The 42,533-nt window shown below is 41.4% G+C and carries 28 protein-coding genes, 1 tRNA gene and 1 other RNA gene (1 of these 30 cut by a window edge); 22 read left to right on the plus strand and 8 right to left on the minus strand.

Translation table 11 applies throughout. The features are described 5' to 3' along the window. Both IM793_RS16840 and IM793_RS16845 read left to right on the plus strand, forming a co-directional pair. Nucleotides 1-785, plus strand: partial view of a radical SAM/SPASM domain-containing protein gene (locus IM793_RS16840; RefSeq protein WP_193423333.1) — the 3' portion only. Its footprint begins 592 nt before the window's first position; 785 of the gene's 1,377 nt are visible here — the last part of the coding sequence; its start codon lies off the left edge, out of view; the stop codon is at nt 783-785. Then, complete coding sequence (locus tag IM793_RS16845) at nt 745-2,274, plus strand: NAD(P)/FAD-dependent oxidoreductase (RefSeq protein ID WP_193423335.1); 1,530 nt, start codon at nt 745-747, stop codon at nt 2,272-2,274. The genes IM793_RS16840 and IM793_RS16845 overlap by 41 nt, the downstream gene beginning before the upstream one ends. Before the next feature lie 516 nt (nt 2,275-2,790). Here IM793_RS16845 and IM793_RS24990 read toward each other — a convergent pair. Continuing rightward, complete coding sequence (locus tag IM793_RS24990) at nt 2,791-2,922, minus strand: hypothetical protein (protein WP_255512107.1); 132 nt, start codon at nt 2,920-2,922, stop codon at nt 2,791-2,793. A gap of 1,437 nt (nt 2,923-4,359) precedes the next feature. Here IM793_RS24990 and IM793_RS16850 point away from each other — a divergent pair. From IM793_RS16850 to IM793_RS16905, 12 genes are all read left to right on the plus strand, one after another. Beyond that, entirely contained in the window at nt 4,360-4,983 is a 624-nt protein-coding gene (locus tag IM793_RS16850; RefSeq protein WP_193423337.1) for a type II secretion system F family protein, read from the plus strand. A 268-nt stretch (nt 4,984-5,251) separates the two neighbouring features. Further along, on the plus strand, nt 5,252-7,255 hold the full coding sequence (locus IM793_RS16855) for an ATP-dependent endonuclease (protein WP_193423340.1): 2,004 nt from the start codon (nt 5,252-5,254) through the stop codon (nt 7,253-7,255). After that, a complete protein-coding gene (locus IM793_RS16860; protein ID WP_193423342.1) occupies nt 7,252-9,225 on the plus strand; it encodes a UvrD-helicase domain-containing protein in 1,974 nt (657 codons plus the stop codon). The genes IM793_RS16855 and IM793_RS16860 overlap by 4 nt, the downstream gene beginning before the upstream one ends. 129 nt (nt 9,226-9,354) lie before the next feature. Then, on the plus strand, nt 9,355-11,373 hold the full coding sequence (locus tag IM793_RS16865) for a P-loop NTPase fold protein (RefSeq protein ID WP_193423344.1): 2,019 nt from the start codon (nt 9,355-9,357) through the stop codon (nt 11,371-11,373). 100 nt (nt 11,374-11,473) lie between these two features. Beyond that, on the plus strand, nt 11,474-13,510 hold the full coding sequence (locus IM793_RS16870) for an AAA family ATPase (RefSeq protein ID WP_193423346.1): 2,037 nt from the start codon (nt 11,474-11,476) through the stop codon (nt 13,508-13,510). A gap of 136 nt (nt 13,511-13,646) precedes the next feature. Further along, nucleotides 13,647-15,683, plus strand: coding sequence for a hypothetical protein (locus IM793_RS16875; RefSeq protein ID WP_193423348.1), 2,037 nt, complete (start codon nt 13,647-13,649; stop codon nt 15,681-15,683). Nucleotides 15,684-15,693: 10 nt separating this feature from the next. Next, nucleotides 15,694-17,199, plus strand: coding sequence for a hypothetical protein (locus IM793_RS16880; RefSeq protein WP_193423350.1), 1,506 nt, complete (start codon nt 15,694-15,696; stop codon nt 17,197-17,199). A 15-nt stretch (nt 17,200-17,214) separates the two neighbouring features. Then, nucleotides 17,215-19,257, plus strand: a complete 2,043-nt coding sequence (locus tag IM793_RS16885) for a patatin-like phospholipase family protein (RefSeq protein ID WP_193423352.1) — start codon at nt 17,215-17,217, stop codon at nt 19,255-19,257. A 2-nt stretch (nt 19,258-19,259) separates the two neighbouring features. Continuing rightward, on the plus strand, nt 19,260-20,216 hold the full coding sequence (locus IM793_RS16890) for a hypothetical protein (protein ID WP_193423354.1): 957 nt from the start codon (nt 19,260-19,262) through the stop codon (nt 20,214-20,216). 493 nt (nt 20,217-20,709) lie between these two features. After that, nucleotides 20,710-23,058: a restriction endonuclease gene (locus tag IM793_RS16895; protein WP_193423356.1), complete on the plus strand. Its 2,349-nt coding sequence runs from the start codon at nt 20,710-20,712 to the stop codon at nt 23,056-23,058. An 872-nt stretch (nt 23,059-23,930) separates the two neighbouring features. Then, nucleotides 23,931-24,944 (plus strand): hypothetical protein, encoded by a 1,014-nt coding sequence (locus IM793_RS16900; RefSeq protein ID WP_193423358.1) that lies wholly within the window; start codon nt 23,931-23,933, stop codon nt 24,942-24,944. Nucleotides 24,945-25,579: 635 nt separating this feature from the next. Then, entirely contained in the window at nt 25,580-26,029 is a 450-nt protein-coding gene (locus IM793_RS16905; protein WP_227256292.1) for a VOC family protein, read from the plus strand. Between the two features lie 285 nt (nt 26,030-26,314). Here the strand turns inward: IM793_RS16905 and IM793_RS16910 are convergent, their stop codons facing one another. The 3 genes from IM793_RS16910 to IM793_RS16920 form a co-directional block, all read right to left on the minus strand. Beyond that, entirely contained in the window at nt 26,315-26,587 is a 273-nt protein-coding gene (locus IM793_RS16910) for a hypothetical protein (protein ID WP_193423360.1), read from the minus strand. Nucleotides 26,588-26,591: 4 nt separating this feature from the next. Continuing rightward, the gene (locus tag IM793_RS16915) at nt 26,592-26,798 is read right to left on the minus strand and encodes an Arm DNA-binding domain-containing protein (protein WP_193423362.1); all 207 of its coding nucleotides are present in this window, start codon (nt 26,796-26,798) and stop codon (nt 26,592-26,594) included. Between the two features lie 767 nt (nt 26,799-27,565). Further along, nucleotides 27,566-28,288 (minus strand): hypothetical protein, encoded by a 723-nt coding sequence (locus IM793_RS16920; protein ID WP_193423364.1) that lies wholly within the window; start codon nt 28,286-28,288, stop codon nt 27,566-27,568. Between the two features lie 274 nt (nt 28,289-28,562). Between IM793_RS16920 and IM793_RS16925 the strand changes: the two genes are divergently transcribed. Genes IM793_RS16925 through IM793_RS24995 form a run of 3 tightly spaced genes read left to right on the plus strand, consistent with a single transcriptional unit; the run spans nt 28,563 to nt 29,323 of the window. After that, the gene (locus IM793_RS16925; RefSeq protein ID WP_193423366.1) at nt 28,563-28,796 is read left to right on the plus strand and encodes a hypothetical protein; all 234 of its coding nucleotides are present in this window, start codon (nt 28,563-28,565) and stop codon (nt 28,794-28,796) included. Then, nucleotides 28,793-29,038 carry a hypothetical protein gene (locus IM793_RS16930; protein WP_193423368.1) on the plus strand — a complete coding sequence of 82 codons (246 nt, stop codon included), beginning with the start codon at nt 28,793-28,795 and terminating at the stop codon, nt 29,036-29,038. The genes IM793_RS16925 and IM793_RS16930 overlap by 4 nt, the downstream gene beginning before the upstream one ends. 57 nt (nt 29,039-29,095) lie before the next feature. Further along, entirely contained in the window at nt 29,096-29,323 is a 228-nt protein-coding gene (locus IM793_RS24995; protein WP_255512108.1) for a hypothetical protein, read from the plus strand. A 40-nt stretch (nt 29,324-29,363) separates the two neighbouring features. Here IM793_RS24995 and IM793_RS16940 read toward each other — a convergent pair whose 3' ends face one another. Further along, on the minus strand, nt 29,364-30,302 hold the full coding sequence (locus IM793_RS16940; protein ID WP_193423370.1) for an aromatic alcohol reductase: 939 nt from the start codon (nt 30,300-30,302) through the stop codon (nt 29,364-29,366). 242 nt (nt 30,303-30,544) lie between these two features. Here IM793_RS16940 and IM793_RS16945 point away from each other — a divergent pair, with 242 nt between their 5' ends. Beyond that, a complete protein-coding gene (locus tag IM793_RS16945) occupies nt 30,545-30,991 on the plus strand; it encodes a helix-turn-helix domain-containing protein (RefSeq protein WP_227256293.1) in 447 nt (148 codons plus the stop codon). A 360-nt stretch (nt 30,992-31,351) separates the two neighbouring features. On the opposite strand, the gene IM793_RS16950 is transcribed toward IM793_RS16945, so the two are convergent. Further along, nucleotides 31,352-31,424 (minus strand) — tRNA-Lys (locus IM793_RS16950). A 495-nt stretch (nt 31,425-31,919) separates the two neighbouring features. On the opposite strand from IM793_RS16950, the gene IM793_RS16955 reads away from it, so the two are divergent. Next, complete coding sequence (locus IM793_RS16955; protein WP_193423372.1) at nt 31,920-33,206, plus strand: sugar MFS transporter; 1,287 nt, start codon at nt 31,920-31,922, stop codon at nt 33,204-33,206. 154 nt (nt 33,207-33,360) lie between these two features. After that, nucleotides 33,361-33,855, plus strand: a complete 495-nt coding sequence (locus tag IM793_RS16960; RefSeq protein WP_132397056.1) for an HAD-IIIA family hydrolase — start codon at nt 33,361-33,363, stop codon at nt 33,853-33,855. Between the two features lie 1,022 nt (nt 33,856-34,877). Here the strand turns inward: IM793_RS16960 and fsa are convergent. After that, nucleotides 34,878-35,537, minus strand: coding sequence for a fructose-6-phosphate aldolase (gene fsa / locus IM793_RS16965; protein WP_121287853.1), 660 nt, complete (start codon nt 35,535-35,537; stop codon nt 34,878-34,880). 91 nt (nt 35,538-35,628) lie between these two features. Continuing rightward, an RNA gene (gene ffs, locus IM793_RS16970) (signal recognition particle sRNA small type) lies at nt 35,629-35,728 on the minus strand. Nucleotides 35,729-36,150: 422 nt separating this feature from the next. Between ffs and gltB the strand changes: the two genes are divergently transcribed. Together gltB and IM793_RS16980 are read left to right on the plus strand one after the other, a co-directional pair. Then, nucleotides 36,151-40,650 (plus strand): glutamate synthase large subunit, encoded by a 4,500-nt coding sequence (gene gltB / locus IM793_RS16975; RefSeq protein WP_193423374.1) that lies wholly within the window; start codon nt 36,151-36,153, stop codon nt 40,648-40,650. Nucleotides 40,651-40,653: 3 nt separating this feature from the next. Continuing rightward, entirely contained in the window at nt 40,654-42,120 is a 1,467-nt protein-coding gene (locus IM793_RS16980; RefSeq protein WP_193423376.1) for a glutamate synthase subunit beta, read from the plus strand. The last annotated feature ends 413 nt before the right edge of the window (nt 42,121-42,533 follow it).

Consider the following 42,533-nt stretch of genomic DNA (forward strand, 5'->3'; position numbering starts at 1 on the left):
TACTAACCGCAGATGATGCCGTTTTTTTTGAAGAACATGCCTTCTCGGTTACGGTCAGCCTTGATGGATTAAAGGAGGAACATAATGCGCAGCGGCCATTGAAAGGCGGTTTAGGTACCTACGATCAGATCATGAAAAACATCAGACCGTTGCTACAGATCCAGCGAAAAATGCAGGTGTCGGCCAGGGTAACAGTTACCCCTGCCAACCTGAACCTGCTGGAAGTTCTTGAAGAATTTATCGGGATGGGCTTCCATAGCGTAGGGTTTTCTCCATTGCTTAATTCCAGTAATGGAAAAGGTGAAATGGATGAAAAAGACCTTGAGCAGCTACTCGGGGCAATGATTGCCTGTGGACTGCATTTTGAAAAGAAAGTACTCCAGGGCGTACGTTATCCTTATCTCAATATGGTTAATGCCCTTAAAGAAATTGATAAGGGCACACATCGTCCTTATCCATGTGGCGCGGGAGCGGGATACATGGGAGTATCTGCTGATGGAGAACTTGCCGCTTGCCACAGGTTTGTTAATGAACCGGATGGACGTATGGGCGATATTGTAAACGGTATTGATGCAGAACTACAGAATGGCTGGTTGGAATCAAGGCATGTGCATCAGCAGTCTCCGTGTAACCAATGTTGGGCCCGCTATCTCTGTGGCGGCGGCTGCCATCATGAAGTGCTCGATAAAGGGAGAAATGCCTGTGATTATATCCGGGGATGGCTGCATTATACCATTCAGGCCCATGAGCGTATTTCAAGGTTGGCGCCAGGTTGGTTCAATTAAGCCAGTTTTTATGGGCGACATTGAATTATTTGATGCAGTAATCATAGGCGGAGGACCCGCAGGAACCTGTGCAGCCTTGAGGCTGCTTGAGCTTGGACATCGCGTGGCACTGATCGAACAACATGTTTTTCCGCGCCCACAGATCGGGGAGTCCTTGTCAGCAGGCGTGCGGAATATTTTTGATTATCTCGGTGCCAGTCATTTGCTAAAGGGGCGTGGGTATATCGATGGACTGCCTGCACAGGTGATCTGGGAAAATGCCAAAGATGAGAATATTGAGTTTAGGAATCATGGTGGAGGGATAATGGTAGATAGAAGCCGGCTAGACCATGATATGCTGCAATTGGCGGTTTCAAGGGGACTTATTTTATTCCAGCCTGCGAAAACCGAAACTTTCCGTAATGAAGGAGCGCATTGGCAAGTAGTAATCAGGGTGGATGATAAACATCGGGAGCTAAAAGCAGTTTTCGTTCTCGACTCGAGGGGCAGGAGTGGAGGCAGGATGACCGATAGGATCATTACAGCTCCGCCTATGGTTGCCCTTTACGGAAACACGAATAAGGCTTTGATGCCGGCATGTACACTGGTAGAGGCACAAAAATCCGGCTGGTTGTGGGGATCACCTTTGCCTGAGGATGGATTTAGGATGATGGCTTTTTTTGCTCCGGAAGATCTTCGGCAGCTTTCTCCTTACAAACTTTTTTGCGACAGGATTTCCACTTCATTATTGTTTAAAGGTGGGCTTAAAGGCTTCGTACCTTCTGCTATCCAGAGCTGTATGGTGTTAAACTATAGCCATCATAAACCTTGGGACAATAATTATATCAGGATAGGTGAGGCCGCTTTTACACTCGATCCGCTGTCTTCAACCGGGGTAGAGAAAGCAATGCGTTTTTCACTACAGACTGTAGTTGCAGTCAATAACATCCTTAAGTCCGGCGATGAAGAGATTTCCCGGCATTTCTTCGAGGATCATATGGCGGAATCGGTAACTCAGCATCTAAAATGGACGAGTGAATATTATCAATGTGCATGGCCTGAAAGCGATAACAACTTTTGGAAAGAAAGGGCGCGGGTTAATATTTTAGCAAAGGATAATGAAACTGCTTTTCAACGAAAACTTAGGCTTAAGCTATCAAGAAGTATTTTAGGGAACAAGCATGATAAGGTAACGAATGGGGCATGGCCTGCGGATGCAATAGACCAATTATGGTATAAAAAAATAAGGCGTTCGCCACAGATTAAATTTGTTAAAGCAGTCTGTGTCGAAAACGATCGGCTTTTGTTGAAGAATGTTATCCAACATCCCGATATTGAAAGGGAAATAGCCTATATAGACAACATAGAAATCTTTCCTTTGCTTATGGAGACACAGGATATGGAGACCTTTGCAGATGTGATATACTTTTGGAGCAAAAGAATGTCCTTTGAAAAAGCAAAACATACTGCTCTTCGTTTATGTGAATTAGGGCTATTGGAAATAAGCTAAAAACAATGGGCTTCTCTGGAAAAACCAATTATTTTGCCCCTTTGCACCAATTTTTAATAATTTATATGCCCTTAAAATAAAAGGGGGTTATGAGTAAAATATTTTTGGTAAGATGAGGTCAATTAATCGCGGTTTATCCAACTGGTTACGGTTTCTAAGAAAGGCCCGGGCATAAATACAACCGCATAAAAAAATAAGTAAAACTATATTTTGGCTTGCATTAGAGATTTCCGCACTTAACGCAAAGTGTTTTGCGAAGCAAAAAATAACGTCATACCATTATAAAAACTCCAATTGCTGGTAGAAAGCAGCATAAAAAAATGCTTTCCGGGATGAATTTGAAGAAGCCTTAATTCCGCGTTTGTAAAAAACAAGATCCTGTTTGCCATTTGATTTTGATCTTTATAACCCTGAAAAACCATAATTTTAGTATCTTAGGACAATCAAAAAGAGATGATCACCCAAATCAATCCATCTGATTAAAAAACTCCAAAAAGAATATTCCAAATTCCACCTTCACGCCACATTTACCCCACGTTTTAGCCACCTTCCGGCCGGGTCAGCTTCGTACCTGCTTGCACTCAACTTCACACCTACTTCGGTTGGGTTGTAGTTCTGGTGTAGATTCGGTAGGTCAAAGATTTGCATTGCTTTAGATCTGCAGGTTAACAACAAGTAAATAAAAGGTGAGGAGCGGGTTATCTTAGGGTATTGTTGGTGTATTGCTGTGTCGGAGCGGCCGGGTAAAAAGGGCAATAAACGGCTGTTTGGGATTTTAGCACAGTGAAATCCTTTTTAAACAAAAATCCTCCAATAAGCGTTGGAGGATTTCTGTGATCCCGCTGGGATTTACACCTAGTGCTAAAATCAGCGTTTGAATAGTATTAATGGGGTTTTCAATTTTTACTCACCTAATCGCTCACCATCATTCTCAATACGTTTTAGCTGCAATTGCTATAGTGTAAATATAATCATTCTCTTTTAAAATTGGAAGGAATTTAAGCTACTAATCACTGGCGGTTCGACTCCGGCACTGAGTACTAACCAGGCTCAAGCCCAAAACCTTAAAGGGTTGCTCATTAAAAACCAGCCATTTTTACTTGACTTTCAATATGTTATCATTAAACGTTGGGTCAATAAAAGCGGTTCTAAACATGCCATCACCCTATATCAGATTATCTTTGCCCCCTTATCAGGGTATGCTTTTGTGTAATGTTGGCTTTTTGATTAATCTTATAGAGTTTGCCCCAAAACAGATAGTCACTTTAATGTGAAATGGGGTTACAGTACTATTTTTTTCATTGATCTGTTATTCTTGCCAGATTTTTTACACTTAATTACAAGAATATCCCTAAGAAAGAATCTGTTTTAACGTAAAAAACTACATAAAGTGTCAGAAGAAAAATATTAACGAATATAAGGTTCGATAAGAAAACTACTTAATTTTTCCGTGTGCAGATGGTAGTGGGGATTCGCTAAAAGTGTGCAGTGATTCTCATTCCAAACTATACACCCCGTTTTTTACCATCTGGTCTTGATGGTATCCTTAAGACTGACCCAAATATATCCAATCCGGCCCAATCTGACCTGGTCATTTTTCAAACAGTATTCGTAATTGCTGGTCCACTGACCCTCCGTGTGATTCCTTAGAAGGCAATATTCAGCGTCTAAAAGGACATTTAAGCCTTGGGCTAACAGAAAATTACCTTCGATAAAAAATACTCCAACAAATGATTTATAAGTTTCGATTTTAAGGCCTTTAGTGCATCGACAATTTAATTTCTCTATGCAAAACAATCAATGAGTCCGGTCAGGCTTCCGGAAAGCTTAAAGCCGCTTAAAATGAGCCGAGTGCCCATTTTGGAGCGAAATAGAGTGAACAATATAGACCGAAAAAGCTGGCCACTATGCGCGAAAACAGGTGGATACTATTGCCGAAATCCCCAACCTGGTGGCCTACTACGGGCGGAAGGTGGAACAAAGAAGGAAGATTACCGGGGCGCTGAGTTACCCCCTTATTGTCCTCTGTACTTCTGCCTGTGCTGTTTTTTTTTATGTTGCATTTTGTGGTGCCCATGTTCACCGATGTGTTCAGGCGGTTTGGGGGGGGAACTCCCCTGGATGACTGCACTGGTGATCAAAGCTTCTGGCATTTTGGGAAGCTTGTTTCTGCCCGTCGTGGTGGTTATGGCTGCAATAGGCTATTGGGTATACAGGAAGAGAAAAAAGGAATCCTTCCGAAAGATCAGTAGTGCACTGTTATTAAAAATTCCGCTTGTTGGGGATCTGGTTTCCAAGGTATACCTGGCTAGGTTCTGCAATACGATGCGCCTGCTCATTGCGACCAGGATTCCCTTGCTCAGGGCGATTGAAATGTCAGCCCAGACCATTGGATTTTATCCGGTGGAGGTTTCCTTAAAGCGCGTTGAGCAGGATATCATGCAATGGAAAGCTTTGCACAGGAGTTTGCAGGAATTTGTAATATATCCTGCAAAAATGATCCAACTGGTTAAAGTGGGGGAAGAGATCAATAAACTCGATGATTTTTTTGGGAATATTGCCGAACGGTATATTCAGGAAGTTGAACACCGGTCAGGGACTTTGAGCAAAATGATCGAACCCTTTATTATTGTGTTTTTAGGCCTGGTGGTCGGTTTTATCCTGATTGCGATGTATCTGCCGATGTTTGAGATGAGTAACAGTTTTTGAGGTATGACGATTTATGGAACAATAACACCGATACGTAATATACTTAAAAGTAAGTATTGTTTTTCAGGTCTGTATTGGCTTTCTTTCACAATAAATGATTTCATAATGAAAGACAGAACCTAAAATATATGTTGATTACGGAAAACCGTAAGGCCAAAAGCAGGTAACTCGGTATCTTGATGAAAAATATTAAAATACCAACATAATAATGCCGCTGAGGGTTAGGGGAACCCGGCAGCGGCAGGAACGGATACTTTAATTAACGCTAATGTATATTCAAAAAATAAAAATTGAAAACTTTAGGCTCTTGAAACGAACCAAAGTTGAGCTCAATACTGACAACAAACAGGATCTGGCATTGCTGATCGGAAAGAATAATTCTGGGAAAACATCCTTTATCATGCTTTTTGATAAGTTTTTTAGGCCGGAGAAACTGGGGTTTGATTTTAACGATTTCTCGATCTGCTTGCGCAAAAACATTCGCGGCGTGCTGGCGGGTGAAGATCTGAGCTGCTGTTACATTAGGATGGCCTTGGATATTGCTTACACCCAACATGATAACCTGGAACATCTTTCAGATTTTATCCTGGATCTTGACCCAGCCAATAATGTGGTCAGGTTGCTGTTTGAATGTGAGATTCAAAAAGAGGAGCTGATCTCGGAGGTGTCGATGATCACCGAGAAGTATAGAACAGACTTCATCGAAAAAAACCTGGGAAAATTTCTGAAACCCCGCTATTATGTCTATGGTGACCCCAAGGACATTGATGCGGCCGGCAGAACCGGACTGGTGGAAAAAAGCATCGCAGACATCCGCCGGCTGATCAACTATCAGGTGATTCATGCCAAACGGAATGTCTCCAGTTCTGATCATACCGGAGGGAAGCGGACCGCACTTTCTGAGCTCGCCACCGATTATTTTAACGGTGAAAATATTTTTTCCAGGGAGGCATTTGGAAAGATCAATGATCAGATATTGGAGATGGATGCCAGTCTGAGTAGCAGTTACGAGGCACACTTTAAGGATTATTTCGCTAACGTAAAGCAATTTGTGGAAGGTAAGCTGAATGTGGTATCGAACCTTGAGTCCAAGGCGATTATGTCCAATTATTCCAAGATCATGTACGGTGAAGTTGACGGTTACCTGCCGGAAACCTTTAACGGCCTGGGCCACCTCAACATCCTTTTCCTGCTATTGCAGATTGAGGTCAAGAGGAAGTTTTTTGAACAGGAAAAAAGGAACATCAATATCCTTTTTATCGAGGAACCCGAAGCCCATACCCATCCACAGATGCAATATGTCTTTGCCCGGAAGATCAAGGAAATCCTGAAGATGATCCCAAACGCACAGACATTTATCACCTCACACTCTTCGCACATTGTCTCGCAGTGTGATTTTGAGGATATCAGGTATTTTAAGCTATCGGGGGATAATGTTGAAGTCAGGAATTTTCATGAAGAGCTCGAAGCTAAGTACGCAGGGAAGAAAGAACATTTCAAATTCCTGAAACAGTACCTTACCCTTTACGCCTCGGAATTGTTTTTTGCGGAGAAGATTATATTTATCGAGGGTACTTCCGAGAAAATCCTGCTGCCTTATTTCATCAAAGCATATGATGAGTTGCGTGATGCGGAAAAAGATTATATCCCCTTAACCTCACAGAACGTCTCCATCATAGAAGCTGGTGCAAATGCGCGGGTCTTTAAACACTTTATAGAGTTTTTGGGCATACGCACGTTGATTTTGACCGACCTGGACGGAACTAAAATTGTTGAGAAGGAGAAAAAAAGAACCTGGAGTGCCTGTCCTAGCAATGAGGCGCAAAATACCAGTAATGTGACCATCAAGTATTTTTATGCTGCCCCCAATCTTCCCGAAATGGATATGCGGGAGACAGAGAAAAAGGAACTTGCGGAATTTGAAGGCTGGTTAAAACAGATCAAGGAGGGGACTGCCAAATCAATCAGTCCGGAGATTTATGTAGCCTATCAGCGTCCGGAGAACGGGTATCAAGCCAGAAGCTTCGAAGATGCCTTTATGGCCATTAACCTTGCCGAAATGGTGACACACAAGGACAACATCGCAGGGCTGGAAAACAGGAAAGAGCTGACCGCAGACCGCAAGGATTATTATGAACTGACGGGAAGGGTACTCAAATCTGATGGTAAATCTGATCTGGCCGCATCCATTCTGTATCTCGCACTAACCAAGGAGATCAAGTGGAAAACACCAGCTTATATTATTGAAGGTCTAAAATGGATCGCATCATGAGCAACGCAATAACAGAAATACAAGGCATCATTGATCGCAATCAGTTAAAGGAGGATGATTTTACACATTTTGTGCTGCAGGGTGGTGCCGGTAGTGGAAAAACCGAATCGCTGAAAGAGATAATCGCTTATGTGGCATCGAATTATCCCGATAAGAAGATAGCCTGCATTACCCATACCAATGTAGCGGTCGATGAACTCATTGCGCGTGTTGGTAACCGGTACGAAATATCTACAATCCATTCGTTTTTAAATAAACTGATCAAAAACTATCGTAGTAATATCAAGGAGGTGATCGGAGGAATTTTTTATATTAAACATGTCTCCTCACCGGGGCATGAGGAGTATAAAAAGGTATACACTAAATATGCTAAGAAACTTTTCGCCATTACAGGGAAAGTTCTACCGAAAGTTACAGGGAAACGCGATTATGACCGCGAACCTGAAACATTTAACCAAAGACTCCGTAATGATGTAGACGCACTCAACGGCAAAATTGCTGAAATCATCGCCCAAAAGGACCACCGTATTATCGCTTATAATGAATCCAGGTTTGACTCACTTGAAGAACTTGGCTTTTCACATGATTCCCTGCTCACTATAGCCTGTGCGTTGTGCGAAAGGTTTCCCTTATTACCCCAGATCATTAGTGATAAATATGATTTCATATTCATTGATGAATATCAGGATTCCTCAGCCGAGGTGGTCAGGATATTCCTGGAGCTGTTACCTGCGAACCGCCGGACTACGGTCGGACTGTTTGGTGATTCCATGCAGGGTATTTATGAAGACGGTATCGGGGATGTCGAGCATTTTGTGGGGGCCAATGTGCTGAAAAAAGTGGAAAAGGAAGATAACTTCCGCTGTTCCTATGGGGTAGTTGATTTTATCAATGTATTAAGGAATGACGGCATCACCCAAAAAGTAGCGCTGAAGTCAGCAGAGACGCCTACGCAGAGAGCAGGCGGGGTCAAGTTTTACTACCGTAAGTTTGGAGCTAAGCCAAATGCGTTTTCTCCTTTGGTGGACAAGAATGAATATGCCACTTCACTTAATGGCCTTATCGAAGAGGCAAAAAAACTGTTCAATAAACCTGATGCAAAAATCCTGATGTTGACCAACAAATCAATTTCTACCGAAGTTGGATTTGAACACCTGTACAAGGTTTTTAATGACCGGTACAGCGAGGTGAAAGAGGAGATTGAAAAAGAACTTTCCAGGATCCAGGTATCCGAACTCGCCGGGCTTTGCAGGGCATTTGAGTCGAAGGAGTACAATGCTTTAATGGGGTTGCTTAAAAAAAATGGTTTCATGATCCGATCGGTTAAAGATAAAACGTGCATAAGTGCACATTTTGAGTATCTTTTGGGAAGTGACCTGAGTATGGCCGGAGCACTTTCGTATGCCCTGAACAATAAGCTGATCAGGAAATCGGAACGACACCGGAATTATTTACGGGAAAGGGAAGTGATGTTAATTGAGCTGGAATCAGATAAGCAATTTAAAATGCTGGAGGGATATTATCTCGCAGGGAGCAATACCCGGGTGAGACTGGAGAAAGATCGGCGGGTCGTCCTTTCGGATGAGGAGTTCGACGCTTTTGAATCCATGTTAAAAAAGAAGAATTTTGCCGAAGCACTCTTGTCCCAGGAGATACCGTTTAAGGAGGTCTTGAACTATTACCGCTACCTGAATGAGGAGACCGGTTATATTACCATGCATAAGACAAAAGGATCTGGAATCGGTAATGTGATCGCGGTCCTGGATGAATACCTATGGAATATGTACAACTTTAAAAGTATTTATGACAGTAGTATGGACGGACAGATCCGTATTAAAAACCAGAAGCTTTTCTATGTGGCCTGTTCCAGGGCTATTTCCAACCTAGCTGTAGTAAGGATGGTTCAGGATGATAACGAACTGGCCCTGCTTAAGGGATATTTTCAATATTGTGAATTTCTGCCCCTGTGAGATGGATTTAGGACCATGCCGGTAACTGATGATTTTAATAAGGTAAAAACGTTTGACTGCAAAACGCAGGTATCTTATTTGTAAGGAACTGCATACAACGTTTAAACAAAAGAAGTTTTTTAGTAGTATATGAATAACATAATAAGCCCGGATACTGTTGCAGAAAAAGACCTTTTAGGTAGGGATTCATTTGCCAAACAGATCGTAAATAGTCTGCACACGTTTTTTGGGCACCAGAAAGAGAGTTTAGTGGTTGGGGTCAGTGGAAAGTGGGGTTCGGGTAAGTCGACACTATTGGAATACGTCAAAAAACACCTCGATGTATTGCATACCGATAATAGCCGCGGCTATAAGGTATTAAGCTTCAACAGTTGGGGGCACACTGCAGGGGATGATCTGGAGCGTGGTTTTTTGGAAAAAGTGGTTGAGGCGGTTTCAGTACTGGACTGGAAAGACAAAGCTGCCAGTGCAAATGATAAATTCAAAAAGTATTTGGGGTATCTGGACTATTTGAAGTTTGCTGGACATATCCATCCGATGATTAAAAGTGTGCTGGAGGGTGCGGAGGAATACCGCAAGAAGGTGGACGTAGTATCACTGGAAGAGGTGAGGCTGGAAGCAAACAAACTATTGGAGGATAGCGGGATCAGGTTGTACATCCTGATTGATGACCTGGACAGGCTGACCCCGGTGGAGATCACCATGCTCTTTAGGGTATTGAAGGTTAACCTGAACCTGTCCAACACGATTTTCGTAGTGGCCTATGACAAGCAGGTAGTTGTTCAGGCATTGGAGCGTGAGTACGGCGTTGATGGGGAAAAGTACCTGGAAAAGATCATCCAGGTAGATTTTAGCATTCCGCAGGTGACCGAAGCCCAGATCGGGGAACTTTTTTTTGACAAGATATCGGTGTTTATGTCCAGAATTGGTCAACCTTTCAATAGTACCGCTTTTAGGTCGGTATGGCTGATCCATGGGTTGAAGGAGTATTTCAGGTCGGTCAGGGACTTGAACCGTTATTTCAATAACCTGATCTTTAGTCTGCCCAATATTATCGGTGAGGTTAACCTGTTCGATTTTTTGGTTTTGGATGCCATAAAGACTTTTGATGCCGGGGCATATAACCGCATGTATGGCCATATTATAGAAATCTTTCGTAAGGGGATCTGGCAGGGTACCTCGCTGGATGCCACCTTTGTAAGCAGTTACGAGCAGGAGACAACCAAAGCACTGCTCGATTTCTTGTTTATCAAACAACACAGTGAGGATGGGGATGGGAATGTGAAGCGCCTGCGGGACCGGGAATATTTTGAGCGCTATTTTGCGTTGAGTTCAGCACCCAGGGAAGTTGCCAATGAACACCTGGACCATTTTTTTATGAAGGATACCGATAAAGGCGTTGTCCTGACCACTGCCATGCGTACCGGAAAAATCGTTGAACTATTGGAGAAGCTCGCCGATGAGAATCTGGCGGATGCTTATGTGCTGGAGGACGTTGACATTTTTCGGGATTTTGCCAGATTCTGGAAAACCAGGCCTGATCCGGCAGATGTTGATTCCGGTGCACTAATCGGTAGGGCATATTTCAACTTGATCAGGTTGTTCAAAGATAGGCACAAAGCGGCAAATGCCGCAATTGCAGAACTTTCACTGGAAAAGGACAAGGTTGACCGGATTGGCTTCATGTTCAATTACTTTTTGCTTAAATGGAATGAGCCGCTGAATTTGCCTGGTGAGGTGTTCAGGTATATTGAGCTTTATACCGATAGGCTGAATGAAAACCTGCTCCAATATTTAAAGGGACATACCAACAGCGAATTTTTCAGGATGTCAGGCGACTCTGCCAACTGGATTGATAATTTTTTCCTGATAGAGCTCATGAAAGGTGACCAGGAAGGATATCTGCGGGAATTTGGTGAGCGGATGTATCCTAGAACCATATGGTTCATCGTAGTCAACAATTTGTTCGAGTATAAGGATGGACTGCCAGATCGAGTGATCCGGGAAGACGTGCAGCTTTTCTTTCCAGGAGATGTGCTGGACGAAGTACTCAGGGTGATCAAAATTATGGAGATCGGCCACTTAAGGGAAAGCGAGTTAAAGGAGCTTAAGTTTTTTGCCTATCTCGTGAGCCAAAAGGAGCACTGATATTGATTCGTTCAAGGGTATGTTAAGCTGGTGGAGCAATGACTAAACAATTATTTAAGAAATAAAATGTCATCTACGGATGGTATTGAACACTTTTTATATGAAATATCTAAGGTTAGATAATAACGATAATGAATTTTTGGTCAATGGGGAGCCGATTTTCTTTCTAAATGATGTTAAGGAGCTTAATATTACTATCGGCCCGAATAATTCCCGCAAGAGCCGGTTTTTAAGGTCATTGATCAATCAGGATTATAAAGTTGTTTTTGAGTCAGATGCTGGTTTCAATGAAGCATTTTTAGTCAGTAAGACAATTTTTGATCAATTGGATCAGAAGTACAGGGAAAGCGGTTATTCCCTTCTTCAGCTACAGGTGTTGGCCGGTAACAGTGATACCAACCGGATTCTGGCAAAATTCCTTAACGATCGCAGTGGATCGGATACCAGCATCAGCTTTGCTGATTTGCAGGAAGGAATTGAACGGATCAACGACTCGTTAATGACATGTAAGTCGGAGAACGATATCAAAACTCTAAGAGCTGTTTGTACACCCTATTATACCTTGGTGCTTTTGCTCCAGAATATTTATGGAAGGATAAACGGGGACGATGGAATGGTCTCCAGACCTGGTAGTTATTCAGCATCAGGCATTGAACAGGTCACCTATTTGATCCGCGACGGTGACTATGGGCTGGTGGTGGATTATGAGCAGAAACTCGAGGTGATCAATTCCATTGAACAATATATCAGGAGAATAAAGGCGCTGGAATTTGTAGATGCATCTGATGGAAATATTTATATACCGGTATTAAGGACTTCGAGAATGTTGGAAGGTATGACAGAGGACGTTTTTGAAAAAACTTTACGCATTCAGCATTTTACGGGGAAAGCGGAAAAACTATCGCTGGAAACGGGATTGAGCCTATATGAAAAGATTGGTTTTGTCACCAACGGTACCCAGCAGCAGAAGCGGGAGTTTAGGGAATTTGAACGATTCTTAGGTAATGTATTTTTTCAGTCTGATGATCTCCATATTACCGCTTACCGGGAACGGGGTAGCGATGCAAAGCATATTAAAGTTAGTATACCCGGAGAAATGGAAGACCGTGACATCCACAACCTGGGCGATGGGATACAGGCCATCATCAACCTCCTTTTTCCCGTCTTTACCGGAAAGGACAATAGCTGGATCTTTATAGATGAACCTGAAAATCACCTGCATCCCGGCTTCCAGACCATATTCATGCGTGCATTGTCCGAAAATGAGTTTATCAAGACAAAAAAACATACCATTTTCATCAATACCCACTCCAACCACATTTTGTCCGAAGCGCTTTTGGCGTTGAAAGAAACCGAGATCATGGTATTTAACAGGGTCGATAAAAGCGCATCCAATATTCTTTCTTTCACCGGAAACGAGTACAGCACCCTGGAAATGCTCGGGGTACTGAATGCCTCAGTGCTGATCAGTAACTGCAGTGTGTGGGTAGAGGGGGTCACTGACAGGCTTTACCTTAAAGCTTTGCTCCATGTTTATCTACGGTCACTTGGATCGGGTTATAGACCGGTTGAAGGCCTGAATTATACCTTTATGGAGTATGCAGGTGTTAACCATCTGCATTACGACTTTGATGCCAAATCGGTTGGCGATGAAGGCATAAAAGAGAAGATAGATGCCTTTTTAATCAATACCAATATCTTCTTTTTGGCCGATACCGATGGTAAGGAAGATAAACACGAAGCTTACCGGGCGATTGAGCGGGGAAACTTTATGTTCCGGGAAACCGGGGTGCCGGAGATAGAAAATCTGCTGCCTGAAAAGATTATCAGGGATTTCTTGACTGAAGAACTGAAATTTCCAGTCGACGAGATCAAGGCCATCACTCCACTCCAGTCCAGCGATCAAAAGCTCGGCGCTTATCTTTCTGAGCAGTTGAAAGGGGTATCCCGTCACCTGAAACTCGAAGCGGAGTATGGCGGTACCCTGACAGGGCGATACAAGAAAAAACTAGCCGATTTTGTATACCGGAAACTCGTGTCCGGAAGTTATGGGATGGATGAGGTTTCCGAATCTCCGGAACTTGAAAAGCTGGTTATTGATCTTTACGGATTTATCCGGCTCAAAAATGGAAAATAGGCAGGGAATGTGAATTGTACTTGTGGAGAACAGGAAAAAATAGGGATTGCAGGAAGCATAAATATTCATTAAATTTATTTAGGCATTTCAGTAAATGCGAATTAAATATGAACCATCTACAGTTAACCTCCACCTCATGCTCAAACCACCACTTTACCGCAAATTGCGCGGTTACGCTTTCGACCCATCGCTGTCACTGAAAATCGACACCGCAGAGATCAACGAAATTACTTACAAAGTTCCCTGGGAGGAGCTTGGTCCGGGCCCTTGCGGGGAATATCTTGAAATACTGGATATCGATCCTAGTACAGGGAGCACCTATCAGCCGGTAGACCTGGATAATCCATACCTGCTTGCCCAGGACGGACTTCCCCCGAGTGAGGCCAATCCGATGTTCCACCAGCAGATGGTATATGCCGTAGTGATGACCACGATCGCCAACTTTGAGAAGGCACTTGGCCGGAAGGTGCTCTGGGCCCCACAGCGAGTGGAGGACAAGGTATATGAAAAATACGTTGCAAAACTCAGGGTCATGCCCCACGCTTTACGGGATGCGAACGCTTATTATAGCCCCATGAAGAAAGCGCTGCTGTTCGGTTATTTTTCCTCGACACCGGCGGATGAAACACTGCACATGCCGGACTCTTTGGTCTTTACGGCGCTAAGCCATGACATTATAGCCCATGAGACTACCCACGCGATCCTCGATGGTATGCATTCCAGCTATAATAAGCCCACCAATCCGGATGTGCTGGCATTTCATGAAGCCTTTGCCGATATCGTGGCACTCTTCCAGCATTTTACCTTTCCCGAGGTGCTCAAGCACCAGATCAGGAAGACCAGGGGCGATCTTGCCTCACAGAATCTTTTGGGGCAACTGGCACAGGAATTTGGTTCGGCTATCGGTAACTATGGCAGCCTCAGGGATGCGATAGGGCATTTCAATCCCTTAACGAAGAAGTGGGAGCCCACCCAGCCTGACCCGCAGGATTATCGGACACAGTTCGAACCGCATAAAAGGGGCAGCATCCTGGTCGCGGCCGTATTTGAAGCCTTTTTGAATATCTATAAATCAAGGATAGCAGACCTGCTCCGGATTGCCTCCAATGGCTCAGGGATTTTGCCGGAAGGGGAACTCCATCCCGACCTGGTTGAAAGACTGGCGCAGGAAGCCTCCAAATCGGCTGGTCACACCCTGAATATGTGTATCCGCGCATTAGACTACTGTCCGCCGATGGATATTACCTTCGGGGATTTTCTGCGGGCCATCATTACAGCCGACAGTGACCTGGTCCAGGAGGATGACCGCAATTACCGGCTTGCCTTTATTGATGCCTTCAGGAAGCGGGGGATCTATCCCGAAGGGATCCGGACGCTGAGTGAAGACTCGCTGCGTTACACGGACCTGGATATTGGCTATATTGACAAGGATGAACAGATAGCAAGTACCAGATTGAGTGCCGTGATTGATCCTGAAACCCAAAGGCTACTGGGCATCATCTACAAATTCCTGCGCGGCTATGGGGATGTGATCAAGTATATTACCGACAGGAAAGAGATATATGAAAAGACAAGGGATTATATCGCAGGAAAATATGTTAAGGAAGGCGAAGTGATCATGGGCCTGCATGCCAGGATAGGTGTAAAATTCAATAATTCCAATGCATTTAGCCAGATCACCGGATTGGCCTTTGTTGGCCATTATGCCGATCTGGGGATCAGAAAAAGCAGGCGTTCCACTGGCCCAAGCTTTCAGATCCAGAATCTCCGGCTTGTCTCGCGTGTAGGTCCCGGCAACAGGCAGGTTAATCAGGTTGTTTTCTCGATTGCTATGCACTCAACCGTCAAACTTGACGGCGATACCCCGGTCTTTTACGAGTTTCCCGTTCCCAAAAAAAATGAACCCTACACGCATCACGAGATACCCGAAGGATTTGTTGAACTCTCTGGCGGCTGTACGCTGATCTTTGACCTTGATCACTTAAAGCTGAGGTATGCGGTGAGTAAACCACTACTTGAGACCGGAGCCGAGGGAAATCCATCTATCAATATGACCAGATTAAAGCGTCTGGTTAATTTTTACCAGCAGAATTTTGCCAATGAGTTTGAATCCTATTTCAGCAGTCCCGGGCAGATGAACCTCGAACCTTTTGCATTTCTTCACCAGCATTAAACCTATCCCAATGAAAACTATTAAACCAAAAGTAAACAAACAGGTATCGGAGCAGGGTACTCCGGGAACCGTTGAGATCAGGATGTACTGTATGGGGACCGGGGACTGTTTCGTGCTCCGTTTTTTTAAGGAAGATAGCTCTCCTTTTACCATAATGATCGACTGCGGCAGCTGCCGTGGAAACAAGATCGATTTTGCGCCATATATCGAGGATCTGGCTGCACATGTACGTAGCCATATCGATCTGCTCATCGTTACCCATGAACATCAGGACCATGTAAACGGATTCCAGAAATGCAATGAACTCTTTCAGCAGATTACCATCAATAATGTCTGGTTTGCCTGGACCGAAGATCCGGACGATCCTACAGGACAGGCGGCAGAACTAAGAAAGAAGAAAAAGGAAATGAAGAGCGCTTTGAACACTGCCCTGAAAATGATCCAGGATAGGCAAGAAGCCTTCGGGGCAATCATAGAGTCCTCGCCCTTCTCTGCAGTACTGCAGGCGGGACGGGATGCCTTTGTCGGCGGACTGAAGTCGCTGAGTGAAATCAACCTGGATGAGACAACTGCTACTGGTAATGAAACCGAAGTCAAGGCGCTGGCCGGAATGGCAGCAGTTAAAAAACTTGCAAAGGAAAAAAATGCCAGGATATCTTATCTTATGCCTGGTACCACGGTAAAGATTCCCGAACTTCCCGGTATCAATTTTCACATTCTTGGCCCGCCGGTTGACCGGAAATATGTTTACATGGATGGCAAGGAGGGAAGGGACGTGTACAGGAAGGCAATGGATATGGGCTTCAGTAGTTACCTGGCCAAAGCATTCACCGACCATGTCGGAGAATCAAAAAAAGCGGACATTCCTTTTAACCGTGAGTTCGTGTTAAAAACCCAGGATCCAGTTTACCAGAATATTGAGGAGATTTACCGTTCGCCGGATAACAACTGGCGGAACATCGATGATGAATGGTTGATGGGGGCAGGTCTTTTGGCTATCCGCCTGAACAGCCACATCAACAATACAAGCCTGGCTATTGCCGTTGAGGCAGAACAGAGCAGGAAAGTGCTGCTGCTGCCGGGAGATGCCGAGTATGGCAGCTGGGAGAGCTGGCATGCGATCAAGGCATGGGAGAAAAAGGGGAGTGATGGTAAAAAGCATTTGGTAGAAGACCTGTTGAATCGTACTGTTTTCTATAAGGTTGGGCACCACCTTAGCTACAACGGGACTGCATTGGAAAAAGGGATTCAAATGATGCCGGAAAACAATCTGGTGGCTTTTGCAACTCTTGACCGCAGGCGGATATCCGAGGGCTGGAAATCTACCATGCCCAACAAACACCTCTTGGAAGAGCTGACCAGAAGGACCGCGGGATGTTTTTTTATCATGAATGAGGAAGAGATTGCAAGTCCGCCATCAAAGGTGCTTGATCCTTTGGGAGATAGCCGTTATCAGACAGCCGAAAAGAATGATGGTTCGGGTCCGCTCTATAAACAATACACCCTTGACATTTAGCCAATACAGACCGTTATGGAAATAGAAAACCTATTCAGTACAAATCCGGGCACCTCGGGAGAAATTACCGGGAAACAACCGGTCGCTGACCAGTTACAACCGGCTATGCTGGAAACACCTTTCAAAAAGATTGCATTGGCCCTTTCCGGGGGAGGGTTCCGTGCTGCTGCCTACAGTCTGGGTACGATGAGCTATCTACATCATCTGCCATATCCCAATAGTGAAAAACATGAGGCAACGGTTCTTGACAATGTGGAGTTTATTGCTTCCGCTTCGGGCGGTTCTTTTGCGGCGATCCTTTACTCTATGCAGGTTCAGCTGAAACTTCCCTTTGAGCAGACCTATAAGGAGCTGCTTGAGTTCCTCAATGGGCAGGTGCTGCTGGAGGGGGTATTGGGCAGGATCAATGATCCGGGGGAATGGAAGAACGATGGATCAAAAAACCTCATCAATGCCTTTGCTTCTATTTATGATGAAAAACTGTTTAAGCGGAAGACGTTTGGAATATATCGCGATCCGGAAGTTGCTGGTGGCCGGCGGTTGGAGGTCTGCTTCAATGCCACCGAATTTCACAGGGGGATAAGCTTCCGGTTTCAGGCGAGCAATGTCGCTGCCGACAAGGCAAAGATCGGCAATAAATACGTCTATTTCGATGCCTTTGACGAAAAGGCGATGGAGACCGCAGGGAAAATCAAGCTCGCCGATATCCTGGCGGCCTCATCCTGTTTCCCGGCAGGCTTTGAGCCGATCATGTTTCCGGATGATTTTGCCTATAAGGGGATTGGGGACCAGGGGGAGCTGACCACTGCTGAACTTAGGAAGGCACTTACAGTAACCGATTACAATAACCAGCCCCGCCAGGATGCTGTGGATATCGGTCTGATGGACGGTGGGATCAATGACAACCAGGGGCTTTATAGTACGTTACTGGCTGACAGGCGTAGGAGGCAGAAAAAACCATCAGATGGTTTTGATCTAATCTTCATTTCGGATGTTGCCAGTTACTTCATGGATGCCTACAAGGCCCCTAAGCAATCCGATCAGGGAGATATCCGTCAATCGAGCGTAAATGGGCTATTGGAACGCCCATTGAAAAGTTTCCTGCCCAAAAAGATCCGGGGGATAACAGGCTGGGCATGGCTGGGTTTGCTCCTGACCCTGGCTATAGTTATTACGTATTTCTGTTCTAACCATGTCACAGTCCGTAATTGTGCCATAGGCGCAGGATCGGTTACTGGCAGCCTGACTATTATATTGATACTTCTAAAGATGTTCCTGTTTAACAAGCCGCTCAAAAATTTTCTGCCCGAGTTTTTCCGTTTGGGTAATGAAAGCCTGGTTCCCATGCTCAAAGGGCAGATACAGGGGCTGCAGAATTTTACAGATGAGGCCATAGGTAAGCTGGTTAGCTATATCAGGAATGCCCCGATCGGTAAACTGGAACAAATGGGGCAAACCAGGCTGAACAGCATGCTGAGCCTGGTTATGGACATCAACTTAAAGCAGACCAGACGACTGATCTTTGACGCCTTCTATGGAGAATTCTACGGGGCGGACGTCTGGCAAAATAGGAGGGTATTCAACGTCATCTATGAGCTGAGCGAAAAGAATACGGTCAACAGGAAGGCTGTACTGGAGACCAAGTTTTATAAAACTTACGGTTTTGGTCAACAAACAGATGAGAACGTATGGGCCAGGGACTGTATTGAGGTGCTTACTTCGAATTGTGAAGCGCTAAACCTGATAGCTGAAAAGGCCAGGACAATGGGGACAACACTTTGGACGGACCAAAAAGACCTGGATGAGCATCGTATCATGGATGTCGTATGTGCCGGCCAGTTTACCACCTGTGCAAAACTACTGGAATACTGTATGGTCGTGGAGCGGATATTGGATAATGGTGTTAAAAATCCCAATCATCCCATACAGATAGCCTTTGATGAGAAGGAACTGGAAATATTTCAGGGGCTTAGAACAAAGATCCAGTTAGACTGGGATGAGTTCAAGAATGACCCGTATTTCCTCTACAAAGAATCTTTAAAATCTAAACAAAACTAAATATGCAGATCAAAGATATAATCCGTGCGCAGCCTTCTCTTATCGTTGATATTGATAGAGCGATAAAAGACTCACTTGATAATGTTTATTGGTATTCTGAAAAGCCCCAGGAACCTGATTTTGTGGCTTCGCTGATCATTGATTTCACCAAAGGTTTTTATCATATCCTGAGAAACTATTTTCCAAATAATAAGTTTGGTGTTACCGGCGTGTTCACCCATCAAAAACCAATAGTTGATATTGGGTTAGGTAAAAATCCAGAGCTGGGCGATCTGTTGCTCGTCTATATCCACGAGGATATGGCTGGGAAAAAGACATTCAACTCGATATTGTTACAGGCAAAGCTAAGTGCTGATCAGAAGGCAAGGGTGGCTTCCGCGGATATACACCAGCTGGAACTCTATGAAAAATGGCCGGACTTTACCTATAAACGTGCTGGTCATCTGAACGGGGTGTCGCGTAAAATCAGTCCCAAGAGCATCACGGATGGAGCCCAATATCTGCTCATTGACGATAGGCCCATTTCAAGACTCACCTCTCCGGCAGTTTTTCCGATGGGTACAGCAACACCCAACAGGCTTTTGGTAGTCAATAATAACTTCGCCATCGAAATTGTTGAATTTTTGAAACTGAAATCGGGGCGGACCTTTGATGAAGATCCATTGACAACTACCGATGAGTGGAGTAAGATGATCTGGGACTTATTGGAGATAACCAAAGCGCAAACCAAAAGAAGTAACTACAGGGGAGCATTTGACCGGCAGAGTATTCATGGGCAGTTCTCGCAGATGTTCTCTTCTCCGAACCAGCAGTCATCTTTTCTCGGAGCTGGTTTTATGGCGGGAACAGGGAAAGGTAACCCTGATGACCTGCCTGAGGCCAATGATGACAGTGGTGCGATATCTATCCTCCTCATTGAAAGCATCGACCAGGAAGGTGAAGAGCGGGGACAGTATTAGGCTGTTTTTTTGTAGGGATCGTCTTTCTATGATTTTGGCTGTCCTTGCTCTCACCAGTGACTGAGTGTACCGGTTTTATTTATTGTTATCTGATCGGTTTATAAGTCTGTCCAATTGTACTGGATTGTCAGAATTGGTGGTTTTTATATTTCTTTGAGTCAGGCCCGAAAGGGACTTCACCCAAAATAATATATGTGCAGCACGGTCTTCCGTCTTTAGCAAGTCGGAAAGTTCCGGATCAGTTAATGCGCGATGGGCGGCCATGGAATGTTCTTTAGGTATTCCGCAGGGTGGTACGGAATGACTATACAAAGCTGTGCATAATTTTATTGATTTTGAAATCGGATCGAATTGATAACAGAAAGTTTACAAGGGAAGAACTGGTTTGGTGCGTTTCAGGTGCTCACTTAATTTGCTTAATATCATGCAGTTCAATAGCCACCATTTCAGATCTGTTACCAAAGTATTATATTAGCCATATTAACCCTCTAAAATGAAATATAACCTCGGTGTACTCAATGATAAGGAATTTGAAGATTTGTGCAAGGACATACTGGACATCGCCTTAAAAGTCGATCTACAGATATTCAAGGAAGGAAAGGATGGTGGGATTGACCTCTGTTATTCCGGTGAGGTAGAAAATCAGATCGTGGTACAGGTAAAACATTACGAACGCTCAAGTTTTTCGCATCTGATCGCAAAACTTGAAAAAGAACGGGACGACAGTGTCGCGAAGATGAATCCAATCCCACGAAAATATATTCTGGCCACTTCGCTTCCCTTGTCCCCGGATCAGGGAAAGAAAATCAAGGCAGCGATGTTGCCATATATCCGCGCAACAAATGATATTTACGGCAGGCGGAGGATCGAGTCGATGCTGTCCCGGTCAGATGAGGTCTTACAGCGCCACTTTAAACTTTGGCTGACCAGTAGTAGTGTGCTCAAAAAAATGCTCCACCACAATGCTTATCTCAATGCAGAGTTTTTTACAGGTGAGATCCTGAAGCTTTCTAAGCTCTTTGTGATGAGCAGCAACTTCAGCGATGCACAGCATAAGCTGGAAGAAAACAGTTTTCTGGTGATATCGGGCGAACCTGGCGTAGGAAAGACCACACTGGCTTATATGCTTGTTTATGAACGTCTGGCAGCGGGTTATGAGCTGGTGTACTGTGATGGGAGGATTGCGGAAATCGAGGGCATGTTGTCGCAGGAGCCAAACAAAAAGCAGATTTTTCTGATGGATGATTTTCTGGGTGCAAACCTTTACGACATCAACACCCTGCAGAACCCGGAGAACAAGATCATCAATTTTGTTTCCAAGATCCAGCACTCTAAAAATAAGCTGTTGATCATGACTACCCGTACAACGATACTGAATGAGGCGAATTACCGCTTTGAAAAACTTCATAACAGCAGGATAACCGGAAAATCCAAGTATGAGCTCAGGCTGAAGGATTATTCATTGGTTGATAAGGCGAGGATACTATACAACCACCTTTATTTTGGGGATCTGGGTGAGGAATTCAGGGATGAGTTTTTCAGGAAAGAAACCTACAGGAGGATACTGGAACACACCAATTACTATCCGAGGATCATACAGTTCCTTACAGATGAAAACCATTACCCATCTGTACCGGGACAAAGTGTAGAAGATTTTATCTTTGAGAACCTGGAAAACCCAGAACTGATCTGGGCATATGAGTATGACAGACAGCTCGGAGATGAAGAGCGTTTTCTGATCATGGCCCTGTTTACACTTGGCGGGATACGCATCGAAGAACAGGTGCTCGAGAACGCTTTTGAAAGCAGGTATGCGTTTGAGATCAAAACCAATAACATCAAACGTAAGCCCAGGGCATTCAAAGATGCAATCAAAAAGCTGTTGGATGGCTTCATCCGGGCCTTTCAGGATGCAAAAACCGGAACTAACAGTTATTCCTTTCTCAACCCTTCCATCATAGATTTTTTACTGGTGCATCTGGATGGGGATAATGACGAAAAACTGCGCATATTGCGCTCGGTCAGCTACATTGAGCAGCTATCAAAATATTTCGGTTCTGTTAAAGGCCCCAAAGTAGTGATTGGAGATAGGCTTGCTGATGATGTTTTTCCGGATCTGCTCATCATAGCTCCTACACTTAGATCTGTTGACAGTAGGGTCTGTGTTTCATTGGAGTTTCTCTACCTCAGTATGAACAGTTTTGGAAGACAGGTCTTGAACCGGCAGCGAGAGGTAGTGTTTCTCTTAGATGACATCCTTGCTCATCCTGAAAATATTGATGCCTGGAAAGTCTCGATGGTGATGATGAATATCTATACGGATTCTATGGAACTGTTAATGGCAGAGATTAATGCCAGATGGAACCGGCTTCTTGGACTGATGATCAGGTATGCCAAAGATGAAGACGACCTTAAGTACTTTGTGGAACTTTTCCGACATTACGGGCATGACTTCGATGAATACTTTGAAGACGAAGACAACCGCTATGACCTACAGTGTGCGCTCCACTTGATATTTGAAGGAATGCTGACCGATATGGACTTCAGTTATGAAACCATAATAGATAATTATAATTATCGCAGTGAAAAATACGCTATAGAAAGGGTTGAAGAGGAGGCCTGGGAAAAATATGTACAGTTTGTAGCAGACATTGGGCTTGATGGCGATTACTTTGACCGGATGGATCATGAGTATGAGATTGATGCCGCGCAGACTGTTTCCTATGCGCTTGATTCCCTGCGGGTAGATCATGACGATGATTACCATAGGGGTAAGCTCAGTAGCCAACCGACTAGAGAGGATCCGTGGGAGGAAATTAACAGGTTGTTTCAGAAAGACTGATCGTAGCGAGACCTTTGTTCTGGAATCTCACCTGGAACAACTTGGCCGGTACAGCAGGGCTGTCCGGCCAACAAAAAAAACAAAATAATTTCTATGTCAGAAAATTACCTTTGTTTAATCCCATCCGAGATTTCTTTTACAAAAGAGAAAGCAAAGCGGTGCAGCATCCACCAGCACCGCAAATAGCCACTAATCATTACTAACTCCTTGACTAACTAACAGTCCGGGATCAGCTATCCCATGCGATGAAACATTGTTGAACGACAGTCTTTTTGAAACAGCGACAAGCGGGATAGCTTAAGCTTTCAAACTTGGCGCAAAGATGGGGATGGGGACATTCTGGCGGAAAAATCAATTTCATTTAAGTCTTTTGGACTGTTTTTATTCGATTTTGTAAAATTTAATTTTGGCGATAAAGCCGGATGTCGCACCTGGCAGAATAAAAATTCCTGTTGTTTGATGACTGGTAAAATAACATGCCCATAATTGGGTGAGTGCCATGTTTATAGCAGGGTATGTCGCTACCAAATAAAGTTTCGTGCGAGGTTATAGTATCAGGAAGAGTTACTGAATTTGTGACTTCATTTGTTTGTGTAGGGCATATTGGCGAATATTGGAGCTTCATAGGAAAATTATGCCAACGTCCCGTTGGTTTTAGGCCTGCACTTCTTCATGCAGGCCTTATTTTCTTGTATTATTTTAGGCAGATGTTCTGACAGGCTAACAGTACCACTCCTGATTGATCACTATTGGTAATTTATATAGCCAGTTATTACAATTACTTTTTCCATACTTCAGATGTAACCAACTAGCCTACAAATCCATAAAATAAAATTTACCTAATTTAGTATTTGAACAAACATCTCTAAAATATGAACGGCTTAATTCAGTTTTTAACCAAAATACAGACATTTAATCTTCTTACCATTACGAAAGTCGAATTAAAAAGCCCCATAAAAGAAGATGGAAATAAGCCAGCTTATAGCCTTGCGCACGAAACACATTACTATGATTCTTTCACATATAAGAGTGAAATCAGGGTATTAAAAGACATGGCGTTAATTGATTTGCTGTCCCTTACCGACACCAGCTTAAAAAGAGAATATGAACAGCTCAAAAAATTAAAGGAAAGGTTTAAACTCATATGGACAAATTTCCACCAATATTACGGTGAGCTTAAAGCCAAATATCCCAGCAACTTCATATTTTCAATCCAACTAGATTATTTGTTTATCGTTAACAACCTGCAATCAGACTACAAGGATATTTATATAGGCGATGAGTTTGTGGAAAGTCTACACGATACATTAAAGATTAGGGACAAATTCTTAAGTGAACTGGTCAGCGAAGTAGATGAAATTCTAAATCCCCGTGAAACGTTCGAAGAATGGATGGTTAAACAGGAAAATCAACCAGAACAAGTTGAAGATGCTACGGCGAAGTTACCACCAAAAATCCCATATAATCCCGATGCGGGTCGGCCAAAATTCAATCGTCAGTATATAGATGACTTTTTGCAACTCATAAGGACTTATTTTTCAGAGGAACATTTCAACCAGCTTGGAGCCCTAATAAAAGCGGAAGAACAACCTGCAAACCAGATGATCTTCAACGGAAACAGTAATAAGCTTGCCGATGCTTTTAAGCAGCTCTATGAAGCTAACCTGATTGTGGGATGCAATAAAGCGGAACTTGAAAAATGGATTCTAAAAAACTTCCTATATAGCAATGGAGATAAAGTAAACGAATATTCCGAGGGTTGGCTCAGTGCGATAATATCTTCAGATACCAAGGTTTGCAAATCACCGATTTTAGAGGTAAGGATGAAAGACAAAGTTCCTTTTCTGGTTCCAACAGTCCGAAACAAAAAAAACAGTAAATATTAGTAGGGAAACAGTAAGGATACGGTTTAACGTGTTTTAACCCTACAAAACAAGCCACTAATATTGCGGTGTCAAAACAAAAGATACCGCTTATGAAGTACACATTTGAAGAACTACCGCAGGCTATTAGTACACTGCACGAAAAGGTAGATTGTATTAAAGACCTGTTGCTGGAAAACAGGTCGCAAAATTCCCAACGTCCCCGAGACATTAAGTGCTATCGTGCTAGTGAAAAATCGTTTAGAGAAAAAGAAACTTGATATTAATTTCTCATCCATGATTAAAGATATTAAAGAATTAAGTTTCGAGTATCGTCATTTGAAATATCCCCTCAGAGAACAGTTTCCCGCTTAGTGGTCAGTCTTATAAAACGAATATTATAATTAGGAAAAAATATAATCTACATTTAGCATCTTTTAATGGTAATATAGAATAGTTTATTGTAAATGGCAATTTCAGGAGAACACAACAGGCAATAAACTTGATATTTCTTGTTGGTTTATTGCAGGAAATTTGAAGGCAAAACAATACTTTTAAATGGCTTAAAGAACAAAAAATTTTATCACGCCAGAGAAGGACAAATTGCAAAAAATCTTACCTTTAATACCTTTACGTACAATCAAGTCAAAATTTACATCATGAACATAAAGTATGCGCATACCAACATTATAACAAAGGATTGGAAGGAACTTGCACGTTTCTATGAAATCGTGTTTAATTGCATAGCGGTTCCACCTATACGAAACTATCAAGGGGAGTGGCTTGAAAAAGGCACCGGCGTCTTTAACGCGAATTTACAAGGGGTACAATTACGGCTACCTGGCTATGGGGATAATGGACCGACATTAGAAATCTATCAGTATTCAGAAATGATTAATGCTGAAAGACACTTAGCTAATCAAAAAGGATTTGGACATATCGCATTTAAGGTAGAGGATATTGCGGGGGTTTTAGCAATAGCATTAAAGAATGGAGCATCGAAAATTGGAGAGCTAAGCGAACATCATTTTGATAATATCGGTGTATTTAGGTTTATTTACATCTCAGACCCGGACGGGAATATAATAGAACTCCTAAACTGGAGTTGATATTAATTTCGCAAACTTAGAAATTTGAAATCGAACGCTTTTTGGTTAGAAATCTTCAGCCATCTTGCGGCCTAAATATTATAATTATTGGAGAGATTTCGAGCTAAAATTTCAATAGAATGCTTTAAGACCAGGCATTTTATTTTAAAACCTGCTATTCATTAATTCCTGAAATGCCTCGTTGCTTAGAAATTGGTAAAGTCAGAAGTAGCTACCTGAAGAATATTGAACGAAAGACACTTACGGTATGCAGGTAGAAATCAAAACCGTCAATAAACTCATGGTCTATATGGCGGATGTTGAGGTCGCCTGCTTGATATTTGAATGAGAGATATTCTTTAACATGCTTTTCAATACCTTAAATCGCCTCAAAGTTCCTTCCGCATAATCTTCCTTCTCTACAAGTGCGGCCATGTTTGTATTATGGATTTTAATGGCCTCCATAATGGTGTGTGTGTTTTCTGCCTTGCCCAGATACTTGCATTTAACGCCTTCGGCGGATATCTCTGCATCTTCTACGCATAAGGCAGTATGGGCAGCAGTAACACCCGCTTTCATTTTGTCAAGATAGGAATTTAAGGTTTTGGCATTCTTTTGTGCCGATCATGTGACCCGCTTTGGTGTTCCACAATTCCGGCTCACATTTTCTGCTGGCGGACATTTCCACAGGTTTTCCGTCAACGGTAATCCTTAGGTAAACAGGAGCAGCACCTTTAAGATAGTTTTTTGGTTTCTTCAGGTAGAAGAGCAGACTGAAATTAGTTTTCATAATCGACTGATTTAAAGTTAACAATTTAGCCTTGCAGTCTAATCGTATCAAGTCGTTAAACGAATGAACTTTCTGTAAATCAATAACTTACATCGTTTTCGGTGAGTATGCCACTCTGTAAAACTACTCACCGAATCACTCAATTTTTTATGCGATTTATTGCCTATTTTGGTGTTTCCGGTAAACGAAAAAAAAAGCTTGTAATCATTTGCTTTACAAGATTTTACGTATTTTTGATACTATTCTCTGTGATCCCGCTGGGATTGGCTCAGCCCCGCAAAACCCCGAACCCGGCCCTGAGCCTTTTACAAATCGAACCCAGGCCGGCGCTTCTGTTCGAATCCCAGGGGGGAATAAAACAAAAAAACCTCACATTTCTGTGAGGTTTCTTGTGATCCCGCTGTGATTTACACCTAGTGTAAAAATCAACGTTTGCAATATCTTAGAGTGGCTTTGAAATTCGAACTCCCCGAATAACGCACCTTTTTTTTTAATACTTTATAGTTGCAAATGCAATATTTAAATATACATAAATTATAGCATTATCACAAATCTAGTGTTTTATTAAATCTCAAATACATCATGCTCTGGCAACAATCTGAAACAATCTTATTACTTTTTGGCTCTGCATTCGACATTTACTTTTTAAAATTTCTCTCAGGAACAATTAGTTTTTCGATTTCATTGTCGAAAAATTAAAAGGAATATTACAACCTAAGAATAAACTGATTTCTATCATAATACAATTTAAAGCATTAGCTGAAGATTTAAGAATCAAGGTATTTTGATGCAATATCATCAAAGGCCAATGCTAAACTTTTAGGCTGACTCAACATTACTGTATGTCCCGATTCGATTGAAATTACTTCTGCATTAAGATAAGAGGCAATTTCTGATTGTTTTTCCGGGCTGAGTGTACCCTGATCCTTTAACAATCTTATATACGTAGCAGATCTTTTAGGTGTAGAGCTAAAATTGATTTTCTCCAGAAGTATAGGTGGTTCCGGGTGAATACAAGAAATGACTTTAGCAGTCATCGCAGTATCGAGGTCATTACACATCTTTTTTTTGACATACTGTTCCATATGCTTAGGATCAATTTTAATGTTTAATTTCTCAAGTAATAAACCAAAATAAAAGTTTAATCTGTCAGAAAACTTAAAAGTAGAAAGCGAATTCTTTCCGTTCTTAGGTATTGGGCTTCCTATATAAACCTGATGCACGATCCTGTCGGGGAGCATTTGCGTGATTTGAGGAATCAAAAGTCCTCCCATAGAATGCCCTGTAAGGATTATTCTTTTTGCTGGTAGCTGTTCGATCTGAGTAGAGACATATCGAGCACATTCAGAGATGGTTAGTTTTTTTAAATCGATACCAACTGGAATCCTTTCTGCAGCAAATGCTGGGCATTTCATTTCGTGAATCACATCTTGCCATATCTCAGGATTAAGTGATCCACCATAAATCAAAACAAAACAAATATTTTTCATTATCTAGTTTTTAAAGTGAAATTTTATTGATAACATTATGGTTTGATTTCCCGAATAATGCACTTTTTTTTAAAAAATATTTTGGCTAAAAATGCAATAGCCAAATATAGATTTTTTTCTATTGGCTTAAAGAATCAGTTTCTTTTATGCTGGGCATAGAAGATATTATCTGATCTTAGTGTTTATCCTCAATATATACGGGCTTTTGAAAGCTATATAGCTGTTTTATAGGCCATCAATATAAATCCTTATTTTTGAACAAATCTTCTGACAGATGAGCACAATCTATTTTAAACTCCGTGACCGTTTTGATTTTAGTACTGACACCTTGGACATTGGAAACCCTATATCTTGGAGCCGTAAAAATTTTTTAAGGCATTTGTTTATAAGAATTTTTGCAATCAGAGAAGAGCGCATTGAAGAATTTTACCAACGGCATCTTAATTACTATTTGGAACAACATCCCAACAGCAACGAAGAAACTTTTTTAGGCACTTATGGGATTTGATAGATCGTCAACTTAAAGTACTACTGCTCAAAGATATTTATGACAAAGACCATATCCGAAATGAGCGTGAAATCCGACAGCTTAAAAAAATCACCGAAGTATTGATCTCACACGACCAGTGGAATTTACATAAATCTACAGATGCAGTTGTAGCAGCGCAGGAATTAGAAATCCATGCCTTAAATCAAAAGGTCATCCAGTTAACAGCAGACTTAGCAGAATACCGTCAATTTGATGGTTAAATTTTAATCAGAGACGGACAGGTATTGGCTTTACTAGATTTATGCATAAAAATGCAAATGCTAGAAGCCACAGACGATGGAGCTTTCTTAATTACTCCCGCGCAAAATACTTGGGCAAAGATGATCAGTAAATACTTTAGGGAGGTTGATAATGAAAATACAGGTCAGACCAAAGAAATTAAGATAGAAATGTCGATTGCATCTGCCAGAGTATTTCCTGTAATAAATGGATCCACAATAATATTTTTTCCGTCCACTTCAATTCCTAAAGAAGCATGTCCGTAAAATGTTATTTTCATCTGTAAATTTAATGTTGAAATTATTTTTATATGTTTTTATTAAGACTCCAGTCTATATTCTTTTCCGCCCATTCTCTGGCAGAAGTAGTCTTAATTCCCCTCTGAGAATTAAAGGTTGTATTAAAATCCCAAGATACACCTCGCCCGTCTCCAAAAATAGACCTGTATTTGTAAACAAAATTTGTTGGGTCATTTTTTAAATCATTTCCTAACTCTTTTAAATCGGAAACAGAACGTTCAAACTTTTGCCCCGACAACGACTCTACAACATCGCCCAATTGTTTATAAGTAATTGTATCGCCAGCGATGTAAACAATACTGTTCTCGATTGCTGGCTCTTCAAAAAAGATTTCAGCAGTTAACATCCCTATATCATCCGGAGTGGTAACGGTTACTGCAGTATTTAAACTCCCCAGTGCATTTACAACTTTTTTATCGAAATCTACAACACCAAAAAAGGGTTGAAACAAATAACTTGTAAACAATCCCGTTGAGATAATAACCCATTTTGTAGCATTTTGTGATCGAAGAAGTTCACGTACATCCAGCTGCTCATCGAAAAGATCTTGGGCACTACCACGACCAATTATTTCAAAATCAACCCCGAATTGCCAGGGGAAATATCGTTTTACACCCGCGTCAAGTACGGCTCTTGCAAGTTTGAGCTGAAACCCACCGGCGCCACTTCCATAACCTGTGCAAGAGACAATAGCATCGAATTCCTTAAAAATCTGAATAAGTTCGGAAGAAGCAGATGTCAAATCTCCTGCCAGCAATTCTACTCCCAGAACCTTAAGCTCGTCAATATTACGTTTTTTTTCAATATCCGTTGAATTTATAGTAGACTGACGAAGTAGTACTGTGATTTTTGTATTGGTTGAGTGTTTTGACTTTTTTGCCAGATTGCGTATAACAGGCATTCCTAGTTCGCCCGCGCCTAACACTAAAATTGATGTATTTTCCATTTCAAAATGTTATTATAATATCATTAAGATATATTCTAAATGACTTATATGGGTAAAGGTAAAGCATTCGAAAGGCATTAACAATGAGGCACCTATATGTGGGTTAGTTACCTACATGTTAGTCTTCTGGAAATAAGTCGCTTAATTTTTATATAATCTAATATTGGTATATTAGGCCTTTCTGATATACTTCTTATGTAGCATAATTATCTTGAATTTAAAGCTGCTATTCATTGAGAAATATGATCACCTATAAAAATAATATGCTGAAAATGTATACAAAAATGAATAGTTATATGAACGATGATGAAATAAACAAGGCCTGGGATGACATTTGCAAGGTATTAAATAAAGATCAGGATGATCTCAAAAAAGATATATTGAATCATGTTGGCAATAAATGGTCTTTATTTATCATTCATGCTTTAGGAGTGGATGGACGAATGCGTTTTTCAGCATTACAGCACCATATCAATGGCATAAGTCAAAGGATGTTGACCAAATGTCTTCGCGAACTGGAACGGGACGGCTTGATAAGCCGAAGTATTTATCCTGAAGTACCTCCAAGAGTCGAATATGAATTGACAAAACTAGGTAAAGGATTGCTTATTCAGGTTACCCCGCTTTGGTTTTGGATTGCTAGTCACATCAACGCTTTCCAAGATGCTCGCAGCAATTATACCAAATAGAATTTTAGCTTATAATTAAGATGTTCATCTATTAAACTATTTGAATATCAATGAATTAATACAAATTAGGGGAGTTTGATATTATAAAGAACGACGCTCCGAATGACGCACATTTTATATGCGATTACATGCATATTTTGGCATAACCCTTAAAAGTAAAAAAAAACTGCAATCATTTGATTTGCAAGCTTTTACGTAGTTTTGATACTATCTTCTGTGATCCCGCTGGGATTGGCTCAGCCCCGCAAAACCCCGAACCAGACCCTGAGCCTTTTACAAATCGAACCCAGGTCGGCGCTTCTGTTCGAATCCCAGAGGGGGATAAAACAAAAAAACCTCACATTTCTGTGAGGTTTCTTGTGATCCCGCTGGGATTCGAACCCAGGACCACTACATTAAAAGTGTAATGCTCTACCAGCTGAGCTACGGAATCTACTTTGTTTAAAAACGTTATCCGTTTCCTTTAAAGTGGTGCAAATATAGGGTTATAGACTAATGCTTGCAAATAAAAAATCGCGAAAGGTGTTAGTGTATTGATTTATAGGCAAATTAATTATTTAGCGCTACTTTTTAAATAGATTTAACTGTTTTATTGCGTTGATTTAATGTTAACCCATGCCCGCATCTTTTATTGCGCTATTTTTTTTGCTAACACGCTCCGTATCATAATGCTAATCAAATAAAGGTAAAGACGAGGGAAAGGCAAAACAAGTTTAAGATTCTTTCCTTTTGAATATTGCAAGGTTACCGGGTGATTTTGAGAAAGAAAACGGCTATTAATGCCGGTCTGGAGCATACCTGTTTTAGGTGCTTGAGCACTAAGGAAAGCCATTTTTTGTTAAAGTTGAAATTACGCAAACGTTTGATCGATTTTTATTAAATATTATTGTTTAGTTTGGTCCAATCAAATAAACCGAACCAAAACTTTATGCAACAAACAACAAGGCCAGGTCAAACCCAGGGGCCAAAACCGCTTATTATTATTTGCGCCCTATTCTTTATTTTTGGCTTTGTAACCTGGGCAAACGGAACTTTAATCCCTTTCTTTAAATTATCTTTCGGATTATCAAACTTACAAGCCTTCTTTGTAACCTTTGCATCATACATGGCTTACTTCTTTTTAGCGCTGCCATCATCGTGGATCCTGAAGAAAGTAGGTTTTAAAAATGGAATTATTTTAGGTTTGGTAATTTTAGGACTGGGCTCTTTAATATTCATCCCCGCAGCCCAAACCAGGACTTTTGGTTTGTTCTTAACCGGGATTTTTGTTCAGGGAGCCGCATTGGCTTTGCTGCAAACAGCCTCAAATCCGTATTTAACTATTATTGGCCCGATAGAAAGTGCTGCAAAACGTATCAGTATTGCAGGGATCTGTAATAAATTTGCCGGAATGATAGTGCCTTTGGTTATGGGCAGTTTGTTTTTAAAAAATGCCTCAGAAGTAGAGAAACAAATCAAAGCGGCAACCGGCGCTGTTCACGAGCAGTTATTGAACGATGTTTTAGGGCGTGTAAATATGCCTTATATTGTTTTAGCCATCGTTTTTTGCGTTTTTGCTATTTTTATTAAATTCACTGATTTACCTGAAGTGGAGGTTGAAGAAGATGTTATAGATGAAAGTAAAGGCGCTGTTGTAAAACATCAAAGTATATTCCAGTTTCCGCATTTATTCCTGGGTGCCCTTTGTATTTTTGTGTATGTAGGCGCCGAGGTAATGGCAGGTGATATTATTGGTATTTATGGACGTGAGTTAGGTATTACCGCCGAGATTAGTGGTAAGTTAACTTCCATTACACTGTTTAGTATGTTAATCGGCTATATTATCGGTATCGTTACCATTCCCAAATACATCTCCCAGCAAAAAGCCCTTAGAATATGCGCCATTTTAGGTATTATCTTTACCATTTTATCTTTTGCCATTTCGAGTTGGTTTGCTGTAATTTTTGTAGCCTTATTGGGTTTAGCCAATTCGCTCATGTGGCCGGCAATTTTCCCGCTGGGCATTAGCCACTTGGGTAAATTTACCAAAATTGGTTCGGCGATTATGGTAATGGGGATAGCAGGCGGCGCCATAATGCCACTTCTATACGCTTTTTTAAATGAAAAGTTACATGTTAACTTTCAACTGGCCTATCTTTTAACCGTATTGCCTTGTTATTTATATATCCTGTTTTTTGCGATAAAAGGCCACAAGGCAGGATTGAATTTGAAATAACCAAAACCAAATAAATTTTATGATTAAGCCCGATCTCATTAAAGATTGGGCTTTCTTTTGTCCTTAATTTTCAGTTATTTTGGCGAATTATAAACGAGATCTAAATCATATATCTCACATCTTGATACTTGATGCTCAATCCCCATATTAAACAATGAACAAAGCTATTTTTCTCGACCGTGACGGTGTACTCAACCACGAAATATACGATTACATCTGCCGTGTTGAAGATTTTAAAATCTTAGATTATCAAATTCCGGTATTAAAAAAGCTATTTGATGAAGGTTATCTCTTAATCGTAATCACAAATCAAGGTGGTATTGCCTTAAAGCGCTATACTGAGCAGGAACTGGCCATTATGCACCAAATGCTCCGCAATGCTTTTGTGGCTAAAGGAGCTGATATTGCTGGCTTTTATTATTGCCCGCATCACCCAACTGTTGGCGGTGAGTGCAAATGCAGAAAACCTGCTTCCGGAATGATTTTAGATGCCATTGACATGTACGATATCGATCCGGCACAATCTATCATGATTGGCGATAAGCCAAGAGATGTAGAAGCCGCAAACGGGGCAGGAGTGAAGGGTATTCTGATTGAACCTGATGAGCAGATCAGTTATGAGAAGGTTAAGGAAGTGCTTGCAATGTAATATAGAAATGATGTAATATGGAAAAGGTAATATGGGAGATGTAACCTGCAATTTGCTCATTATTCACCTTACATCATCCATCTTACATTATCCATTCTAATGATTTGGGCGTTTTAACACGCTGTACACTATATCTTTTTGGCTGTCCTTCGACTACGCTCAGAATGACAGCCAAAAAGGATGCCGTTTCCATCGTTAATGCAGAAATGTAGCAATTACTTACGAAGTTTAGAAAGGAAGGAGCGGTGGGTAACTTCGTAAGTCAGAAGCCTGTGATCTCTATTACAATTTTCCCTACTCATACTTACGAAATCTTTCCGCGCGCTTGCCCTTTGAGATTTCATAAGATGCCCTGGCCACCTAGCCCTGATTGAAATGGCATTCCGGTTTCCGATAAATTTGTCATTATCGAACATTTACCGGAATATAATGGAAAGCAGGACTACAGAAACCGATTAGCACTGTTTCTGCGCTCCAAAAAATCATGTAAAATGGAAGAAGGAAGATGTAACCTGCAATAGTAAGCGACTGTAAACCTTAACGATCTTAATTTTTTAATGGTAGAAAAAATGGAAAATGTAAGAGGGGAAACAGATGATGGAACCTGCAATAGTAATTGCCTATAAACCTTAACGGTCCTAATTTCTTAATGGTAGAAAAAATGGAAAATGTAAGAGGGGAAACGGATGATGTAACCTGCAATGGTAAGCGCCAATAAAAATCTTAATAGCCTTAACTTCTTAATGGTAGAAAAAATGGAAAATGTAAGAGGGGAAACGGATGATGTAACCTGCAATAGTAAGCGCCTATAAACCTTAACGGTCCTAATTTCTTAATGGTAGAGAAAATGGAAAATGTAATAGGGAAAACGGATGATGTAGACTGCAATTTCACCATTTCCCATCATACATCTTACATTATCCATCCCTTCATTACATTATCCATAAAACAAAAAAATCCTAAGTCTTAAACCGGAAACCCGACTCAAGACTTAGGACTAAAGACTCTCGACTTTATTATTCTTATTTGCCAGCAGCTTTAGCGTGGTCAGCTAAAAATGTAGCTAAACCGCTATCTGTTAGTGGGTGTTTTAATAAGCCAACAATAGCAGCTAATGGTGCAGTAATTACATCAGCGCCTAATTTAGCACAGTTTACAATATGTAATGGTCCGCGGATTGATGCAGCTAAAATCTGAGTTTCGTAACCGTAGTTATCAAAAATAGTTCTGATATCTTCAATTAAAACCAAACCATCACTAGAAATATCATCTAAACGGCCTAAAAACGGAGAAACGTAAGTAGCTCCTGCTTTTGCAGCCAATAAAGCTTGTCCGGCAGAGAAAATTAAAGTACAATTGGTTTTAATTCCTTTTGAAGAGAAATATTTAATGGCTTTAACACCATCTTTAATCATTGGTACTTTTACAACGATTTTAGGGTTTAAAGCAGCTAAAGCTTCACCTTCTTTAACAATCTCGTCGAAAGTAGTCGCAATAACTTCAGCACTTACATTATCATCAACGATATCGCAAATCGCTTTATAGTGGTTAATTACATTTTCTTCGCCGGTAATACCTTCTTTAGCCATTAAGCTAGGGTTGGTGGTTACGCCATCTAAAATGCCAAGATCTTGTGCTTCTTTGATTTGATCAAGATTTGCTGTGTCAATAAAAAATTTCATGTTTATAAATTCTTAAAATGATTATTAGGTTCTGCTGCTAGAACCCCTGAAGAATTTAATATCCCCCCTTCAGGGGATTAAGGGGGTAAAAAAAGGGCAAGCACCTTCTATCGCACCGCTACAACCTTCTACCCTTGCTGTGTTCCCACCCTGGGGGAGTTCAAAGGGAGCTGGTCGTAAAAGACTTGCCCGGCCACAAAGGTAGAAAAAGAAGTTGTTTCGCGAAATGCATTTTTGCATTTTTTTTATCTTTTAGGCTATGTGGCTGATTAGTAAATTAATAAAATTGAAATGGGTATTTTTAAACAGCAGGAGGAAATGCTAGTTAATTAACTTCATGTATGAGGTATTTATATTTAAATTATATATTCATAAATAAACCAATAATTAAAACGATTTATGTCTGATTTTGGTTAAAAAAATGGATTAATTGTATAATATTATCATTATTAATATGGTAATTTTTTAAATGAATAATTGTCATTTTTTTAATAAAAACACTTTAAATTACCTAAGGACTAAAATTATTCTAAAAATCATGTCAACTCTGTAATTTAAGGTTTGTTTTTTATATCTTAGTGTTTCCTATACACTAACAACTAACGAGCAAAGAATGGAACCAAACAGTGGATTGTACGATGCGCAATTTGAACACGATGCCTGCGGTATTGGGTTCGTTGCGCATGTGAAAGGGCGAAAATCGCATCAAATCATCTCTGATGCACTTACTATTTTAGAGAATCTAGATCATAGAGGGGCATGTGGAGCAGAACCAAATACAGGCGATGGTGCAGGTATTATGATTCAGATTCCTCACGAATTTTTTTACGACGAATGTTTAAAAGCTGGCTTTAGCTTACCGGAAACCAATAATTATGGTGTTGGTATGTTATTTATGCCAAAGGATATCAGATCCAGAGAAGAGTGCAGAGAATTGATTTACCGTGCCGCCGAAAAACTAGGCCTGGAAATTTTAGGCTTTAGAAAAGTTGATGTTGACACAACGGATATTGGCAATATGGCCCTTTCTGTTGAACCGGAAATTGAGCAGGTATTTATCGCCCGTCCTTATGCGGTAGCGCCAGGTGCTGATTTTGAACGTAAACTTTATATTTTTAAAAATTACCTGATTAAACTGATCGTAAACACCGTTCATGGTGGTAAAGATTTTTATATCGTTTCGCTTTCTGCGCAAACCATTATATATAAAGGTCAGCTAACTTCATTACAGGTACGTACCTATTTTACCGATCTTTCTGATAAGCGCATGGTTTCGGCTTTAGGCCTGGTTCACTCGCGTTTTGCAACCAATACTTTCCCTTCATGGAGGTTAGCACAACCATTCCGCTTTATTGCGCATAATGGTGAGATCAATACTTTACAAGGAAATTTAAACTGGTTCAGGGCAGGTGTTAAGTCTTTTGCTTCTGCTTACTTTACACCAGAAGAACTGGATATGTTATTGCCGGTAATCGACGAGACCAACTCCGATTCAGGCTGTTTGGATAACGTTATCGAATTATTGCTTCATGCAGGCAGAACTTTGCCTCATGTATTAATGATGTTGGTTCCGGAGGCATGGGATGGTAATGAAGATATGGATCCTGTTAAAAAGGCATTCTACGAATTCCACGCTACTTTAATGGAACCATGGGACGGACCTGCTGCCATTGCTTTTACCGATGGTAAATTAATCGGCGCAACTTTAGATCGTAACGGACTTCGTCCTTCCCGGTATGCCATTACGTCAGATGACCGTGTAATTATGGGGTCTGAGGCTGGTGCATTAGCCATCGATCAAAGTACTGTAATCGAAAAAGGCCGTTTAACACCAGGCAAAATGTTCGTAGTGGATATGGAGCAGGGCAGAATTATCAGCGATAATGAAATTAAAGGAGAAGTTTGTGGTAAAAGCCCTTACAGCGATTGGATTAATCAATACCAGATCCGTTTGGAGGAATTACCGGAGCCACGTGTAATGTTCACCGGCTTATCTACCGAGTCTATTTTTAAATATCAACAGGTTTTTGGTTACAGCAGGGAAGATATCGATCTTTTGCTTAAACCAATGGCCATTGAAGGTAAAGAACCAATCGGTTCAATGGGTACAGATACACCATTGGCTATATTATCAAAACGCCCACAACACTTATCATCTTATTTTAAGCAATTATTTGCCCAGGTAACCAATCCGCCGATAGACCCTATCCGTGAAAAGGTGGTGATGAGTTTGGCCAGTTTTATGGGTAGTAACGGCAATCTTTTGGAAGAAAATCCATTACAAGCACATTGCGTTGCCATTAAACATCCGATTTTAACCAACCAGGAATTAGAGAAATTAAGAAGTATTGATACAGGTGTTTTCCAGGCGAAAACTTTACAGACTTATTTCAGGGCTGATGGCAAGCCTGGCGCTATGGCAAAAGCCTTAGATCGTTTGTGCCGTTATGCGGTTGATGCGGTTGAGGATGGTTTCCAGGTAATTGTATTAACTGACAGGGCTATTGACTCTGAGCATGCTGCAATGCCTTCTTTATTGGCCGTTTCTGCTGTACACCATCATTTAATCCGCAAAGGATACCGTGGTGCAGTGGGTATTGTGATAGAGGCCGGTGATATTTGGGAAGTACATCATTTTGCCACGCTATTGGGCTTTGGTGTTACCGCAATCAACCCTTACCTGGCTTTAGAAACCATTAATGAGTTTAAAGAAGAGTCAGGTTTATCAGTTGAGCAATTGACTAAAAACTATATCTACGCAGTAAATAGTGGATTACTTAAAATTTTCTCTAAAATGGGCATCTCTACCTTGCAGTCTTATCAAGGTGCCCAGATTTTCGAAATTTTAGGTTTAAATAAACAAGTTGTGAATACTTATTTCACCGGTGCAGTTTCACGTATTGGTGGTTTAGGGCTGGATGAAATTGCAAAAGAAACGTTAATTAAACATCACCGCAGTTTTGGCCCGGTAACACAGACCGAAAACTTGTTGCCAGCAGGTGGGACGTATAAATTCCGCCGTAAAGGTGAAGCACATTTGTTTAATCCGCAAACCATTCACTTGTTACAAAACGCAACGCGTAAAAACGATTACAATATATTCAAACAATACTCTAAATTGGTGAATGAGCAAACACAGCAAGCTTATACCATCCGTGGATTGTTCGAATTTAACTATAGCCGCCCTTCAGTACCCTTAAGTGAGGTAGAATCAACCGAGGCCATTTTAAAACGATTTGCAACAGGAGCCATGTCATTCGGTTCAATTTCTCATGAAGCACACTCTACTTTAGCTATTGCCATGAACCGTATCGGTGGAAAAAGCAATACCGGCGAAGGTGGTGAAGATGAAATGCGTTATACTAAATTGCCAAATGGCGATAGTATGCGTTCGGCTATTAAACAGGTTGCTTCTGCACGTTTTGGTGTAACGAGTTATTATTTAACCAATGCTGACGAGTTACAGATTAAAATGGCTCAGGGTGCTAAACCGGGCGAAGGTGGTCAATTACCAGGGCACAAAGTAGATGACTGGATTGCAAAAGTTCGTCACTCTACGCCAGGGGTTGGTTTAATTTCCCCTCCACCGCATCATGATATTTATTCGATCGAGGATTTAGCGCAGTTAATTTTTGATTTAAAAAATGCCAACCGTGCCGCAAGAATCAATGTGAAATTGGTTTCTAAAGCTGGTGTGGGTACCATTGCCGCAGGTGTTGCTAAAGCACATGCTGATGTGATTCTGGTATCTGGCTTTGATGGTGGAACGGGAGCATCTCCTTTAACCTCTATTCAACATGCTGGTTTACCATGGGAGTTAGGTTTGGCAGAAGCACACCAAACTTTGGTGAAAAACAAATTGCGTAACCGTATTGTGTTACAAACAGATGGTCAGCTTAAAACAGGTCGAGATATCGCTATTGCTGCATTATTAGGCGCCGAAGAATGGGGTGTTGCTACAGCAGCCCTGGTAACTTCGGGATGTATTATGATGCGTAAATGCCATTTAAATACTTGTCCTGTTGGTGTTGCAACACAAGATCCGGAATTAAGAAAATTATTTACCGGTGATGCTGATCATGTAGTGAACTTATTTTATTTCCTTGCTGAAGAGTTACGTGAGATTATGGCTGAATTAGGTTTCAGGACTATCCACGAAATGATCGGTCAGGCTGATATTTTAAAAGTACGCGAACTGCCTGCTGAAGACTGGAAACTGAAACACCTTGATTTATCAGCTATCTTATATAAAGCAGAAGAAAATGGCCTTCCTTTATTTAATACAGAGGGTCAGGATCATGGTTTGGATCATGTTTTAGATCATAAATTAATTGCTGCTGCACAGCCTGCTATTGACAATAATGAACCTGTATTTGCCAGTTTCGAAGTGAAAAATACCGACCGTGCATTGGGTACCATGTTATCGAATGAAATCTCTAAAGTTCATTTAGGTGCTGGTTTACCTCCTGATACGATCAACTTTAAATTTGTAGGTTCGGCCGGACAAAGTTTCGGTGCTTTCAATACCCGTGGGGTAACCTTATCACTGGAAGGTGAAGCGAATGATTATGTAGGTAAAGGTTTATCAGGTGCGAGATTGGCTATTTACCCATTCTCTAATTCAACTTTTATCCCTGAACAAAATATCATTATCGGTAACGTAGCCCTTTATGGCGCAACTTCCGGCGAGTTATTTGCCCGTGGTAAAGCTGGAGAGCGTTTCGCTGTACGTAACTCTGGTGCAACAGCTGTTGTTGAAGGAGTAGGCGATCACGGTTGTGAGTACATGACTGGTGGTGAAGTGCTGATTCTTGGTGATACCGGAAGTAATTTCGCTGCTGGTATGAGTGGTGGTGTAGCCTGGATTTATGATGCCAATGGAACATTTGCGCGCAAATGCAATAAAGAAATGGTTGATCTTGATCCATTACAAGCTGAAGATGAAGAGCGTATTTTAGCTTTACTTAAAACGCATATCCGCTTAACGGATAGTAAAGTAGCTGAGTTTATCTTAAGTGATTGGAAAACTCAATCTGCTCATTTCGTAAAAGTATTCCCTAAAGAATACAAAGCAGTTTTAAGCAAACGTAACCAACAAGTAAAAACACACTAGGCCATGGGAAAAGTAACAGGATTTCAGGAATACGATAGAGTTGCGCCCACCAGAGAAGCGGCTGCAAAACGTGTAAAACACTATGGGGAATTTTTAAATGAATTACCCTCAAAAGAATTAAACAATCAGGCTGCCCGTTGTATGGATTGCGGCGTACCTTTCTGCCAGTCAGGCTGCCCATTGGGTAACGTGATACCAGAATTTAACGACGCAGTTTATCAAGGTAAATGGGAATTAGCTGCCAATATTTTATTAAGTACCAATAATTTCCCTGAATTTACAGGCAGAATTTGCCCTGCACCATGCGAATCTGCATGTGTATTAGGTATCAACCGTCCACCGGTTTCTATTGAGGAAATTGAAAAACATATCATTGAAATTGCTTTCGAAAAAGGATTTATCAAAGCAAAAGCACCATTAATCAGAACTGGTAAAAAAGTAGCTGTAATTGGTTCAGGTCCGGCGGGCTTAGCTGCTGCTGCTCAGTTAAATAAAGTTGGACATGAAGTTACCGTTTTCGAACGTGACGATGCTCCGGGTGGTTTATTGAGGTACGGTATTCCTGATTTTAAACTACAAAAAAATGTAGTAGATCGCCGTATCGATTTAATGAAAGAAGAAGGCATCATTTTTAAATGTAATGCCAATGTAGGTGAGAACGTTGAGATAGGTACATTGTTACGCGATTTTAATGCGATTGTATTGGCTGGCGGTTCAACTATTCCACGCGATTTACCAATTGATGGCCGTTCTGCTAAAGGGGTTCATTTTGCAATGGATTTCCTGAAACAACAAAATAAACGTGTAGCGAGCAGAGCTGTTGAAGCGGAAGATATTATGGCTACAGGTAAAAATGTAATCGTAATTGGTGGTGGCGATACGGGATCTGATTGTATTGGTACTTCTAACCGTCATGGTGCAAAATCAGTAACACAATTCGAGATTATGCCGATGCCACCACAGGCGCGTAACGAGCATATGCCCTGGCCAAATTACCCAATGTTGCTAAAAAATACTTCTTCTCACGAGGAAGGTGCGCAAAGAGCCTGGTCAGTTAATACCAAAAACTTTATTGCTGATGAAAAAGGAAATCTTAAAGCGTTAAAAGTAGTTGATGTAGAGTGGGAAATTGATGCGAACGGACGTCCGGTTACTTTTAAAGAAGTAGCTGGTACTGAAAGAGATCTTCCATGCGAACTGGTACTTTTAGCAATGGGCTTCTTACATCCTCAAAAAGAAGGTTTAATTGAGAAATTAGGTGTGGAGTTAGATAACCGCGGAAACGTAAAAGCATCTGAGCACACTTACCAAACCAATATCGGAAAGATTTTTGCCGCAGGTGATGTTCGCCGCGGACAATCATTAGTGGTTTGGGCCATTTCAGAAGGTAGAGAAGCTGCCCGTAAGGTAGACGAATACTTAATGGGAACAACTAAACTGGCATCTAAAGATGCAGTTGCATACGCTTAGTAGGTTTTAAATTCTATATTTTTAGGGTCGTGGTGCAAACCACGACCTTTTTTTGTTTTAGGCTGTTGACAAATCTCGTAAATAAGTCGTCATCTCGACTGGAGTGCAACGTAATGGAGAGATCTTTGAACTAAGTTGAGAAAGATTTTCTTTCATCATATGCGCTATTTCCGCCACTGAAACACCGAGACCACGGAATGAATTAACCACAAATAAAAAGGATAAACACAGATTTATTAATGTCGTGAGAAAAATGGTCTTTGGAAAGATTCTTCGACTTCGCTCTATCAATGACAGACTCCAATAAAGTGGTCGTCTTTCCCGCGCAGGCGGGAATCTTAAAGCGCTTGCATTACGATTCCCAATCAAGTTGGGAATGACGAACCGCCAAGACCTGTCATCCAACTTCTCTA

The sequence above is a fragment of the Pedobacter sp. MR2016-19 genome, from assembly GCF_014947265.1.
Taxonomy (GTDB): domain Bacteria; phylum Bacteroidota; class Bacteroidia; order Sphingobacteriales; family Sphingobacteriaceae; genus Pedobacter.

Coding starts and splice junctions, on each gene's coding strand:
- IM793_RS16845 (WP_193423335.1), top strand. CDS start 745: ATGAGCGTATTTCAAGGTTGGCGCCAGGTTGGTTCAATTAAGCCAGTT.
- IM793_RS24990 (WP_255512107.1), bottom strand. CDS start 2,922: ATGCAAATCTTTGACCTACCGAATCTACACCAGAACTACAACCCAACC.
- IM793_RS16850 (WP_193423337.1), top strand. CDS start 4,360: ATGTGTTCAGGCGGTTTGGGGGGGGAACTCCCCTGGATGACTGCACTG.
- IM793_RS16855 (WP_193423340.1), top strand. CDS start 5,252: ATGTATATTCAAAAAATAAAAATTGAAAACTTTAGGCTCTTGAAACGA.
- IM793_RS16860 (WP_193423342.1), top strand. CDS start 7,252: ATGAGCAACGCAATAACAGAAATACAAGGCATCATTGATCGCAATCAG.
- IM793_RS16865 (WP_193423344.1), top strand. CDS start 9,355: ATGAATAACATAATAAGCCCGGATACTGTTGCAGAAAAAGACCTTTTA.
- IM793_RS16870 (WP_193423346.1), top strand. CDS start 11,474: ATGAAATATCTAAGGTTAGATAATAACGATAATGAATTTTTGGTCAAT.
- IM793_RS16875 (WP_193423348.1), top strand. CDS start 13,647: ATGCTCAAACCACCACTTTACCGCAAATTGCGCGGTTACGCTTTCGAC.
- IM793_RS16880 (WP_193423350.1), top strand. CDS start 15,694: ATGAAAACTATTAAACCAAAAGTAAACAAACAGGTATCGGAGCAGGGT.
- IM793_RS16885 (WP_193423352.1), top strand. CDS start 17,215: ATGGAAATAGAAAACCTATTCAGTACAAATCCGGGCACCTCGGGAGAA.
- IM793_RS16890 (WP_193423354.1), top strand. CDS start 19,260: ATGCAGATCAAAGATATAATCCGTGCGCAGCCTTCTCTTATCGTTGAT.
- IM793_RS16895 (WP_193423356.1), top strand. CDS start 20,710: ATGAAATATAACCTCGGTGTACTCAATGATAAGGAATTTGAAGATTTG.
- IM793_RS16900 (WP_193423358.1), top strand. CDS start 23,931: ATGAACGGCTTAATTCAGTTTTTAACCAAAATACAGACATTTAATCTT.
- IM793_RS16905 (WP_227256292.1), top strand. CDS start 25,580: ATGAACATAAAGTATGCGCATACCAACATTATAACAAAGGATTGGAAG.
- IM793_RS16910 (WP_193423360.1), bottom strand. CDS start 26,587: ATGAAAGCGGGTGTTACTGCTGCCCATACTGCCTTATGCGTAGAAGAT.
- IM793_RS16915 (WP_193423362.1), bottom strand. CDS start 26,798: ATGAAAACTAATTTCAGTCTGCTCTTCTACCTGAAGAAACCAAAAAAC.
- IM793_RS16920 (WP_193423364.1), bottom strand. CDS start 28,288: ATGAAAAATATTTGTTTTGTTTTGATTTATGGTGGATCACTTAATCCT.
- IM793_RS16925 (WP_193423366.1), top strand. CDS start 28,563: ATGAGCACAATCTATTTTAAACTCCGTGACCGTTTTGATTTTAGTACT.
- IM793_RS24995 (WP_255512108.1), top strand. CDS start 29,096: ATGCTAGAAGCCACAGACGATGGAGCTTTCTTAATTACTCCCGCGCAA.
- IM793_RS16940 (WP_193423370.1), bottom strand. CDS start 30,302: ATGGAAAATACATCAATTTTAGTGTTAGGCGCGGGCGAACTAGGAATG.
- IM793_RS16945 (WP_227256293.1), top strand. CDS start 30,545: ATGATCACCTATAAAAATAATATGCTGAAAATGTATACAAAAATGAAT.
- IM793_RS16955 (WP_193423372.1), top strand. CDS start 31,920: ATGCAACAAACAACAAGGCCAGGTCAAACCCAGGGGCCAAAACCGCTT.
- IM793_RS16960 (WP_132397056.1), top strand. CDS start 33,361: ATGAACAAAGCTATTTTTCTCGACCGTGACGGTGTACTCAACCACGAA.
- fsa (WP_121287853.1), bottom strand. CDS start 35,537: ATGAAATTTTTTATTGACACAGCAAATCTTGATCAAATCAAAGAAGCA.
- gltB (WP_193423374.1), top strand. CDS start 36,151: ATGGAACCAAACAGTGGATTGTACGATGCGCAATTTGAACACGATGCC.
- IM793_RS16980 (WP_193423376.1), top strand. CDS start 40,654: ATGGGAAAAGTAACAGGATTTCAGGAATACGATAGAGTTGCGCCCACC.